At 66.8% G+C, this 57,671-nt stretch carries 47 protein-coding genes (2 of these 47 running past the window's edge); 22 read left to right on the top strand and 25 right to left on the bottom strand.

Going from position 1 to position 57,671, the window contains the following annotated elements; genetic code table 11:
- Positions 1-695: the 5' portion of an esterase/lipase family protein gene (locus EIP75_RS01895; protein ID WP_125241502.1), read on the bottom strand. The gene continues 223 nt to the left of window position 1, outside the view; the window shows 695 of its 918 coding nt (coding positions 1-695); it begins with the start codon at positions 693-695; the stop codon falls past the left edge of the window.
- 179 nt (positions 696-874) lie between these two features.
- Complete coding sequence (gene rsmI / locus EIP75_RS01890) at positions 875-1,783, bottom strand: 16S rRNA (cytidine(1402)-2'-O)-methyltransferase (protein WP_338014887.1); 909 nt, start codon at positions 1,781-1,783, stop codon at positions 875-877.
- On the opposite strand from rsmI, the gene EIP75_RS01885 reads away from it, so the two are divergent.
- From EIP75_RS01885 to EIP75_RS01875, 3 genes are read left to right on the top strand one after another with little or no spacing between them, the layout of a single operon-like run.
- Positions 1,761-2,165 (top strand): YraN family protein, encoded by a 405-nt coding sequence (locus tag EIP75_RS01885; RefSeq protein WP_125241501.1) that lies wholly within the window; start codon positions 1,761-1,763, stop codon positions 2,163-2,165. The genes rsmI and EIP75_RS01885 overlap by 23 nt on opposite strands.
- A 25-nt stretch (positions 2,166-2,190) precedes the next feature.
- The gene (locus EIP75_RS01880) at positions 2,191-2,781 is read left to right on the top strand and encodes a phosphoheptose isomerase family protein (RefSeq protein ID WP_125241500.1); all 591 of its coding nucleotides are present in this window, start codon (positions 2,191-2,193) and stop codon (positions 2,779-2,781) included.
- Entirely contained in the window at positions 2,781-3,449 is a 669-nt protein-coding gene (locus EIP75_RS01875; protein ID WP_233584629.1) for a BON domain-containing protein, read from the top strand. The genes EIP75_RS01880 and EIP75_RS01875 overlap by 1 nt, the downstream gene beginning before the upstream one ends.
- Here EIP75_RS01875 and EIP75_RS01870 read toward each other — a convergent pair whose 3' ends face one another.
- The 4 genes from EIP75_RS01870 to EIP75_RS01855 form a co-directional block, all read right to left on the bottom strand.
- Positions 3,450-4,358 carry an NAD(P)-dependent oxidoreductase gene (locus EIP75_RS01870; protein WP_125241499.1) on the bottom strand — a complete coding sequence of 303 codons (909 nt, stop codon included), beginning with the start codon at positions 4,356-4,358 and terminating at the stop codon, positions 3,450-3,452.
- A gap of 75 nt (positions 4,359-4,433) precedes the next feature.
- On the bottom strand, positions 4,434-5,570 hold the full coding sequence (locus EIP75_RS01865) for a PilT/PilU family type 4a pilus ATPase (RefSeq protein WP_125241498.1): 1,137 nt from the start codon (positions 5,568-5,570) through the stop codon (positions 4,434-4,436).
- A gap of 91 nt (positions 5,571-5,661) precedes the next feature.
- The gene (locus EIP75_RS01860; RefSeq protein ID WP_233584628.1) at positions 5,662-6,312 is read right to left on the bottom strand and encodes a Crp/Fnr family transcriptional regulator; all 651 of its coding nucleotides are present in this window, start codon (positions 6,310-6,312) and stop codon (positions 5,662-5,664) included.
- A gap of 72 nt (positions 6,313-6,384) precedes the next feature.
- On the bottom strand, positions 6,385-7,428 hold the full coding sequence (locus EIP75_RS01855) for a type IV pilus twitching motility protein PilT (RefSeq protein WP_125241497.1): 1,044 nt from the start codon (positions 7,426-7,428) through the stop codon (positions 6,385-6,387).
- A 41-nt stretch (positions 7,429-7,469) separates the two neighbouring features.
- Between EIP75_RS01855 and EIP75_RS01850 the strand changes: the two genes are divergently transcribed.
- Positions 7,470-8,168: a YggS family pyridoxal phosphate-dependent enzyme gene (locus EIP75_RS01850; RefSeq protein ID WP_420797136.1), complete on the top strand. Its 699-nt coding sequence runs from the start codon at positions 7,470-7,472 to the stop codon at positions 8,166-8,168.
- 34 nt (positions 8,169-8,202) lie between these two features.
- A complete protein-coding gene (proC, locus tag EIP75_RS01845; RefSeq protein ID WP_125241495.1) occupies positions 8,203-9,036 on the top strand; it encodes a pyrroline-5-carboxylate reductase in 834 nt (277 codons plus the stop codon).
- A gap of 24 nt (positions 9,037-9,060) precedes the next feature.
- On the opposite strand, the gene ubiA is transcribed toward proC, so the two are convergent.
- Positions 9,061-9,960, bottom strand: coding sequence for a 4-hydroxybenzoate octaprenyltransferase (gene ubiA, locus EIP75_RS01840; RefSeq protein ID WP_125241598.1), 900 nt, complete (start codon positions 9,958-9,960; stop codon positions 9,061-9,063).
- 95 nt (positions 9,961-10,055) lie between these two features.
- On the opposite strand from ubiA, the gene EIP75_RS01835 reads away from it, so the two are divergent.
- Positions 10,056-10,784 carry a SapC family protein gene (locus tag EIP75_RS01835; RefSeq protein WP_125241494.1) on the top strand — a complete coding sequence of 243 codons (729 nt, stop codon included), beginning with the start codon at positions 10,056-10,058 and terminating at the stop codon, positions 10,782-10,784.
- Positions 10,785-10,855: 71 nt separating this feature from the next.
- Here EIP75_RS01835 and EIP75_RS01830 read toward each other — a convergent pair whose 3' ends face one another.
- Genes EIP75_RS01830 through EIP75_RS01820 form a run of 3 tightly spaced genes read right to left on the bottom strand, consistent with a single transcriptional unit; the run spans position 10,856 to position 16,744 of the window.
- Positions 10,856-12,370 (bottom strand): efflux transporter outer membrane subunit, encoded by a 1,515-nt coding sequence (locus EIP75_RS01830; protein WP_125241493.1) that lies wholly within the window; start codon positions 12,368-12,370, stop codon positions 10,856-10,858.
- Positions 12,354-15,503, bottom strand: a complete 3,150-nt coding sequence (locus EIP75_RS01825; RefSeq protein WP_125241492.1) for an efflux RND transporter permease subunit — start codon at positions 15,501-15,503, stop codon at positions 12,354-12,356. The genes EIP75_RS01830 and EIP75_RS01825 overlap by 17 nt, the downstream gene beginning before the upstream one ends.
- A 56-nt stretch (positions 15,504-15,559) precedes the next feature.
- Complete coding sequence (locus tag EIP75_RS01820; RefSeq protein ID WP_420797135.1) at positions 15,560-16,744, bottom strand: efflux RND transporter periplasmic adaptor subunit; 1,185 nt, start codon at positions 16,742-16,744, stop codon at positions 15,560-15,562.
- A gap of 197 nt (positions 16,745-16,941) precedes the next feature.
- On the opposite strand from EIP75_RS01820, the gene EIP75_RS01815 reads away from it, so the two are divergent.
- On the top strand, positions 16,942-17,559 hold the full coding sequence (locus EIP75_RS01815) for a TetR family transcriptional regulator (RefSeq protein ID WP_125241491.1): 618 nt from the start codon (positions 16,942-16,944) through the stop codon (positions 17,557-17,559).
- Here the strand turns inward: EIP75_RS01815 and EIP75_RS01810 are convergent.
- The 3 genes from EIP75_RS01810 to EIP75_RS01800 form a co-directional block, all read right to left on the bottom strand.
- Entirely contained in the window at positions 17,529-18,245 is a 717-nt protein-coding gene (locus EIP75_RS01810; protein ID WP_125241490.1) for a histidine phosphatase family protein, read from the bottom strand. The two genes, EIP75_RS01815 and EIP75_RS01810, sit on opposite strands and share 31 nt — an antisense overlap.
- Positions 18,246-18,305: 60 nt before the next feature.
- The gene (locus EIP75_RS01805; RefSeq protein ID WP_125241489.1) at positions 18,306-18,620 is read right to left on the bottom strand and encodes a DUF1840 domain-containing protein; all 315 of its coding nucleotides are present in this window, start codon (positions 18,618-18,620) and stop codon (positions 18,306-18,308) included.
- Between the two features lie 69 nt (positions 18,621-18,689).
- Positions 18,690-19,763 carry a hypothetical protein gene (locus EIP75_RS01800; protein ID WP_125241488.1) on the bottom strand — a complete coding sequence of 358 codons (1,074 nt, stop codon included), beginning with the start codon at positions 19,761-19,763 and terminating at the stop codon, positions 18,690-18,692.
- 224 nt (positions 19,764-19,987) lie between these two features.
- On the opposite strand from EIP75_RS01800, the gene EIP75_RS01795 reads away from it, so the two are divergent.
- From EIP75_RS01795 to EIP75_RS01745, 11 genes are all read left to right on the top strand, one after another.
- The gene (locus EIP75_RS01795) at positions 19,988-20,878 is read left to right on the top strand and encodes an ankyrin repeat domain-containing protein (RefSeq protein WP_125241487.1); all 891 of its coding nucleotides are present in this window, start codon (positions 19,988-19,990) and stop codon (positions 20,876-20,878) included.
- Positions 20,879-21,185: 307 nt separating this feature from the next.
- Complete coding sequence (locus tag EIP75_RS01790) at positions 21,186-22,067, top strand: PEP-CTERM sorting domain-containing protein (protein WP_125241486.1); 882 nt, start codon at positions 21,186-21,188, stop codon at positions 22,065-22,067.
- A gap of 113 nt (positions 22,068-22,180) precedes the next feature.
- On the top strand, positions 22,181-23,461 hold the full coding sequence (locus tag EIP75_RS01785; protein ID WP_125241485.1) for a hypothetical protein: 1,281 nt from the start codon (positions 22,181-22,183) through the stop codon (positions 23,459-23,461).
- 108 nt (positions 23,462-23,569) lie between these two features.
- Positions 23,570-25,258 carry a ShlB/FhaC/HecB family hemolysin secretion/activation protein gene (locus tag EIP75_RS01780; protein ID WP_158622714.1) on the top strand — a complete coding sequence of 563 codons (1,689 nt, stop codon included), beginning with the start codon at positions 23,570-23,572 and terminating at the stop codon, positions 25,256-25,258.
- Positions 25,259-25,293: 35 nt separating this feature from the next.
- Positions 25,294-36,852 (top strand): two-partner secretion domain-containing protein, encoded by an 11,559-nt coding sequence (locus tag EIP75_RS01775; RefSeq protein WP_125241483.1) that lies wholly within the window; start codon positions 25,294-25,296, stop codon positions 36,850-36,852.
- A 132-nt stretch (positions 36,853-36,984) separates the two neighbouring features.
- Complete coding sequence (locus tag EIP75_RS01770; RefSeq protein ID WP_125241482.1) at positions 36,985-38,691, top strand: DUF2341 domain-containing protein; 1,707 nt, start codon at positions 36,985-36,987, stop codon at positions 38,689-38,691.
- Between the two features lie 37 nt (positions 38,692-38,728).
- Positions 38,729-39,136: an ExbD/TolR family protein gene (locus tag EIP75_RS01765; protein WP_125241481.1), complete on the top strand. Its 408-nt coding sequence runs from the start codon at positions 38,729-38,731 to the stop codon at positions 39,134-39,136.
- 21 nt (positions 39,137-39,157) lie between these two features.
- Positions 39,158-39,559 (top strand): ExbD/TolR family protein, encoded by a 402-nt coding sequence (locus EIP75_RS01760; RefSeq protein ID WP_125241480.1) that lies wholly within the window; start codon positions 39,158-39,160, stop codon positions 39,557-39,559.
- A 1-nt stretch (position 39,560) separates the two neighbouring features.
- The gene (locus tag EIP75_RS01755; RefSeq protein WP_125241479.1) at positions 39,561-40,244 is read left to right on the top strand and encodes an energy transducer TonB family protein; all 684 of its coding nucleotides are present in this window, start codon (positions 39,561-39,563) and stop codon (positions 40,242-40,244) included.
- Positions 40,245-40,294: 50 nt separating this feature from the next.
- On the top strand, positions 40,295-42,007 hold the full coding sequence (locus EIP75_RS01750; RefSeq protein ID WP_125241478.1) for a putative porin: 1,713 nt from the start codon (positions 40,295-40,297) through the stop codon (positions 42,005-42,007).
- Between the two features lie 16 nt (positions 42,008-42,023).
- Positions 42,024-42,698 carry a hypothetical protein gene (locus EIP75_RS01745; protein WP_125241477.1) on the top strand — a complete coding sequence of 225 codons (675 nt, stop codon included), beginning with the start codon at positions 42,024-42,026 and terminating at the stop codon, positions 42,696-42,698.
- 28 nt (positions 42,699-42,726) lie between these two features.
- On the opposite strand, the gene EIP75_RS01740 is transcribed toward EIP75_RS01745, so the two are convergent.
- From EIP75_RS01740 to gspG, 12 genes are all read right to left on the bottom strand, one after another.
- Complete coding sequence (locus EIP75_RS01740; RefSeq protein ID WP_125241476.1) at positions 42,727-43,578, bottom strand: LuxR C-terminal-related transcriptional regulator; 852 nt, start codon at positions 43,576-43,578, stop codon at positions 42,727-42,729.
- 88 nt (positions 43,579-43,666) lie between these two features.
- Positions 43,667-44,170: a type II secretion system protein gene (locus EIP75_RS01735; RefSeq protein ID WP_125241475.1), complete on the bottom strand. Its 504-nt coding sequence runs from the start codon at positions 44,168-44,170 to the stop codon at positions 43,667-43,669.
- The gene (locus tag EIP75_RS01730; RefSeq protein WP_125241474.1) at positions 44,145-44,534 is read right to left on the bottom strand and encodes a type II secretion system protein; all 390 of its coding nucleotides are present in this window, start codon (positions 44,532-44,534) and stop codon (positions 44,145-44,147) included. Before EIP75_RS01730 ends, EIP75_RS01735 begins: the two co-directional genes overlap by 26 nt.
- Before the next feature lie 5 nt (positions 44,535-44,539).
- Positions 44,540-45,001 carry a type II secretion system protein gene (locus tag EIP75_RS01725; RefSeq protein ID WP_233584626.1) on the bottom strand — a complete coding sequence of 154 codons (462 nt, stop codon included), beginning with the start codon at positions 44,999-45,001 and terminating at the stop codon, positions 44,540-44,542.
- A 19-nt stretch (positions 45,002-45,020) separates the two neighbouring features.
- A complete protein-coding gene (locus EIP75_RS01720) occupies positions 45,021-47,201 on the bottom strand; it encodes a secretin GspD/PilQ domain-containing protein (protein ID WP_158622713.1) in 2,181 nt (726 codons plus the stop codon).
- A gap of 14 nt (positions 47,202-47,215) precedes the next feature.
- Positions 47,216-47,815: a hypothetical protein gene (locus EIP75_RS01715; RefSeq protein ID WP_125241471.1), complete on the bottom strand. Its 600-nt coding sequence runs from the start codon at positions 47,813-47,815 to the stop codon at positions 47,216-47,218.
- On the bottom strand, positions 47,812-48,429 hold the full coding sequence (locus tag EIP75_RS01710) for a hypothetical protein (protein WP_125241470.1): 618 nt from the start codon (positions 48,427-48,429) through the stop codon (positions 47,812-47,814). Before EIP75_RS01710 ends, EIP75_RS01715 begins: the two co-directional genes overlap by 4 nt.
- The gene (locus EIP75_RS01705) at positions 48,426-48,956 is read right to left on the bottom strand and encodes a hypothetical protein (protein WP_125241469.1); all 531 of its coding nucleotides are present in this window, start codon (positions 48,954-48,956) and stop codon (positions 48,426-48,428) included. Before EIP75_RS01705 ends, EIP75_RS01710 begins: the two co-directional genes overlap by 4 nt.
- A gap of 182 nt (positions 48,957-49,138) precedes the next feature.
- Positions 49,139-49,735, bottom strand: coding sequence for a hypothetical protein (locus EIP75_RS01700; RefSeq protein ID WP_125241468.1), 597 nt, complete (start codon positions 49,733-49,735; stop codon positions 49,139-49,141).
- Positions 49,736-49,820: 85 nt separating this feature from the next.
- Entirely contained in the window at positions 49,821-51,401 is a 1,581-nt protein-coding gene (locus EIP75_RS01695; protein WP_125241467.1) for a GspE/PulE family protein, read from the bottom strand.
- Complete coding sequence (locus tag EIP75_RS01690; protein ID WP_158622712.1) at positions 51,398-52,636, bottom strand: type II secretion system F family protein; 1,239 nt, start codon at positions 52,634-52,636, stop codon at positions 51,398-51,400. The genes EIP75_RS01695 and EIP75_RS01690 overlap by 4 nt, the downstream gene beginning before the upstream one ends.
- A gap of 31 nt (positions 52,637-52,667) precedes the next feature.
- Complete coding sequence (gene gspG, locus EIP75_RS01685) at positions 52,668-53,075, bottom strand: type II secretion system major pseudopilin GspG (protein ID WP_125241465.1); 408 nt, start codon at positions 53,073-53,075, stop codon at positions 52,668-52,670.
- 292 nt (positions 53,076-53,367) lie between these two features.
- Between gspG and EIP75_RS01680 the strand changes: the two genes are divergently transcribed.
- From EIP75_RS01680 to EIP75_RS01665, 4 genes are all read left to right on the top strand, one after another.
- Positions 53,368-54,549: a glycerophosphodiester phosphodiesterase gene (locus EIP75_RS01680; RefSeq protein WP_125241464.1), complete on the top strand. Its 1,182-nt coding sequence runs from the start codon at positions 53,368-53,370 to the stop codon at positions 54,547-54,549.
- Between the two features lie 128 nt (positions 54,550-54,677).
- A complete protein-coding gene (locus tag EIP75_RS01675) occupies positions 54,678-55,400 on the top strand; it encodes a hypothetical protein (protein WP_125241463.1) in 723 nt (240 codons plus the stop codon).
- 6 nt (positions 55,401-55,406) lie between these two features.
- Positions 55,407-56,027, top strand: a complete 621-nt coding sequence (locus tag EIP75_RS01670; protein WP_125241462.1) for a YqiA/YcfP family alpha/beta fold hydrolase — start codon at positions 55,407-55,409, stop codon at positions 56,025-56,027.
- A gap of 69 nt (positions 56,028-56,096) precedes the next feature.
- Positions 56,097-57,671, top strand: partial view of a ribonuclease catalytic domain-containing protein gene (locus EIP75_RS01665; protein WP_125241461.1) — the 5' portion only. The gene runs 495 nt beyond the window's last position; 1,575 of the gene's 2,070 nt are visible here — the first part of the coding sequence; it begins with the start codon at positions 56,097-56,099; its stop codon lies beyond the right edge, outside the window.

The raw sequence follows: 57,671 nt of genomic DNA, 5'->3' as shown, positions 1-57,671 counted from the left end.
GAGATGTCCCAACCGTTGGTCTTGACCAGGTTGCCGGCGTACGAGTAGAAGTACTGGCCGTTCTGGTACTCGGCGTTGCGACCGGCAGGGAAGTCTTGATTGAAGCGCTCGGCGTCCACGCTGGACAGGGCCTTCAGGGCCGTCTTCAGGTCGGCGCTCTTGTAGTTGGTGTTGCCGGTCAGCCAGCCGATCAGCTTCAGGCCGGCGGTGGCGGCCTGGTCGAAGCCACCGTCAGGCGTGGTGCCCTTCAGGATTTCGTCGGCGACCTTGGAGCCGTAGTGGGTGCCCGACATGGTCGAGACGCTGGCGATGTCGCTGCGCGTGGCGGCCGAGTAACGGACGGTGGGACCGCCGTGGCTGTGACCGATCAGGTTGAATTTCTGGATCTTGTTGTACCAGGGGCTGGCGGCCTTCCAGGCGTCGAGCTGCTTGTTCAGCTCTTCACCGCGGAACTCGGTGGTCTGCGACGGGTTGACCGACGCGATGTAGACGGTGGCGCCCTCATCGCGCAGCGCGCCGGGGATCTGGTAGAAGTAGTTCACCACACCCAGGATGCTGTCAAAACCAATGAAGCCATGGACCAGCACCACGGGATGCTTGGTCTTGGCAGCGGTGCCAGCATGGGCGGGAACGGCGGCCACGGCGACAGCGGCAACCGCTGCGGCGGCGATATGACGGATCTTCAAAGCTTTCATGCGTTTTCTCCTCTCGTGCACAGCGGTGTGCTGCTGGGGTTGATTATTCGGATGTCGTTAATCGCCCCCTCACGGGTGAACCCTCATTTCCCGGGTTTGCACCGCCCCGCATTCACGTGGAGAAAAATGCCTTCAAACGGGTTTTGTCCCGCAGCGCAGAAATCGCCGTCAACGCAGCGTCAATCGGCCTCGCGCTGGCGTGCCTGTCGACGCGCCAAAGCCAGGTCATACAGGCGATTTCGCGGCTGGCCCGTGGCCTCGGACAGCAGGCGCGATGCCTCCTTGAGCGGCAGGTGTTCGGCCAGCACGTCCAGCAAGTCGCTGACCGGGGTGGGCAGTTCATCCGCAGTGGCGTCACCCGCATCTGCCTGGGCGTGCCAGACCAGCGCGAACTCACCGCGTTGCCGGTTGGGCTGGGCCAGCCAGGTCAGCAGACGTTCTGCCGGCAAAGTGTCGATTTCTTCGAACTGCTTGGTGAGTTCGCGCCCGATGGTCACCAGGCGCGCCGGGTCGATGGCGACCAGATCGCGTGCCAGTTCTTCCACACGGTGCGGCGACTCGAACAGCACGACCGCGCCTGGCAGCTGCCTCAGGCCCGCCAGGGCCTCCCGTCGGGCCCCGCCCTTGGACGGCAGAAAACCCACGAAGGTGAAGCCCTGGGCATGCACATCGCCAGCGGCGGAGATGAGCGTGACCGGGGCGCTGGCGCCCGGCAGCGGCACCACGCGCAGCCCGGCGGCACGCACGGCACGCACCAGACGGGCACCGGGGTCGGACACGCCGGGCGTGCCCGCATCGCTGACATAGGCCACGCGCTGGCCGGCCTGCAGGGCCTGCACCACCGTCTGCGCGGCCTCGTTCTCGTTGTGCTCGTGCACGGCCACCAGGCGCTTGTCCAGCCCCAGGTGCTGCATCAGGCGCTGCGTCATGCGGGTGTCTTCGCAGGCCACGGCATCTGCCAACGCCAGCGCGTGGATGGCGCGCAGCGTCATGTCCGCCAGGTTGCCGATGGGCGTGGCGACGACATACAGCACGCTTGCGGGATACTGCTGGCTGCCGGCGGCCATGGCCGCGGTCTGGAGGAGCAAGGTGGCATCGACCGTCACGACAAAATCCCGGGGAGATGAGGCGGAGGACCAGGCGCTGGTCTATCTGCAGGCACAAGGCCTGACACTGGTGGAGCGCAATTATCGGATAGCGCGCGGCCCCCGTGCGCGCGGCGCCGAGGTGGACCTGATCATGCACGACCGCGACGGCACGCTGGTGTTCGTGGAAGTGCGGGCGCGCCGCGATACAGGCCATGGCGGCGCGGCGGCCTCCGTGTCACACGGCAAGCAGCGGCGCTGCATCCTCGGTGCCCGGCACTACCTGATGAGCCTGAGCACCCTGCCACCCTGTCGCTTCGACGTGGTCGCCATCGACGGCGAGCGGCTGAACTGGATCCCCGCAGCCTTCATGGCCGATGATTGAGCGCGCTGACTTATGATCGGCAGGCATGTCTGATCCATTGTTGACTCCCCCTTTCCTGTCCCAGTCTCTAGCGCAGGCCGCCGATGGCCTGTACCAGTCGTCTGAACGGCTGGCGCAACACCTGCACGCCGCGGCGCTGGCCATCGTGCATGGCCTGACCAGCGGCAGCCGCGTGCTGTGCGCTGGCGAACGCGAAGGGGTGTGGCTGGCCCAGCAGGCAGCCCATCTTCTGGTTCAGGGCACAGGCCGCGCCCGTCCCCCGTTGGCGGCCGTGTCCGTGTGCAGTGCCTGGGGCCCCGGCCAGACCGCACAGAGCGGCCACCTGGATGCCCAGGTGCGTGCGCTGGGGCAGCCCGGCGATGTGTGGCTGGCCTTCTCGCTGGAGCAATCCGAAGGCGAGCTGGCCTTGGCCACAGCCACCGCGCGCGACATGGATCTGACCCTCGTGGTGATGACCGGCGAAGCCGCCTCGGTGCTGGGCCCCATGGTGCGCGACACCGATGTGTGGGTTCCGCTACCGGGCATGCACGCCACACACCTGTTCGGCACGGCCTGGCTGGCCGTGCATTTGTTGAGCGAAGCAGTGGACGCCCACCTGCTCGGAGAGGAGCTTTGATGACCTTGAACAAGCACCGCGCCCACGCGGCCCGATGGATGAACCGACTGGCCCTGGCCGTCGCCGCCAGCAGCCTGCTGAGCGCCTGCGCGCCCCTGGTGCTGGGTGGCGCGGTGGGTGGCGCCTTCATGGCCACCGATCGCCGCACATCCGGCACGCAGGTCGAGGACAAGGGCATCGAGATCAAGGCCGCCAGCCGCATCCGCTCGGCCCTGGGCGAGCGTGGTCACGTCAGCGTGAACTCTTACAACCGCGTGGTGCTGCTGACCGGCGAAGTGGCCTCCGATTCAGACAAGCAGGCCGCCGAGCTGGCCACCAGCCAGACCGAGAACGTGAAGTCGGTGGTCAACGAGTTGGCCGTGATGGGCAACAGCTCGCTGACCTCGCGCTCCAACGACGTGCTGCTGCAGACCAAGGTCAAGGCCACGCTGGTGGATGCGCGCGACGTGATGTCCAACGCCTTCAAGGTGGTGGTCGAACGTGGCGACGTGTTCCTGATGGGCATGGTGACCGAGCGCGAAGCCAACCGCGTGGCCGAGCTGGTGTCCACGGTGAGCGGTGTGCAGAAGGTCGTCAAGGTACTGCACATCATCAGCGAGGATGAGCTTGCGCAGAAGACGCCCAAGGGGCCGGCACCGGCCGCCTCGGAGCCTTCCGAACAGCGCTGATCAGCGCAGGCGGCGGATCAGGCTGGACGTGTCCCAGCGGCCGCCGCCCATGGCCTGCACCTCGGCATAGTATTCGTCGATCAGTTCGGTGACGGGCAGGACCGCGCCCTGGCGACGCGCCTCGTCCAGGCACAGGCCCAGGTCCTTGCGCATCCAGTCCACCGCGAAGCCGAAGTCGAAGCGGTCGTCCACCATGGTGGGACCGCGGTTGGCCATCTGCCAGCTGCTGGCGGCGCCCTGCGAGATCACCTCGATCACCTTGTGCATGTCAAGGCCCGCCTTCTGGCCGAAGGCCAGGGCCTCGGCCAGGCTCTGCACCACACCGGCCACGCAGATCTGGTTGACCATTTTGGCCAGCTGTCCCGCGCCGGGATCTCCCAGGCGGGTGACTGCGCGCGCATAGGCGCGCAGCACCGGCGCCACGCGGTCGAATGCTGCCTGCTCACCGCCGCACATGATGGTCAGCACGCCGTTGATGGCCCCCAGGTTGCCGCCCGAGACCGGCGCATCGATGAAGGTGATGCCCTTGGCCCGGCCGAGTGCGGCCAGATCGCGTGCGATCTGGGCCGAGGTGGTGGTGTGGTCCACCCACAGCGTGCCCCGGCCCATCGAATGGAACCCGCCCTGCGGGCCCGTGGTGACCTCGGTCAGGTCCTGGTCATTGCCTACACAAGAGAGCACCACATCGGCAGAGGCCGCCGCTTCCAGCGGGGTGGCCGCCATGCTGGCTTGTGGGTGCTTTCCGACCTCCGCCAGCCATGCCTCGGCCTTGGCGGCCGTGCGGTTGTAGACGGTGACGTGGTGCCCGGCGCGCAGCAGGTGGGCCGCCATGGGGCCGCCCATGGTGCCCAGGCCCAGGAAGGCCAGGCGCAGCGGTTCAACGGGTTCGTAGGTCTTGTCGGCGATCATGAAAAAGGCCCCTGTGTCGGACAGGGGCCCATTGTCGCAGTCGCCAAGCGGCGCGCCTGAACAGCGCCGTTGCGATCAGACGATCTTGAGGTGCTCGGTGCCCGCGCCCAGGTCGGTGTTGCGCGCGCGCTGGCTGTTGAGCTTGATCTGCAGGCGCAGGTCGTTGACCGAGTCGGCATTGCGCAGCGCGTCCTCGAAGGTGATGTAGTTGCCCTCGTACAGGTCGAACAGCGCCTGGTCGAAAGTCTGCATGCCCAGTTCGCGCGACTTCTTCATGATCTCCTTGATCTCGCCCACCTCGCCCTTGAAGATCAGGTCGCTGATCAAGGGGGTGTTGAGCAGGATCTCGACCGCGGCGGCGCGGCCCTTGCCTTCCTGGCGCGGCACCAGGCGCTGCGAAATCAGGCCACGGAGGTTGAGCGACAGGTCCATCAGCAACTGAGCGCGGCGCTCCTCGGGGAAGAAGTTGATGATGCGGTCCAGCGCCTGGTTGGCGCTGTTGGCATGCAGGGTGGCCAGGCACAGGTGGCCGGTTTCGGCGAAGGCCACGGCGTGTTCCATGGTCTCGCGGTCGCGGATTTCGCCCATCAGGATCACATCTGGCGCCTGGCGCAACGTGTTCTTGAGCGCGATCTCCCAGCCGTCGGTGTCGATGCCAACCTCGCGCTGGGTGACGATGCAGTTCTTGTGCGGGTGCACGAACTCCACCGGGTCCTCGATGGTGATGATATGGCCGTAGGTGTGCTCGTTGCGGTGGTCGACCATGGCGGCCAGCGTGGTCGACTTGCCGGAGCCGGTGGCGCCCACCAAGATCACCAGGCCGCGCTTGGTCAGCACCACGTCCTTCAGGATCTGCGGCAGACCCATGCCATCAACCGTGGGCAGTTGCGCCGGGATCACCCGCAGCACCAGACCCACATTGCCCTGCTGGATGAAGGCATTGACACGGAAGCGCCCCACCCCGCCTGGCGCGATGGCGAAGTTGCACTCCTTGGTGCGCTCGAACTCGGCGGCCTGCTTGTCGTTCATGATCGACCGGGCCAGCGCCAGCGTGTGCTGCGAGGTCATGGGCTGTGGAGACACCTTGGTCACCTTGCCATCGACCTTGATGGCCGGCGGGAAATCGGCCGTGAGGAACAGGTCGGAGCCGCCTCGGGCGATCAACAGCTTGAGCAGATCGTTGATGAATTTGGAGGCCTGATCGCGTTCCATGGCGGGAATCCTGAACTGATTGAATCGATGTGTATTGGAAATCGGGCCGCTGGCCTGCCAGGCTGAGGTTTACCCCAAGCCTGTCCTGCCGTCAGCCACCGGTGACCAGCAAGGCCCCCAGTCTGCCGCTGAGCTGCCGAGTGCGCAAGGACAGCCGCCTGGCCACCGAGGCCATCACGGCCATGCCGACGCGGGGCTCTTCAATGGACAGATCGTCCAGCGCTTCGGTGGTGAGCACCGCCAGCTTGCAGGGGCTGAGCGTGAGACAGGAAGCAAAGCGCGAGCCCGCGTCCAGCAGAGACATCTCTCCCAGCAGATCGCCTTCACGCGCTTCGGCCAGACGCGCCCGTCCACCCGCCGGCTGCGCACGGTCCACCGCGACGACCCCCTGCAGCACCACCAGGGCATAGTCACCCTTTTCCTCTTGCACGATCACTTCGCGCCCGGCGGGCACCGTGACGAAATCCATCGCGGCGGCCAGTTTCTTGCGCTCGCCCCGGTCCAGGGCTGCGAAGAAGTGATCCCCGCCCCAGGCCTCTTCAAGCGCCTTGAAGCCTTCATCGCTGGAGAACGCGTGGGCGCCCACCGCCAGGGCCCGTGCCGTCCAGCCCGACTTGGCCCGCGTGGTCTCGGGCCGGTCCATGAACTGGGTGGCGAAAAAGCCGGGATCGTCCGCCGCGGGCGACCGGCCTTCCGTGCCGGTGGCCACGCCGATGATGCGGTCGAACAAGCTCTTTTTCATTCTTTCTCCCGGTGGCGGGCAATCGCCCTGGCGCGGTCGCTGCCGCCGCGCTTTGTTCTTCGATGCCTGAGATCAGCCCGGGAAATTCTCTGGGAACTTGGCCTTGGCCCGGGCTTCCGACGCCGAAATCACGTTGCGGCGGACCAGATCGGTCAGGTTCTGGTCCAGCGTCTGCATGCCGATGTTGTTGCCGGTCTGAATGGACGAGTACATCTGGGCGATCTTGTTCTCGCGGATCAGGTTGCGGATGGCCGAGGTGCCGATCATGATCTCGTGGGCGGCCACGCGGCCGGCCCCGTCCTTGGTCTTGCACAGCGTCTGCGAGATCACAGCTTGCAGCGATTCGGAAAGCATGGCGCGAACCATGTCTTTCTCGGCAGCCGGGAACACGTCGACCACGCGGTCGATGGTCTTGGCGGCGCTGGAGGTGTGCAGGGTGCCGAACACCAGATGGCCTGTTTCGGCGGCGGTCAGGGCCAGTCGGATGGTCTCCAGATCCCGCAATTCACCCACCAGGATGCAGTCAGGATCCTCGCGAAGGGCCGAGCGCAGGGCATTGGAGAAGCTGAGCGTGTGCGGTCCCACCTCGCGCTGGTTGATCAGGCACTTCTTGGATTCGTGCACGAACTCGATCGGGTCTTCCACCGTGAGGATGTGGCCGTACTCGGATTCGTTCAGGTGATTCACCATGCCGGCCAGTGTGGTGGATTTGCCGGAGCCGGTGGGACCGGTAACCAGCACCAGGCCGCGCGGCTTGAGCGCCAGCTCGGCGAACACCTTGGGCGCGTTGAGCTGCTCCAGTGTCAGGATCTTGCTGGGAATGGTCCGAAAGACCGCGCCCGAACCCCGGTTGTGGTTGAAGGCGTTGACCCGAAAGCGCGCCAGGCCCTGGATCTCGAAGGAGAAATCGCATTCCAGCGTTTCTTCGTAGGCCTTGCGCTGGGCATCGTTCATGATGTCGTACACCATGTCGTGCACCGCCTTGTGGTCCAGTGGATCCACATTGATGCGGCGCACGTCGCCATGGACGCGGATCATGGGAGGCAGACCGGCCGACAGATGCAGGTCGGATGCCTTGTTCTTGACCGAAAACGCGAGCAGTTGGGTGATATCCATGGATGATTGGCCTGACTGACGTCCACATTGATCAGCCCATTATCGCGATGATCTCCCACAACCTACAACTCGTGTCGAACCGGATCAAGCTGGCCTGTGCCGCTGCCGACAGGCCGTCGGACGCGGTTTTGCTGCTGGCCGTTGCCAAAACCTTCGGCGCGGACGCCGTCCGCGAGGCCGCCGCCTGGGGCCAGTTCCGCTTCGGTGAGAACTACGTGCAAGAGGCCCTGGACAAGATGGACGCCCTGGCCGACGCCCGTGCCAGCGGGGGACAAGCTCTGGAATGGCACCTGATCGGCCCCCTGCAGAGCAACAAGACACGGCCCGTGGCCGAGCGTTTCGACTGGGTGCACAGCGTGGACCGATTGAAGATCGCCCAGCGCCTGAGCGAGCAGCGGCCGGCCCACCTGCCGCCGCTCAATGTGTTGGTTCAGGTCAACACCAGCGGAGAAGAGAGCAAGAGCGGCGCAGCCCCGACCGAGGTGCCTGACCTGGTCCGGGCGATCGACGCCCTGCCCCGCCTGCGCCTGCGCGGCCTGATGGCCCTGCCCGCGCCCTCGCCAGATGAAAGAGCCCAGCACGCCGCCCATCACGGGCTCAAGACCCTGTTCGACAGCCTGCGCGCCGAGGGGCTGCCCCTGGACACCCTCTCGATGGGCATGAGCGCCGACCTGGAGGCCGCCATCGCCGAGGGCGCCACGATGGTGCGGGTGGGCACGGCGATCTTCGGGGGGCGCTGAGCCTGCCCTGCAGCGGGGCCTATCATTTCGCCCCATGAGCACCTCTTCGACCCCGACATCCTTCGAACTGATCGCCTTCATCGGCGGCGGCAACATGGCTTCCGCCATCATCGGCGGGCTGCTGCGCCAGGGCCGCTCGCCCGGCTCCATCCTGGTCGTGGACCCGGGCGAGGCCGCCCGCGAGCGCCTGGCCACCCAGGGTCTGCGCACCCAGGCCGCGCCAGACGAAGCCCTGCGCGCCGCCAGCCTGGTGGTGTGGGCGGTCAAGCCGCAGCAGTTCAAGGACGCGGCCGCCAGCACCGCCGCGCTGGCCACCCAGGCCCTGCACTACAGCGTGATGGCCGGCCTGCGCACCGAGGACATGGCCCGCCTGCTGGGCACCCAGCGCATTGCCCGAGCCATGCCGAACACCCCGGCCCTGGTCGGGCAGGGCATCACCGGCCTGTTTGCGCGGGCCCAGGTCACGGATGCCGAACGAGCGGCCATCGAGGCGCTGGTAAGACCCACCGGCCAGGCGCTGTGGGTGGGTCAGGAATCCGATCTGGATGCCGTGACGGCGCTGTCGGGCTCGGGCCCCGCTTACGTCTTCTATTTCATCGAAGCCATGGTGCAGGCCGCCGCCGACATGGGCCTGAGCCCCGAGCAAGGCCGCGTGCTGGCCCTGGCCACCTTCGCCGGCGCCACCTCTCTGGCCAGCCAGTCGGAGGACAGCCCGGCCACCCTGCGCGAGAAGGTCACATCCAAGGGCGGCACCACCTACGCCGCGCTGACCACGCTGGAAAACGCCGGCGTGAAGGCCAGCTTCATCGAAGCGATGCGGGCCGCGCAGAAGCGCGCGGGTGAGTTAGGCGACGAGTTCGGACGCTGATGCAGAGGGGCAGCCCGCGCTTGGTCAGCCGCCGAGCCGCCCCAACACCCGCCCCAGCACCTCATTGCCCAGCACGCCAGCGAACACCGTGAACCCCAACCAATGGTTCATGCGAAAGGCAGCGAAGCAATCGTCTCGCTGGCGCGTGCGGATCATCCACACGTGCCAGCCCGCCTGTCCAGCCGCCACGGCCATCGCCACCCAGTACACGGGGCCGAGCCCGGCCAGCCGTCCGACCTGCGCCCAGCACGCGATGCAGGTGCCGTAGAACAAGGCCACGCCAATCACATCGAAGCGACCCAAGGTGATCGCGGATGTGCGCATGCCGAGCCTGAGATCGTCGTCTCGGTCGACCATGGCGTACTCGGTGTCATAGGCCAGCACCCAGCCCAGGTTGCCCACGACCAGCCACCAGGCCTCGGCCGGCACATGCCCCCGGGTGGCGGTGTACGCCATGGGAATGCCGAAGCTGAAGGCCACGCCCAGCACCGCCTGCGGCATGGCGAAGAAGCGCTTGGTGAAGGGATAAAGCACCGTCACGCCCAAAGCGCCGAACGACCAGGCGATGGTGGGCACATTGGTGGTGAGCACCAACGCAAATGACACCATCGTGAGCACCAGGCCCACCATCAGCGCCTCTTTCACGGAAATGCGCCCGCTGGTGATGGGCCGCTGGGCCGTGCGTTTGACGTGCTTGTCGAAATCCCGATCGGCCACGTCGTTGACCGTGCAGCCGGCGCTGCGCATCAGCACCGTGCCCAGCGCGAACACCGCCAGCAAGTGCCAACCTGGGAAGCCCCGCGCGGCCAGCCACAGCGCGGCCAGCGTGGGCCACAGCAGCAGCAACCAGCCTTGCGGCCGGTTCCAGCGGATCAGGTCCAGGTAGAGCGCCAGGCGCGCTTTGACGGGCAGGGGCTGGGTCATGCTGTTCACGCTGGCATTATCGCAAGCGCGACATCGTCACGCGCTATGCTGCGCAGCATTGCACCCATTCAGAACCAATCGCACAGGATCACGCCATGAAAACCATGCTGATGTACCAGAAGCTGACACCGGTCAACCGGGACCAGCACCGCTCGCTGCGCGTGAAGGCCAGCGGTCAACACCTGGCCTTCGCACGCGAGACCAACTCGCTGCTGATGGCCGTGACCGAGCTGCCGCTGGCCGCGCTCGACCTGCCCTGCGTGTTCGTTGCCTCGGGTGACCAGCACACGATGGTGTCGGTGGTGGGCCTGCGCGACAAGGAAAACCTCTACATCGACGCCGAGGGCCGCTGGGATCCGCACAGCTACCTGCCGGCCTTCATCCGCCGCTACCCCTTCGTGCTGGCGGAACAGCCGGGCAGCGACCAGCTCACGGTGTGCGTGGACGAAAGCTTCGATGGCCTGAATGGCAGCGATGGCGAAGCCTTGTTCACCGCCGAAGGCAAGGACACCCCCTATCTGCAGCAGTTGCAGAAGTTCCTGCTGGATTTTCACAACGACATGCAGCGCACCACGCTGTTTGCCAAGCGCCTGCACGAGCTGGGCCTGCTGGTCGAGCGCAACATCGATTTCAAGCTGGGTGAGCAACACCTGAACCTCAATGGCTTCAAGGTGGTCGACGAGGACAAGCTGCGTCAGCTGGCGCCCGAGGTGGTGCAGGAGCTGTTCACCAGCGGTGCGCTGGGCTGGATCCATGCGCATCTGCTGTCGTTGAACAATGTGAGCAAACTGGGCGTGCGGCTGACGCGCAAGCTGGCGAACTGATTCTCTGCCTGCGGGGCGTTGAGCGTCTTGGCGTGAGAGCGCTCAACCCATCGCAAGCATCAACAACCCGCTCAGGATGCAGAGCCAGCCGCAGAAGCGCCGCCCGCAGCACTCGCAGGCACCGTTGTCGCCGTGTTCTGGTCCCAACCACCACCCAGCGTCTTGAACAAGGTGATGTTGGCCTGCTGGCGTGCCAGTTGAGCCTGGATCAACGACTGCTGCGCCGCGAACAGGCTGCGCTGTGCATCCAGCAGATCAAGCTGGCTGGCCACCCCACTGCGGTAACGCAGGGCCGACAGACGCAGACGATCGGTCTCGGCATCAGCCTGTGCCTGCTGGGCCTGGGCCTGCTCGCCATAGGTGTCACGCGACACCAGGGCATCGGACACCTCGCGGAAGGCGCTCTGCAGGGCCTTCTCGTACTGGGCCACGGCGATGTCACGGCTGGCCTGGGCCACCTCGACACCCGCGCGCGTGCGGCCCATGTCGAAGATGGGCGCCAGCAGCGAACCGGTCACGCCCCAGCTTCTTCGGCCATCGTCGAACAGGCCCGAGAGCGAGTTGCTGACGCGGCCAGCATTGCCTGTCAGCGAAATGCTGGGGAACATGGCCGCGCGGGCCGCACCGATGTTGGCGTTGGCCGCGATCAGCTGCTGCTCGGCCTGGGTGATGTCCGGCCGGGCCAGCAGCACCTGCGAGGGCAGACCCACGGGCAGCTCGGCCAGGGCCGGCCACAACGAGTCGCCACCCAGGCGCGGAATGGCATCGACATCATCCAAGGGGCGATCACCCAACGAGGGTGCCGGAGGCAGCGTTGCCGGATCCACCTGCTGACCAACCAGCAGCGCCAGCGCGTTCAGATCCTGCCGGTATTGGCGATCGGCCTGGGCACGGCTGACGCGCGCGGCCTCGACCAGCGACTGGCCCGAGCGCAGTTCCAGCTCGTTGAGCACACCGTTGTCGTACTTGAGCTGCAGCAGCTTGAGCGAGCTGGCGCGTGCCTGCAAGGTCTGCTCGGCCAGCGCCAGCTGCCAGCGGTCAGCCCAGAGGGCATACCAAGTGCTCGCCACCGAGGCGATCAGGCTGATCTGCGTGGTCTTGCGGGCTTCTTCGGTGGCCAGCAAGGTGGCCGCCGCCGCATCCGTCAAGGCACGCACGCGGCCGAACAGGTCGATCTCGAAGGCCGACAGCGACAGGCCGCCGCTCACGGACGAATAGACGGGGTAAGGCGCACTGGTGGCCGTGCCACGCGTGCCGCTGAGCGACACGCCCACCTGCGGGAACAGGCTGGCACGCTGGATCTGGTACTGGGCTCGCGTTTGCTCGATGTTGAGCACGGCCACGCGCAGATCACGGTTGTTGGCCAGCGAGGCGCGGATCAGCGATTGAAGGCGCTGATCAGGGAAGTAGGCCTCCCAGTTGATCAGCGTGGGCGCGGCCTCGGCCGGCACGGCGCTGGCATCCCCGGTGGACCACTGCTGCGGCACCGGAGAGGCCGGGCGCTGGTAGGTCGGCACCAGCGAGCATGCGCTCAGCAGCGTGACCAGCGTGGTGGCCAGGGCAACGGGTTTAAGCATGCGGATCATGGGCGACCTCAGGAGCGGTGTGGGTGGGAGCGGCCGGCTTGCGCTTGAGCGGGATCAGCTTGCGCACCACCACGAAGAACACGGGAACGAAGAACACCGCCAGCGCCGTGGCCGCGATCATGCCACTGAGCACGCCGGTGCCGATGGCGCGCTGCGCGCCCGAGCTGGCGCCCGAGGCAATGAACAGCGGCACCACGCCCAGGATGAAGGCCAGCGAGGTCATCACGATGGGGCGGAAGCGCAGGTGGCAGGCCTCCAGCGTGGCCTCCAGCAGGCCCTTGCCCTGTTCGTGCAGTTCCTTGGCGAACTCGATGATCAGGATGGCGTTCTTGGCCGACAGGCCCATGATGGTGATCAGCGCCACCTTGAAGAAGATGTCGTCGTTCATGCCACGCAAGGTCACGCCGGTGAGCGAGCCCAGGATGCCCAGGGGCACCACCAGCAGCACCGCCAACGGGATGGCCCAGCTCTCGTACAGCGCGGCCAGGCACAGGAACACGGCCAGCAGCGAGAAGGCCATCAGCATCGCGGCCTGCGAGCCCGACAGCTTTTCTTCACGCGACAGGCCCGTCCATTCCAGGCCGATGCCCTGCGGCAACTGTGCGGCGAGCTTCTCCATCTCGTCCATGGCCTGGCCCGTGCTGAATCCGGCTGCGGCGTCACCGGCGATCCGCATGGCGGGGTAGCCGTTGTAGCGCACGGCCTGCATCTGGCCGGTGATCCAGCGGGTGGTGGCAAAGGCCGACAGCGGCACGCTCTGCCCCTGGTTGTTGGTCACCTGCAGTGCGAGGATGTCCTCTGGCGTGGAACGCGCGGCCGCATCGGCCTGCACCACGACGCGTTGCAGACGCCCCTGGTTGGGGAAATCGTTCACGTAGGACGAGCCCAGGTTCGTCGACAGCGCCGACGAGATCGCGTTCACCGCCACGCCCAGGGCCTGCGCCTTGTCGCGGTCGATGTCCACCTGCAGCTGTGGCGCATCCTCCAGGCCATCGGGCCGCAGGCCGGTGACGATCTTGCTTTGCGACGCCATGCCCAGCAGCTGGTTGCGGGCGGCGAGCAATGCCTCATGGCCCAGGCCGGCGCGGTCCTGCAGGCGCATGGCGAAGCCGGTGGCATTGCCCAGTTCGCGGATGGCCGGCGGGTTCAGCGGGTAGATGAACGCATCGCGGATGCCCGACAGCGCACCGAAGGCACGGCCGGCCACGGCCTGCGCCGCATGCTCCTTGCCCGAGCGCTCGTTCCAGTCCTTGAGCGTGACGAAGCCCAGCGCCGCGTTCTGGCCGCTGCCGGAGAAGCTGAAGCCGACCACACCCACGATGGACTTCACCTCGGGTTGCTTGAGGAAGAACTGCTCGACCTGCGAGATCACGGACTCGGTGCGGTTGGTGGTGGCGCCCGGCGGCAGCTGCACGCTGACGATCAGGTTGCCCTGGTCTTCATCGGGCAGGAAGGACGAGGGCAGGCGCGCGTACAGCCAGCCCACCACGCCGATCAGCACCAGGTAGATCACCAGCACACGCCCTGTGCGCTTGAGCAGGCGTGCCGTGAGGCCCTCATAGCCGTGCGTGACGCTGACGAAGCGGCGGTTGAACCAGCCGAAGAAGCCCTTGCGCTCATGGTGATCCGGGTCGGCCGGCTTGAGCAGCGTGGCGCACAGCGCCGGCGTCAGGCTCAGCGCCAGGAAGGCCGAGAACACGATGGACACGGCCATCGACATCGAGAACTGGCGGTAGATGTTGCCCACCGAGCCGCTGAAGAATGCCATGGGCAGGAACACAGACACCAGCACCACGGTGATGCCGATCACGGCGCCACTGATCTGCTTCATCGCCTTGCGCGTGGCGTCCAGCGGCGACAGGCCCTCCTGCACCATCAGGCGCTCGACGTTCTCCACCACCACGATGGCATCGTCCACCAGGATGCCGATGGCCAGCACCAGGCCGAACATGGTCAGCACGTTGATGGAGTAACCCGCCGCCAGCATCACACCAAAGGTGCCCATCAGCGCCACCGGCACCACCAGCGTGGGGATCAGCGTGTAACGGATGTTCTGCAGGAACAGGTACATCACCAGGAACACCAGCACCATGGCCTCGAGCAGCGTGTGCACCACCTGCTCAATGGACAGCTTCACGAAGTCCGAGGTGTCGTAAGGCACGGAGTAATCCACACCTTCGGGGAAGTAACGCTTGAGCTCGTCCATGCGGGCACGGGCGGCCGTGGCCGTGGCCATGGCGTTGCCCGAGGGCGAGAGCTGCAGGCCGATGCCCACGGCGGGCTCGCCATTGAGGCGAGCGTAGGTGCCATAGGTCTGGGCACCCAGCTCGATGCGGGCGACGTCCTTCAGGCGCACGGTGGAGCCGTCGGCCTTGGCGCGCAGCACGATGTTGCCGAACTCTTCCACGCTGGCCATCTGGCCCTGCACGACCACCGTGGCAGCCATGGTCTGTTCGGGGCCGTTGGGGCGGTCGCCCAGGCCACCGGCCGGGATCAGTGCGTTCTGCGCGGTGATGGCGCTGTTCACATCGGAGGCCGCCAGGTTGTAGGCCACCAGCTTGGCCGGGTCCAGCCACACGCGCATGGCGCGCTCGGTACCGAACAACTGGGCCTGGCCGATGCCGTTCAGGCGCTGCAGCTCGGGCAGGATGTTGCGCGAAGCGTAATCCCCCAGTGCGATCGGGTCGTACTGCGGGTTGGTGGACGACAGCATCACGAACATCAGGAAGTTGCTGCGTGACTTGTCCACCCGCACGCCCTGCTGCGTCACCGCGGCGGGCAGCCGTGGCGTGGCCCGCGACAGGCGGTTCTGCACTTCCACCTGGGCCAGGTCGATGTTGGTGCCGGGCTCGAAGGTCACGGTGATCGAACCAGAGCCGTTGGCCTGGCTGACCGACTCCATGTAGGCCAGGCCGGGCGCGCCGTTGAGCTCGAGCTCGATCACGCTGATGACGGATTCGTCCAGCGTCTTGGCGGAGGCACCGGGGTAGGTGGCGCTGATGACCACCGCAGGCGGTGCCACGTTGGGGTACTGCGCGATCGGCAACTGCGTGATCGCGGCGCCCCCCAACACCAGGATGAAGAGGGCGATCACCCACGCAAAGATGGGGCGATCAATGAAAAACTGGGCCATGGAAGGTCTCCGGCAGGCGGGATGTCTGGATCAGTGAGAACGGGCGTGGCGCGTGATCACTTGGCGACCGCGGCCGGCGCGGAGGCAGGCGCCGAGGCCTGCGAAGCGGCGCCTGCCGCTGGCGGCGTCCAGGGCACGGCCTTGACGGGCTGCTTGGGGCGAACTTTCTGGAAGCCGTCCACCATCACCTGCTCGCCCGCCTTGAGGCCGTCGGTCACCACCCACTGGTTGCCCAGCGCGCCGCCCAGCTTGACCGGGCGCGTGGCGACCTGGCCTTGCGCATCGACCACCATCACGGTGTCGCCTTGCGCAGCGCGGGTGACCGCCTGCTGCGGGATCAGGATGCCACCCTGCACCTGGGCCTGCTCCAGCCGCACGCGCACATACAGGCCGGGCAGCAAGGCACCTTGGGGGTTGGGCAGCTCGGCGCGCAGGCTGACCTGGCCCGAGGTGCTGTCCACCGACAGATCGGCGAACAGCAGCTTGCCGTCCAGCGGGTACTCCGTGCCGTCGTCCAGCACCACCTTGACCACGGTGCCCTGCGCACCGGCCTTGTCCAGCTTGCCGGACTCCATGGCCCGCTTCAGGCGCAGCGCCTCCGTGGCCGACTGGGTGAAGTTCACGTACAGCGGGTTGATCTGCTGCACGGTGGCCAGCTGGGTGGTTTCGCCCTGCCCCACCAAGGCACCTTCGGTGACCAGCGCACGCCCGATGCGGCCACTGATGGGCGAGGTGACCGAGGCGTAGCCCAGGTTGATCTGCGCGGTCTGCACGGCGGCCTTGGCGGTGGCCACGTCGGCCTGCGCCTGGCGTTGCGCCACCTGCGCGTTCAGGTATTCCTGTGGGCTGACAGCCTTGGCTTCCTGCAGGGGCTTGTAGCGCTCGGCCAGGGCGGTGGCCTGGTTCAGGTTGGCCTCGGCCTTGGCCAGGGTCGCTCGGGCGCTGTCATAAGAGGCCTGGTAGGTGCTCGGGTCGATCTGGAACAGCAACTGCCCGGCCTTCACGTCCGAGCCTTCGACGAAGGTGCGCTTTTGCACCACGCCGGCCGCGCGTGCACGCACCTGCGCGATGCGGGAAGCCTCCAGCCGGCCAGGCAACTCGGTCACCAGGGGCACGGTCTGAGGCTGCACGGCGATCACGCCCACCTGCGGCGGCGGCATCTGCCCGGCACCGGCCTTGTCATCCTTCTTGCCGCAGGCGCCGAGCGCAGCCAAGGTGACGGCGCACACCGCGACGCCCATCACGCGCCATGCGGGGTGGGCCCTGAGGCCTGCCTGTTGTTGTTGCTGTTGTCGCATGGCCATGGAACACACCTCGTCAAAAAGGAAAATTGCTTAGTCAACCAATGAGCAGGGAATATACATACATTCTTGTATGTATGCATGAATGTGCCTGACAATACCTGGAAATCTGAGGACATTGCCCCAAATTCCAAATCATGAGACGGACCAAGGAAGACGCCCAACTCACCCGCGAAAAGTTGCTGGACACCGCCGAAGTGGTGTTCAGCAACAAGGGTGTGGCGCGCACCTCCCTGCAAGACATCGCGCAGGCTGCGGGCATGACGCGGGGGGCCATCTACTGGCACTTCGAGGACAAGGCCGCATTGTTCAGCGCGATGATGGACCGCATCGTGACACCCATGGAGGAGGCCCTCAAAGACCTCACGGAGCACCCGGGCAAGGACCCGATGTTCCAGCTGCGCGAAGCCATGCTGATGTCGCTGAGGCTGATCACGGACGACGAGCGCACGCGCCGCGTGATGGGCATTGCCGTGCGGCAGGCCCCGTTCGTGGGCGAGATGGCCGGCGCACTGGAGCGCCGGCTGGAGGTTCACCTGCGTTGCCGGGGCCATATCGAGAGCGCCGTGCGCGAGGCGCAGGCCCTGGGCGTTGCCCAGCAGAGCGTGTCGCCCCGGTCGGTGGCCACCTCCATCATGGCCATCATCACGGGCCTGATCGATCTGTGGATGCTCGAGCCCAGCCTGTTTCCGCTGGTGGAGGCTGGTCAGCAGGCACTGGATGTCTACCTGGCCGGGCTCAGGTCGGCGGGGTGAGTGAACGGCCCGGGCGCGCTGCCGGTGGTGGCGCCATCGGTGCTTTCGTCCAGGCCCTCGCCGCCAGGCTCGTCCAGGTGGCGGGTATCGGCCCAGCCCACCAGGACAAAACCTTCGGGTGAGTGCAGCAGCCGGTTGATGCTGGCATTGGCGATCTGCCATGAGCGCGGCGCCGACATGCCCACCCGCGTGGCCGCCCGGTAGAAACAATCGAGCACGCCGCCGTGTGCCACCAGCGCGATGGTCTGTCCTGGGTGCGCCCGCGCCAGGCGCTCGGCGGTGCCCACGGCACGCTCGTAGAAATCCGTCAGCACCTCGCCGCCTTCGGGGCCGTAGCCAGGATCGCGCTGCCGCCAGCGGCGGGCCTCTTCAGGCCATTGCGCTGCAATCTGGTCATGCGTGAGGCCTTCGAAGCGGCCGAAATGGCGCTCACGCAGGCCGACATCGCGCAGGGGTTCGAGTCCGCAGGCCTGGGCGATGGCTTCGGCGGTTTGTGCAGCGCGCAGCAGGTCGCTCGTGTAGATGGCGTCGATGCCCTCGTCACGCAAGGCCAGACCGGTTTGACGTGCCTGCCAGCGGCCCCGCTCGTTCAGCGGGATGTCGGTGTGGCCCTGGATGCGGGTGTCGAGGTTCCAGGCGGTCTCGCCATGGCGGACGATGACCAGGCGGGTGGCGTCATGCTGCATCGCAACATGATGCCTGAAATCAACAGCCCCGATGAGCGCAGCGGTTTTGCGCCAGAGGGGCTAGACACCCCAGACCACGGGCTCGTTGGCGTTCAGCGCGCGCTGGATCATCTGCACCAGGGGCCAGGCGCGTGTGCGGGGCGGCACTTGATCATCGGGCGCGTCGTCATTCGTCCGTTCGCCATCCGCAGCGTCGTCCGGCTTGGGCAGCTCGTCCGGCAGGCCTTGCAGCGTGGCCAGGGCGCGGGGCATGTCCTGCGGTTCCAGGATGCCTGGCTGGGTCGCGGTCTTGCCCAGGGTCCTGAGCAGGGCTTCGGCGTGGGCGCTGACCATGAGCAGGTCGGCGGCGGCTTTGCTTTTGAATTTGATGGGCATGGGATCCTCCGATGAGGATCATTGTGCGCCCCCCTAGAAGGGTTCCCATCGGACCGCCTGGTCAAGACCTCACAAGGCGTGGGCTTCCGCCAGCAGGCGGGCCTGCCGTACGCCGTCGCGCAACCTGGCCAGGTGCAGGTCGCGCTGCCGCAGCCGCTCCGGATGTTCATAGGCCACGACACAGCGCTCACCATCGCGGCTCAGGCGCACCACGGTGCCATCCGGCATGGGCCAGGCCGCGTGCTGCCCGCGCTGGTTGGAGTGCGCCGCGCCATACCGCTGTGTCAAGCCATCGAACAGTTCGATCCAACGCACCTGACCCTGCAATCCCGCATCGAACACATACCGCATGCGTGCCAGACGAGGCAGGTGGTCTGCCGGGTCGACATCGAACAGCAGATCAACGGACTGCGCCCCGATCGCATCCCCGGGCGACAGTTCGTCACGCCAGTCATCCTCACCGTAGGCGCGGTGCTTCATGCCTCGCGCCTGCAACTGCTGCAGCACCTCCGCGCGGTACAGGCAGAACAAGGGCACACCCAAGGGCTTGAGCGAGGCCTGGCCTGGGCACTGGTCTTGCGCGGCCAGACGCTGCAGGTATTGGGAGGCCACGGCCGCGCCTTTGCCTTGGGCCCGCGTCAGCAGATCGCGGGCCTGGTCGAGGCTCCAGGGTTGCGCATGGCCAGACAGCATCAGCAGGGCCAGGATGAAATCACCACGCTCATTGCCCAGGCGCACGGCCTGCCGCGCATGCTCGACCGCACGCTCCAGATCCTGCAGCGGTGGTTCGGTCAACAAGGCCGCAAGGACGGCATGCGCCTGGCCGGCGAGGGTCGGGTGATTGACGAAGCGCTCGCAGTTGTTGCGGGCCTGCTGGACCAACCGGCGCGTGGCCGGTCCCTGGCATGCGGTCTGGAACAAGGCCTGCTCATCGGCCGTGACCGCCAATGACGCAGGCACAGGCTGCGCCCCCAAACTGCTGCCAGGCAAGGCCATGGCCTCCGAGGCCCGCACGGGCTTGGCGGACCAGGCCGACCAGCCAGCCACCGCCACGCCACTGAGCACAGCCAGCCCCAACCACAGCAAACGTTTGCGGTGGCGGTACAAGCCCCTTGACAACCACTCTCCCAACTGCGCGCTCATGACATCACACCTCCCTGTGCCTGACCAGTATCGCCATCCCCTCTGACAGCGCTGTGTCGCGCCAGGCTCGCCATGGGTCCGTTCGGACCAGTGGCCAGGCGACGGGCACGCGCCAGGGCAAGACGCAAGCCTTCCGCCCGGCTCACGGCGTAGTCCTTAAGAGCCATGCGCTGCTGTCATGTGGGCGGCCGTGCTGTCACGTGCGCTGCCTACAGTGCCGTTGCATGAATGACAGACTCCCCATCTCCCTCTCACTGCTTGGGCTGGCCTTTTGCGTGGCCTCGGCCGCAACAGCCCAGATCGCACCGCCGGCCCAGATGTCGACGCAAGTGCACAGCGATGTCCATGAGTTCAGCGATTTCACGCAGCCGCTGGCGGAACCGCCCCGCACCGGCCCACGGGACGAGGCGCAGTTCAGCGTGCTGCGCCAGGGCGGCCCATGGTCCGAGGCCGATGCACCCACTGTGCCGATCCGTGCACGCACTGCATTGGCGCTGGCCCATCAGGGCCGCTGGCCAGCCCTGGCGGAAGAGCTCAAGGCGCACCAGCCCAACCCCGACGTCCGCGACCAGGACGGGGCCACCTTGCTCACCCTGGCGGCGCGCGCTGGCGAGTTGCCCACCGTACAGGACCTGCTGCGCCGCGGCGCTGACCCTGATCGGCGCGGCGTGAATGGGCTCACGCCACTGGCCGCCGCCGCCATGCGTGGCCACGAACTGGTGGTGCGTGAACTGCTGCGCGCCCATGCCGATGCGAATCGCGTGTCTGCGAATGGCCAGGCACCGCTGCACCTGGCGGCACGCACCGGTCACACCCGGGTCGTCCAGCAACTGCTCAAGGCCAAGGCCGACCCGATGGTGTGGAACCGCGACGGGCGCCACGCCCTGTCAGAGGCCGCATTGGGCGGACATATCCCGGCGATGGAAGCCCTGGCGGCTTGGGGCCTGCCGGCAGACACCCCTGATCAGCACGGGCTCAACGCCTTGCATGCGGCAGCATTGGGGCGGCGGTTCGAAGCCGCCGACTGGCTGCAGGCGCGCGGCGTGCAAGTGGCACACCCACTCACGCAGGTGCTGATGGACAAGCCACCCGATCTCATCATCACAACACCATGAGTCGCGGACGCCCCCCTGTTTGAAGGGGCTGAACTTCACCGACCTGCCGGACTGATCCGAACGGCTTTGAGTCGAGTGATCCGAACAGATCAGGTCTTGCGTGAATTTCACAGCCGACTGTCACGCCCCATGAGCCCATTGGCTTGTGCCGTGCAGATTCCCCGCCGAACCATCCGAAAGGACTAAGGCAAAGCCCTGTTTGCACCCCTCGGCTTGTCACACGGGCTGCAGACACTTCGCCGTGTTCCTGGCCTGCGCTGTCACCAGGGGCTCCAACAAATTTCCTTCCTTTCTCGGAGATCTCGCAATGAAACTTCAACACATCGCCGCCGCCCTGGCCCTGATCGCCGCTGGCGCCGCCAACGCTGCTGTCCAAAACGGTACCAACGGTGACGGCTCCCTGTTCCTGATCGCGTTCGACAACCAGAACGGCACCACCACCTCGGGCTTCTTCGACCTGGGCTACACCCTGAGCAGCTTCGCTGGTGCCACCGGCAACGGCAGCACCTCCAGCACGCTGGGCGCACTGTCCGCAGCCAACACCACCGTGGTGTGGAACTTCGCGAACAACACCGTCTCATTGAACGGCAGCCAAGTCACCACCCTGGGTTCCACCAACTGGTCCGCCGCCTACAGCACGCTGCTGGCCAACGCCGACCTGGGTGAACTGCAATGGGTCGTCGGTGCCAACGACACCACGGGATTCGGCGCCAACAAGCGCTCGCTGATCTCTGGCTCCACCACCCCCACGGACCAGGCCCTGACCTCGCAGAACGCCACCAACACCAGCACGCTGGCCCTGATCTCCACCACCAACGACATCTTCACCCCGATCGCCAACAAGGGCACCATCGGCTCGGCCGACAACGGCGCCTACACGTTCACCGCCGCTGACGGCGCCACCACGCGTTCCAACGGCTACGTGATGGCCGGCGACGGTTTCGGCAACAACTGGCGCAATGCCAACAAGCTGGGCGGCACCGTCTACGCCACCGAGGAAAACGGCCTGTGGCTGGCTGACGGCAACGGCAACGAACAACTGCTGGGTCGCCTCAACCTCGACACCGTCAACGGCACCCTGACCTTCACCAACGTGGTGCCTTCCGTGCCCGAACCTTCCACCTACGCCATGGCCCTTCTGGGCATGGGCGTGGTCGGTCTGATGGCTCGCCGCCGTCGCGCCGCCTGAACTCCCACCTGACCTGACTTGACTCCTCTGCTGAGGAAGGCGGTGCCCTGAAAAGGGGCACCGCCGGGTTGAATGCTGTCCTCCTCTTGCTCATCCATCGTCCGGAGATTCTCATGACCTTCACCAAGATCGCGCTGGCCGCCGTCGCCACCCTGGCCGTCGCCGCCCAAGCCCAAGCCGCCACCGTCAACCTCACAGGCGCTTCGGCCACCTCCATCGCCTACGTCAAGGCTCTCAAGGGTCTGTGCACTGGCACCTTCACCGTGTACAAGACCGACACGAGCACAACCGCCCTGGGCAACTTCTTCACGGCCAAGTGCAGCACCAACTTCACAGGCCTGAGCAACGCCGGTGGCGTGGCCGTTGACGGCGTGGCCTTCAACGTGAGCGGTGGCTCGTTCACCGCCGTGTCCGGCTCGGCTGGCACCGCCACCTTCGCCTTCGTTCCCACCACTGGTGGCACCGCCGCAGCCGGCACCGCCAACCTGGCTGGCATCGCCCTGCAAACCGGTGTGGCCGCATCCTTGACCGGCCAGAAATCGCGTGGCGGTTTCCTGGACATCGAGCCCGCAGCCTTCCCTGAGTCTGAACTGATCGCCGCTGGCGTGTCGGCTTCCACCCTGGCCGCCAAGACCACGCCCGCCAGCTTCAGCCAGCTGTTCGGTGTGGCCGTGAGCAACGACCTGTACCGCGCACTGCAAACCGCCCAAGGCATCACCGTGCCTGGTGGCGCCGACAACCGCCTGCCCGCCTACCAGCCCAGCATCAGCCGCGCCCAGTACACCGCCATCGTGGTGGACGCCTTCAACTCGGCCAAGCAAGACATCAACGCTCTGCTGGGCGTTGGTACCGCCGGTGACAAGCTGACCCTGTGCCGTCGCATCTCCACCTCGGGCACCCAGGCCTCGTCCAACCAGTACTTCTTGAACAGCTTCATCGGTTCCGACGGTGCCAACGCTGGCGCCTACGGCGTCGCCGACCTGGCCACCTACGGCGCTGGTTCGGGTCTGGACAGCTTTGAAGTGCAGGAAGGCGGCGGCACCTCCAACGCCCGCGACTGCCTCAACGCCAACGGCTACAGCGTCGGCGTGCTGTCTCTGGAAAACAGCCCGGCTGCCACCATCGCCACCGGCGAACTGGGCGGCTACCGCTTCGTCAAGCTGAACGGCGTCGCTGCCTACGACGGCGCTGGCAGCGTGGCCTCCGCCAAGAATGGCTCCTACGAGTTCTGGTACCAGGCACAGAAGTTCGCCAACGACAACACCGCCACCGCCGTGCTGAATGCCATCGACGCGAAGCTGGACGACCTGACCGGCCTGACTGGCCTGTTCCCCAACGCCAGCAATGAATTCACGCGCAACGGCAGCAATGCCAACGCCATCACCAAGCAGTAATCGGTTGGTTGCACCTCCCCTCTTCACGGGGGGAGCGAAGGGGCCGCCACAGCCCTGACATGACAGTCCCCAACCATGGGGACTGTTCCTTTTTGTACCGCTGTGAATATGAAAAAAGCGCTCGCCATCGCCCTGGGGCTGTCCATTGCCCAGAGCCTGCCTGTGCAGGCTCAGTCAGCCGCTGCTGCTGCGGCCGATGCCCCCGCACCGCAGGCCTCCGCGGCAGGACAGACCGATCCCAGCTTCGATGTGTACGAGTACGTGATCGAAGGCAACACCGTGCTGCCCTCGTCCGTGGTCGAGCGCGCCGTGACGCCCTTCATGGGCCCGGGCCGGCGCTTCGCGGACCTGGAGCAGGCACGCGCCGCACTCGAGAAGGCCTATCAGAGCGCTGGCTACCTGTCGGTGCTGGTCAGCCTGCCCAATCAGCGTGTGGATGGAGGCGAAGTGCGCCTGGAGGTGGTCGAGGCCCCTGTGGAGAAGCTGAGAGTCACTGGCTCGCAGTACCACCTGCCCAGCCGCATCCGTGAGGCCGTGCCCAGCCTGAAGGCTGGCGAGGTGCCGCACTTCCCCCAGGTTCAACAGGAACTGGCCGCATTGCAATCGGCCGACCTGCAGATCACGCCCCTGGTCAACGCGAGCGAATCTGGCCAAGGCATCGATGTGGACCTCAAGGTCGAGGACAGGCCTCCCGTGAGTGGCAGCATCGAACTCAACAACGGGCAGAGCTTCAACACCACCCGAGGCCGCGTGGTGGCCTCGATCAGCACCACCAACCTTTTCCAGCGCGGGCACAGCCTGGGCCTGAGCTGGCAGTACGCGCCGCAGCGCCCCAAGGACAGCAACTCGCTGTCGCTCATCTACGGCCTGCCATTGAGCGGCCGGGACGACCTGCTCGCCTCCCTCACCGACAGCCAGAGCGACACCCTCACCAAGGTCAGCGGCACGGGCCCCTCATCCACCCTGACCAAGGGCACCTTCATGGGGCTGCGCTGGTCACGCCGGCTGGACGGGTTGAACTGGCCGATCAACCACAGCTTCTACGCGGCCGTGGACTACAAGCACAACCGCGACTTCAATACCTTCGTCGACGGCGCCATCGTTCAGCGCCCCCCTACCCGCTATCCGCTGCTGTCGGCCGGCTACAGCATCACGCACAACGGTGCCGGAGACACACTGACCAGCTTCAGCACCTCGATCAAGGGCAGCACGCATTCGCTGGCCGGCCGCAAGGTCGATTGCAACGGGCAGCAGCTGGAACAGTTCGACTGCAAACGCGCCGGCTCCAGCGCTGATTTCCTCGCGTGGCAGATCGGTGTGGGCCATGGCCGGCCGGTGTTCGGCAACTGGCGGATGAACTTCAGCGCCGACCTTCAGCTGGCATCCGGAGCCTTGCCTAGCGGCGAGCAATACAGCCTGGGCGGGCCCGCCACGGTGCGCGGCTACTTCGACTACGAGCAGTCGGGCGACCAGGGCTGGAGCACCCGCGCAGAACTGGTCACACCCGCCTGGTTCGAGTTCGCCGGCATCGAGACCACGGCCCTGGTGTTCGCTGACAGGGGCTTCGTCCACCTGATCAACCCACAACTCACCCAGCAAGGGCGCACCCACTTGGGCAGCCAGGGCGTGGGCCTGCGCCTCGGCAACGGCCCGCGCGGCCTGCAGGTGAGCATCGACGTGGCGCGCGTGGCCTTCGACACGCTGCGTCCCTCCGACGACGGCACACGCCAATACGCCAGCGGCGCCAAGGCTGACCGCCGTTACCGGCTGGACATCAGCGTCCGCCAATCGTTCTGACCCTCGCTTGAATCACTGCCCCCAGGAAGTCCATCATGAACAAGCACGTCCACCGCCTTGTGTTCGACCGCCGCCGCGGCATGCGGGTGCCCGCGCATGAACATGCCAGGACGGCCAGCAAGGCCGCCGGCGGCCAGACACGTGCCGTGGCCCTGGTAGGTGCACTGACGCTGGTGGGCTTGTCGACGATTGCCCAAGCACAAATGCGCTCAGACGGGGCCGTGGCAGGCACGGCGGTATCGCGCGCGCAAGGCGCCATGACCGTGACGCCAGCGGCGCGCCCGGTATCGGCGCTGGTGCGTGATGCACTGGCCAATCCACGGGCCAACCTGCCCACCTACTCGGCCGGAAACTGGTCGCTCAACACCGGCAACTACCAAGACCCCAGCTTGTCCAATGACGGCAAGATCATGACGCTGGTGCAGAACGGCACCACCATCGTGCTGAACTGGGACAGCTTCGACATCGGCCAGGGCTACCAGGTGCGGTTCGTGCAGCCCACCGGGGGCCGCGCGCTCAACCGCGTCGCCAGCCTCACCCCGTCGGTCATCGACGGCGTGCTGTCGGCCAATGGCGAAGTGATGCTCGAGAACACCGCGGGCGTGATCTTCGGCAACAACGCACGCGTGGACACCCGCAGCTTCGTGGCCACGGCACTGAAGATCAGCAGCGAGGCGTTCGAAACGGGTATCCGGGCCTTCCGCAAGGGCGAAGCCTCGTTCGGTGGCGACAACAGTGCCATCCATGGCTTCATCTCGGTCGAGAAAGGCGCCGAGATCCGCTCGCTGCCGGGCGGCGACGTGATCCTGGTGGCGCCCCGCGTGGTGAACCAGGGCCTGATCGAGACGCCTCAAGGCCAGGCCATCCTGGCCGCGGGCAAGACGGTCTACCTGTACGCCCCATTGGATCTGGCGCAACGAGGCCTGCTGGTGGCCATCGACAACTTCGACGAAGCGGCGCTGGCCGAGGCGCCGGATCTGGGCTCGGTGGAGAACGTGCGCCTGGACGGCGATGCCCGCAGCGGCACGGTCCGGGCCGACAAGGGCACGATCAACCTGGTCGGGGCGGCCATCCGCCAGAAGGGCACGCTGACGGCCACCACCGCGGTGAAGGGGCACAACGGCGCCATCTTCCTGACGGCGATGAAGGACACGACCACCGTGACGCCAGCGAACGACGGCATCAGCTCGGTTCGTGTGGCCAACAACACCGGCACGGTCGAGCTGGCCGCGGGTAGCGTCACCGAGGTGCTGCCCTCGGTCGATGGCCTGGTGCTGACGCCGGCCCAGATCGCCGAAGGCAAGATCGGTGTCAGCCCGGATGAGGTCATGCGCGTGCGTGACAAGCCTGTCGCCCCGGCGGCCATCTCGTCCACCGCCACGGATGATCAGAAGGCCGCGTACAACCTGGCCAAGGCCGCCTACGAGGCTGACCTGAAGGTCTATGAAGCCTTGCTGCAGCAATCCAGCGACACCTTCTACCGCTCGCGCATCGACATCATCGGCAAGGAGATCACCCTGCGCTCGGGCTCGGTGGTGCAGGCCCCCGCGGGCGAGGTCAACATCCTGGCCACCAGCAACTGGGCCACATCACCGCTTCGAACCGGCCAATCGGCGCCTGTGCAGGACGACAGCCGGATCGTGATGGAGTCAAGCGCCAAGGTCGACGTCTCCGGCCTGAACAACCTGCTGCTGCCAGCGTCCCGCAACCAATTGCAGGGCAGGCTGTTCTCGATCGAATTGGCCGATGCCGCCTTGCAGCGAGACGGTGTGATCTACCGGGCCGAACTGCTGGCCGACGCACGCCGCCGCATCACCATTGGCGACGTGGCCGGCCTGTACAACAACATCCGCTACAGCGCCGCAGAATACTCGACGGCCGGCGGCATGCTGCGCATGCAGGCCCAGGGCGCCATGCTGCTGGACAAGGATGCGCTCATCGATTTCAGCGGCGGCCAGGTCACCTATGACGCGGGCACGCTGGTCTCGTCCCTGCTGCTGCGCAATGGCCTGATCACCCGCCTGGAAGACGCCAGCAAGGACCTGCGCTACGACGGACTGATCTCTGATCCGACCAAGTCCAGCGCGGAAGACCTCAGCCGCCTGGGCCTGGTAGATCCCGGCGCGACCGCCCCCACGGTGCTGGAATCCCAGAGCGTGGGCATGAGCGCAGGCGTGGCTTGGCTCTCGGCTCCGGTGATGTCTCTGGGCGCCACGCTCGATGGCCACGTCACGATGAGCGAGACGCAACGCCTGTCCACCGATGTGGCGGAGCGTGACCGTGCCTTCAACACGAACCTGTCAATCGCCCAGATGACGGATGAAAACCGCGTGGTCAACCGCGCGCAGGCCTTGACGACGCAGCCCCACCTCTATGCGTCGCTCAGGCCCACAGCCGGCCTGCTGGTGCTGGGCCAGCATGGCGTCGAGAACAGCGATACCAAGGTTCCCGAGGGCACCGCCATCTCATCCATCACCGTGACCAGCCAGGCGCCCGTGCTGCCGACGCTGGCCAACAGCTGGACCACCGAGTCTTGGCAAGAAGTTCTGAGCCAGGTCGGCACCGACCTGAAACTGGCCGCCAGCCTGATCAACAACGCTGGCCTGGCGGGCCTGAGCCTTCAGGCCAACACCGTGACGGTGGGCGCTGCCGACGCGGGCGATCGCCCCACCATCAAGCTGGCATCCGGCGGCAGCTTCGAGGTCAACGCCCTCGCAGGCATCCAGATCGATGGCCGCATCACCTCCGCTGGCGGCACGCTGACACTCAAGGCGCGACAGGTCGATGCCGACGTGGTGCTGGGCCGCCATGCCGTGCTGGACGCCGCGGGCACGGTGCGCGATGAGCGCGTGACGGCAGCCCCTGCCAACGACGGTATCGCGCGCAAGGGTGGCACCGTCACCGTGGAGGCGGCCCGCAGCCTGATCATGGCGCAGGATAGCCAGATCAACGTCTCGGGGGCCGCCTGGCGCTCCAGCGCCGGCACCCTGGTGCAAGGCACCGCCGGCACGGTCAGCCTGGCCATCAACCAGCAGTATGCCGACAGGACGCAGCCCCCTGAGGGCACCCTCACACTCGGCGGTCTGCTCAGCGGATATGACTTCAGCGCTGGAGGCACGCTCAAGCTGTCGGGCTTGCCGGCGGTGCTCATCGGCGGCAGCCGTGAAAGTGCCTTCTCGATCGGCACCAACCTGTTCGCCGAGCGCGGCTTCGGCACCTTGGATGTGGCATCGATCGGCCACATCGATGTGCAGGCGGGGGCACAGGTGCGCCCACAACTGGTCAACATGGTGGCCACTGCGGCACGCCTGGGCGGTTTGTCGGCGTTGCCGTATGAGCTGACCGTGCTGGACACCGGTCGGCGCCAAGGACTCAACCTCACTCTGAGCGCCAAGACCGAGCCTGGCACGGCTACGGCGTCCACCTTTGGGCTGGCGAAGGGGGCCAACCTGTCCATTGGGCAGGGTGCGCTGCTGGACATGGGCATCGGCGGCAGCATCAACCTGAGCGCGGGGGGCAGCATCGAGATGGCTGGCGCCCTTCAAGCACTGGCCGGCAAGGTCAACCTGCGGCTGCTGGGCGCACGGGGCGCATCAGCAGGTGGCACCGATGTCGAATCGGTGGGCTACCTGGCCGGCCAGCGCATCCACCTGGCGGCAGGTTCATTGATTGAAGTGTCGGGCACCGTCAAGAGCTACAGCGCCGACGGCGGCCTGCCAGGCCAGCCTTCACGCGAGGTAGGCGAGGTGCTGGCAGGCGGCACCGTCACGCTGGGTGGCAGCGATGGCACGGCCACGCGTGGCCAGCTCATCATGGACGAAGCGGCCACGATCCGCCTCAATGGCGCCACCGGTCTGCTGGACCGCAGCGCCCTGCCCGGCAAGAGCCTGATCAGCGCAGGCGCGGGCACGCTCAACATCATGTCCACCGATGGCTTCCAGCTGTCGGGCACCGTGGAAGCCAAGGCACCGAATGCTTCGGTGGCTGGGGGCATCATCAACATCGCACTGAGCCAGGAAGGGCTGGTGGATCGCACAGACCCGGCCGCGGCCTCTGCCCAGTACCCCGATGGCGAGGCGGCCGGCAAGCGCGCCATCCGCATCACAGGTACGCAAGAGGAAGCGCGACGGCTGGCAGCGTCAGGCCTGAAGTTCGGCGAAGGCGTGGTCTCGGCCGAATTGCTCAATGGCTCTGGCTTCGACCGCATCCAGTTGCGTGCAGACGAGAGCGTGCAGCTCAATGCCGGGGCCCATCTGGTGGCCGCCAACGACCGCACCCGGCTGCAATCGATCGTGCTCAACACCTCGGTGGTCGACGTGGCCGATGGTGCATCGCATCTCATCCAGGCCCACCAGGTCAGCATCGGCCCCAAGACCAAGGTCGGCGACAGCCTGCCCTTGGCCCCGCAGGTGGAAACGGCCAGCAAGCGCGCCGAGCAGGGCCAGCTGGGCGGCACCGGCACCCTGGAGGTGCAGGCAGGCCTGATCGAGCTGGTGGGCAACACCGCAGTGATGGGCGTCGACAAGCTCGATCTGCACGCCACCCTGTCGCCCACCGCCTCGACCGCCCTCGGGCGCACCAACGGCGAGATCCGCCTCGTGGGCCAGAGTTCTTCAAGCAGCGCGGCCCTGAAGGGGCAACTCAGCTTCACGGGCGATCTGAACCTGGTGGCGGGGCAGGTCTACGCCACCACGCTGAGCGACTTCAGCGTGAAGGGCTTCGACGCGCAAGGCACGGCCCCAGGCGGCAAGTTGACCGTGAGCGCCCCCAGGGCGGGCAGCACCAGCCAGACACCGCTGTCGGCACTGGCCACACTGAACATCAAGGCCGGCGAGGTCATCCTGGATGGCACCGTGCGCCAGCCCTTCGGCACCATCGATGTGCAGGCCAACACCCTGACATTGACAGAGCGCGCGGCCCTGTCCATCTCGGGCGACGGCACCCAGGTGCCGGTGGGCAGCACGCTCAACCAGACCAGCTGGGTCTATGGCACCCAGGGCACCACCGCCGCAAGCGGCGAAGCGGCCAATCTGGCCCCATCCGACAACAACACCGTCATCGACTTGACGAAGTTGCCGGTGAACAAGCAGATCACCCTCAACGGCAAGACCCTGAGCCTGAGCAACCAGGCTTCGGTGGACGTGAGCGCGGGGGGCGACATCCTGGCGTGGGAGTTCAAGCAGGGCGTGGGCGGCACCACCGACACCTTCCTGCGCAAGAACGTCTTCGCCATCGTGCCCAACTACGGGTACGACTTTGCGCCGACGGATGCCGAGATCAACGCCACGACACACAAGCTCGGATCGACACTGAAACCCGGTGACCAGGTCACCATTGCCACCAGCAACAGCGTACTGAAAGCCGGCACGTACACCTTGATGGATGCCCGCTACGGCATCCTGCCCGGCGCCGTGCTGGTCAGCGCCACGTCGCTGAACGTGACGACGCCCATGCCCATGGCCATCAGGAACGACGATGGATCGGTCATCGTGTCCGGCCACCGCACCACCACGGGCACCCTGCAGAACGGGGGTGGTGACCAGCGCCTGGCGCTCACGCTCGAGCCCGAATCCACCTTCCGCAAGAAGTCCGAGATCATCGTGACCTCGGGCAATGCCTACCAGGCGCAGTTGTCCAACCGCAGTGGCGACACCCTGTTCAAACCGGGTGATGCCGGCCGAGTGAGCCTGGTGTCGGACCACGCCTTCGACTGGGCCGCGCGCTTCAACTTCGCGGGCAAGGCCAGCGAGGCACTCAAGGGCGGCCAGTTCGACCTGTCCATGGCGAACATGGTGGTGCAGGCCGACACCACACAGGCCGTGCCCACGGGGGCCAAGAGCGTCGGCCTGGCACAACTCAATGCCCTGGGGGCCGACAGCATCCTGCTGGGCGGCACGCGCAAGACCAACAACGACGGCAGCATCACCGTCACGCGCGCAGCAGACAGCATCACCTTCCAGGCCGACGTGGACGCCAATGGCCAGCCCGTGGCATCACGCAATGTGCTGAGCACCACAGGCGAACTGCTGGCCGTGGCCAAGAGCACCGTGACGGTCGAGAGCGGCCTGACGCTGCAGTCCACCGGCGCGGACACGGGCGCCACGCGCCGCTACGTGATCGAAGGCGACGGCGCCGCCCTGCAGGTGGGCCACCTGGCCAACACCGACATCAGCGTGACTGGTGCCACCGGCGTGGATCAGGGCAATCTGGTGATCGGACAAAGCAGCGCCAGCAGCCAAGTCGTGCTCAAGGGCAATTCGGTGCAACTCGATGCCACCAACGTGCTGGCCATGGCCGAATCCACCGACCTGGCCACACGCTCGCTGAGCCTGGGTGGCAAGCGGGTGGCCGTGGGCGCGGATCCGGCGGCATCAACGGACGCGTCCACCCTGTCGATCAGTGGCGACCTGCTGGCCGCCGCCAACCAGGCAGACCGCCTCAAGCTGCGCTCCTACAGCAGCATCGATTTCCACGGCTCGGCGCAACTGGGCTCCGCCGGGATGAGCAGCCTGACGCTGGATGCGCCACAGTTGCTGGGCCTTGGCACCTCCGCCGACACCGTCGTGGTGCGTGCCCGCGATGTGGTCCTGGCCAACAGCTCCGGCCGCACAGCCCCCACCGATGCCCAGTCCCAGGTCGAGCAAGGCGCATCGTCTCTGCAGATCCTGGCACAACCCGTTCTGCGGGACGGGCACACAGGCGGCCTGACGATCGACGCATCTCTCGCCAAGGACCAGGCCGCCGGTGCGCTGGCCGGCCAGCGCCTGGGCTTTGCCAAGAGCCTCCTGGAAAGCACCGGCGACATCGTGTTCACGGGACGCGGCCAGACCCTCGCTCAGGGCGACCTGACCCTGCGCGCGGCGCGCGTCACAGCCTCCAGCACCTCGGATCAGCAGGCCGACGCCACCGGCACCCTGACGGTCGAGCGCCACGCGGCAGGCAAGTCACTCAACGAATCCCTGGGCGCTGGCGGCAAGCTGGGCCTGTCGGGGGGCATCGTCACGCAGAACGGCCTCATCGACATCGAGGCAGGTCGACTGAACCTGCTGGGACGTGGCTTGGCTGGCCAGAGCGACACCGTGGTCTTCGCCACTGGCTCACAAACCCGTGTAGACGGGCGACTGCGCCAGGTATCCGACAGCTACGCCGTGGCCTCTGGCGGTGGCCAGATCACTGCCGAGGCCCAGACCGGCCGCCTGGTGGTCGATGGCCACCTGTCGGCCACTGCCCCGGTGATGCCCACAGGCTACGCTGGCGACAACCCCTACGCTGGCAGCATCTCGCTGAAAGCGGCCAGCGCGGCGGATGGTGCCCTGGTGATTGGCGCCAACGCGGACATCAACCTCGAAGCCGCCAGCGGCAAAGGTGGCTCCTTGACAGTCGATGCACGCCAGTTGACGCTGGATGCCGCGGCCCAGGCCGCGGCCAGCGCCAATGCACAGGCGGCGCAAACCGGCCTGGACAAGCTGCTGGACATCAGTCGCAACGCCAGCGGCACGGGCCACCGCGCGGTGGACGTGCGCGTGCGTGGCACCGACCTGGCCCTGAACACCACGGTGAAGGCGGCCATGGTGGCCTTGACCTCGGACAGCGGCAAGCTCGACCTGGGCAGCCAAGCCCTGATCGACGCCACCGTGCCGCAGGGCGGCGTGGTGCAATTGCAGGCCAAGGGCGACCTAACCGTGCAGACCGGCGCGCAGGTGCTGGCCCAGTCCACCCGTGACGGGGCCAATGGTGGCGACATCCTGCTGTCCTCCACGGACGGGCAGGTGCTGCTGGGCAAGGCCACCATCAAGGCCGACAGCGCCAACGATGCTGCCGACGGCCGCATCGTCATCCGGGCGGGCCAGACCCGCCATGCCAATGGCGCCTACACAGGCGACGTGAACGTGGGCCTGTTGCCTGCCTCGGTCACCGATCCCGCAGATGCCAAGTTGACACTGCAGGCCGGGCAGATCGAGATCGAAGCCGTGCGCGTCTACAAGGATGCTTCGACGGCATCCCCAACCACATGGCACACCAGCCTGGTGGCTGGAAACAGCACCAGCACGGCATGGGGGCTGACCAGCCTGGCCGCCGATGCCGCCACCTTCGCCACAGCCACCAACAAGGCCAAGGCCCTGGCCAAGCTGGGCCTGACGGGCCGCAGCGAAGCGCATGTCAAGGCGGGCGTCGAGATTCAGACCCTGGGCAACCTGACCATCGGCAACGGGACCGACATCAACCTGAGCACGGTGCGCGCCGGCACAGAGCCTTTGGCCCTGACCGTCCGCGCCGCCGGCGACCTCAACGTCAACAGCACCATCAGCGATGGCTTCACGCTGTCGGGCACCACGCTGAGCACGGCCGCGGGCGATGCCACCTCCATGCGTTTCGTTGCCGGGGCCGACACCTCATCGGCCAAGCTCTCGGCCACAAAGGCCGATGCCTCGAAAGGACACTTCACGCTTGCCGGCGGCAAGATCATCCGCACCACCGCAGGCTCCATCGACGTGCACGCATCGGGTGATGTCCGCCTGATGGCACCGACGCTGGCCACGACATCGGCCATCTATGTGGCGGGGCGCACCTCGGCCCTGGCGACCAATGAGCGCTTCACCACGACGGGCGCGGCCACCACCGCCTACGCCAATGCGCGCTTCACCGAGCGCGGTGGCCGCTTGACGGTGGCCGCAGGCGGCAACGTGGGCAGCTATGCCGCCGTGAGCACCGTCGACGGCGTGACGACGCTTACACCGCAGCAGGTCAGTCAGATGACGGGCAACTACTTCTATCACGGCGGCAACCCCAACGCTGCACTGGCCACGCAGCGTGTGCCGGTGGCCTGGTGGACGGGGCTCAACGCTTTCCGCCAAGGCTTCGGTTCGTTCGGTGGCGGCAACATCAGCGTGACGGCAGGCCAGGACATCAGCAACGTGGCCGTCGTGGCGCCCACCAACGCTCGCTCGGTGCAGATGATCGATGACAACGGCCAGGTGGTGCAGACCTCCCTCAAGGAACTCAATGGCGGCAACATCGAGGTGATCGCTGGCCGCAACATCGATGGCGGTGTGTACTTCCTGGGACGGGGTGCGGGCCGCATCACGGCTGGCGGTTCACTCAATCGCGGCGCGGACAGCGTGGCCGACGGCACGGCTCCGGACACCACCATGGTGTATGAACCCGGCACGATGCTGGGTCTGATGAATGGCCATTGGGATGTGTCCGCACTGGACGACCTGACGGTGTCCTACGTGTTCAATCCGACCATCATGCCTTTCCGCGCCAACGGCAGCAGCCCGGTCAACACCGGCTCTGTCAGTGGCGCCGCCTCGGGCCTGAGTGCGACGACGGCTTCGCTCTACTTCACCTACGCACAGGACGCAGGGGTATCGCTGAGCTCGCTGAAGGGGGATGTCAACTGGGAGGCCAATGCCCAGGCACTCAACCTGATGCACAAGACCTCCGCCACGGAAACGATGTCCATGACGGGCTCCGTCACGTCCAACGCCTCCTACCTGGCGAGCATCGCGCCCCCGGTGGTCCACGTCACCAGCCTGCAAGGTGATGTGACGTTCAACCGAGTCGGCCTGGCCTTGTCCGACGGCGGCAGCACCTCCAGTCCCGCATCGCCGCTCTACGTCATGCCGTCCGCCATGTCCGACTTCAACGTGTATGCGGACCAGGATGTGGTTCTGCAAGGCCATGTGCAGTTGATCGATGCCGCACAGGCCCAACTGGGGCTTCCCAGCGCCGCGCAGCCAGCGCTGGTGTCGGGTAATGCCTCGACAGCCGCCACGAGCTTCAACCTCTCTGGCCTCAACACCAGCCTGGCACCCGCTGGCAGTGCCGCCGCGGCCAACGCCAACGGGCTCCGTGTCTTCAGCGACATGAGTGTCCTGCAAGCGAACGCCATCTACGACCTGGGGCAGCAGGCCAATGAGAACGTCGTCCGTGTCCATGCCGGGCGAGACATCATTTTCGACCGGCAGACCGAGGACGGCACGTCGGCCAACCCTTTCCTGCGCAGCAACCGTCCCACGGAGATCGTCGCTGGGCGTGACCTGATCAACCCGGCCTTCATCGGGCAGAACTTCACCGACGACGATGTGACGATCGTGAAGGCAGGACGCGACATCATCGGTGGCATCGACACCAGCAGCCAGATCGTCATCGGTGGCCCGGGCGCGCTGCACGTCGAAGCCGGCAGGGACATCCTGCTCAACCAGTCCCTGGGCGTGGTGGCCGTGGCCAACCAGATCAACACGGCTCTGCCTGAGCAGTCCGCCAAGATCACACTGTCGGCCGGCAATGACCGCTCCCTCAACAGCGACAAGCTGATCGAACTTCATGGCAGCGATCCAGCGCTGCGTGATGCCATGAACCGCGCACTGGCAGACAGCCAGTTGCCCGTTCCGGGTGGTGCCAGCAGTTGGGCTGAGGTCAGCTTCGACACGGCGTTGGGCACCTTCCGAAGCCTGACGGATGAGCACCAGGTCGAAGCCGTCAACCGCTACCTCAACGCCGCCTTCGTGGCGCGCTACCTGCCCGATCAGGCTGGCCGAACCGATGCCTACTACCGGTCCGAGCCCTTCCTGCGTCTGAAGCAGGAGGCCATGTGGCAGCAGATCAGGGCCCTGGCCGGCCAGGCCATCGCGATCGCCGCCTCGGACAATGCCGGTGAGGAAGCCCGACGCGCCACCCAACGCAAGGGCTTGTTTGACCAAGCGGCAGGTGTGGCAGACCTGGCGGGCCTGGGTGCCAGCTTCCACCGCAACGGTGACATCGATCTGACCAACGCCAAGGTGCACAACTTGGGCGTCGGTGGCGGATCGACATCGGGACAGGTGGACAACAGCAAAGGCGGCATCGACGTGATCGCCGCAGGCCAGGTGGCGGCCGGCTTGCCCAGCGCCGCCGACCAGCCCGCAGGCTTCATCAACTTCCAAGGTGGCAGTTTCCGATCCCTGACAGGTGGCGACTTCCTCGTTGGCGATCAGAAGGTCATTGTCGTGGGGCGCGGCAACCTGTACATCTACACCATGGATGGTGACATCGACTCGGGCAAGGGCTCGAACACCATCGTGACCAAGCCAACTCCGGTTCGAATGTTCGATCCGGCTACCGGCACGGTTGTCACACAGGGCCAGCCCCCCACCTCGGGCAGTGGCCTCCAGGTCGTAGAGCCGCCGGCCGACGTGACAACCAGGATGGGCCTCTATGCCCCGAATGGTGAGATCCGCGCGTTGGATGCATTCGTCATCAGCGCCGAACCCCCTGAAATTGGCTCTCCCATTGTGATCGGCGCCGACAACATTACCGGTGCGGCAACCTCGCCTCCCCCCACCCCCAACGTGAGCTTGACGCCCAAGGTTGCCGACACGGCGGCTGGTGTGGCCCAGGCAGCTGAGGCAATAGGTGTAGGCGCGAAGGAAACGTCCTCTTTGCTGACCGTCGATCTTCTGGGCTTTGGTGAAGCCTCCACGGCCGCCAGCGCAGCCTCTTCGAATGCACTGCCTGCCAGCGATGCCACGGGCAGCAAGACAGACACACCCACAAGCGATCAGAAGGCCAAGGACCGCAAGGACAAGGAAAGGGAGCAGGACGCGCCCTGAGCCCATCACACAAGCATGACGCTTTCATGTCCCGCAACTTGCCCAAGCGTAGCCCCATCGGCTCAAGCACCTGCCCTTCTCAGGACACACGCGATTGAAATAATGAAATTCTTTGAAAGACGGTTGTTTCCCATGAATGTCCCGCGCATCCTCTCATCTGCCCTGCTGATGTCGGCACTGGTCTTGCCATCCCTGGCCCATGCGTGGTGGAGCGGTGATTTCAAGCACCGCACCAAGGTCGTTCTGAACACCTCGGCCCAGGGCATGGAAACCAAGGAAGCGCTGTCGGGCGTGGTCGTGCCTGTGCGCCTGCATTCGGGCAACTTCGATTTCATCGGCGCCAAGCCGGATGGGGCCGACCTTCGCGTCATCGCCGCCGACGACAAGACACCGCTGAAGTACTGGGTCGAGCGTTTCGATGGCACCAATGAGCTGGCCGTGGTCTGGGTGCAGTTGCCCAACACCTTGCCAGGCACGGACAAGAACACCGTCTACGTCTACGCCGGCAACGAGGCCGCCGTGGCCGAGCCCATCAATGCGGCCTTGTTCGACGGCGCCATGGCCGCGGCCATTCCCTTCTCGGGCCAGAACGGCGAACCCGTGGCCGATGCCACCAGCGCTCTGCAGTCCTCCGGCCCCCTCGCGCGCGAAGCCACGGGCCTGATCGGCCCATCCGGCAAGCTCGATGGCCAGGCCGTTTCCTGGTCCAGCGACAAGCTCAAGGCCGCCGCCAATGCGCCCTACAGCATCAGCCTGTGGTTCAAGCCCGAGGCGGTGACGGGCACGCTGATCGCACAAGGCCCGCTGAGCCTGAAGCTCGATGCCGGCAAGCCCAGCGTCACCGTGGGAAGCACCACGGCCACCGGCGGTGAGTTGCCCACTGGCGCCTGGGCGCACCTGGCCTTGACCGTCGGCAACGGCAAGCTCACCCTCTACGTGAACGGTGCCCAGGCGGCCCAAACGGACCTGCCCGCCGCCGGCGCTCCCATTGAGGGCGCACTTCAACTGGGCCAGGGCATCACCGGCCTTGTGGACCAGCTCGAGGTCGCCACCACCGTGCGCAGCGCGGACTGGCTCAAGCTGGCCCACGCCGCCCAGAGCGCCGATGCCAAGCTGGTGGCCACCAGCACCGAAACGCCTGACTCCGTCGCACACGCCGAAGGCGGCGGTGAGGTTGGTCACTTCGCCATCCTGGTCAACAACCTCACGGTGGACGCCTGGGTCGTCATTGCCATCCTGGGTGTCATGTTCGTGATCGCCGCGTGGGTGATGTATGACAAGGCCGTGCTGGTGGGCCGCGCCGACAAGGACAATCGCAAGTTCCTGTCGGGCTTTCGCGACGCCAGGGATGTGATGACCGTGTCGTCGCAAGGCATGAAGCACTCGCAACTGGCTCGCCTGTACGAAGCCGGCCTGCGCGAGCTGACCAAGCGTGACGTGGGCAAGACAGGCTCAACGCCCCTGAGCGGCGCCTCCATCGACGCCGTCAAGGCCGCCATCGATGCCGACCTGATCCGCGAAAGCCAGACGCTCAACAGCAAGATCGTGCTGCTGACCATCGCCATCTCCGGCGGCCCCTTCCTGGGCCTGCTGGGCACGGTCGTGGGCGTGATGATCACTTTTGCGGCCATTGCCGCCGCAGGCGATGTGAACGTCAACGCCATCGCCCCGGGCATCGCGGCCGCGTTGCTGGCCACCGTGGCCGGCCTGGCGGTCGCCATCCCCGCCCTGTTTGGCTACAACTACCTGGCCGCCCGCATCAAGAACATCTCGTCGGACATGGGCATCTTCGTCGATGAGTTCGTGACCCGCGTGGCCGAGACCTACGGCGCGCGCTGAGCCGGCATGAACGCGAACCTCCAACCAGGGGCACACCATGGCCGCTGATGTCAAAGGCGAGTTGCAGGCGTATGACGACATCAACGTCACGCCCATGCTGGACCTGGCCTATGTGCTGCTGGTGGTCTTCATCATCATGACCACGGCCTCCGTACAGGGTGTGAAGGTGAATGAGCCCAAGACCCTGGCGGTGAACAACCTGGCCAAGCCCCAGACACGCGGCATCACGATCACGGCCGATGGCCAGGTCTATCTGGACGCCTACCCCGTGAGCATGGACCAGCTGCGCGACAGCCTGGCCCAGTACAAGGCCGCCAACCCGGCATTGCCTGTGGTGCTCAAGGCCGATGCGGCCACGCAGTACGACAAGGTCATGGAAGTGCTGGAGATCGCCAAGCGCCTGGACATCACCGAGATCGGCCTGGCCACCAAGCGCCTGCAGTAGAGCACCCGCGCCATTGACACCATGCAAATCCAGAACGAGACCAAACCCTACGACAGCATCAACGTCACGCCGATGCTGGACCTGGCCTATGTGCTGCTGGTCGTGTTCATCCTGATGACCACGGCCTCGGTACAGGGCTTGAGCGTCTCCATGCCCAAGCCCAGCAACAAGCCCAGCACCGAGAAGCACGAGCTCAAGGTGGTGCAGGTGATGCCCGGCGGCACGATGCTGCTCAACGGTGTACCAGTGAGCGCGCAGCAACTCGAAAGCGAGCTGGCCCAGGCCAAGGCCCGCGACCCGAAGATGAGCGTCGCCATCAAGGGCGACGCCAGGGCGCAGTACGCCCAGGTCGTGACCGTCATCGACCTGTGCAACAAGCTGGAAGTGCCCATGGGCCTGGTCACATCAAGGATAGGCACCTGACATGGCGGCTTCCGAATCCACTGACGAAGGCCTGTCCCGGTTCATCGTTCCAGGCGTGATCGTGCTGGCACTGATGGCCGGCGGATGGCTGGCCTACAAGAACCTGGGCGGCGCCGCGAAGGGACCTCGCACACAGACGGTGAAAATCGCCGTGCTGCCGGACACCCCGCCGCCACCGCCGCCCAAGGAAGAGAAGAAGCCCGAGCCCAAGCCGCCAGAGAACAAGCCCCAGCCTCAGGAGCAGCCCAAGCCCGTGGAGGCACCGCCCGAGCCGCAGCAGCTGAAGATGGAGGGCGCCGCAGGCGACGGTCCCAGTGCGTTTGCCGCAGGCTCAGTGAACAGCGACTACAGGGGCGGTGCCGTGATGACAGGTGGCAGCGGCAGCACGCTGAGCGACAAACTGGCCGCCAACAGCTTCGGCAACGCGGCACGCCGTGAGCTCAACGACTACCTCAACCGTGACCAAAACCTCCGGCGCGGCGGCGACTACAAGCTGCCCGTGAGCCTGTGGGTGCGCGCCGACGGCAGCATCGAGCGTTTCCAGCTTGACGAAGCCTCCGGCAACACCGACATCGATGCCCGCCTGCGCCAGGCCCTGGCGCAGTTCCGCGGCTTTCGCAACCCGCCTCCGGCTGGAGTGCCCCAGCCCATCCGCCTGCAAGTGACCAACCGCATGACGGGCTGAGTCCCACCTGCGTTGGCAACACCTTGACCGACTTCACACGCCGTATCACCATGACATCCACGTCCTTCCGCTACTGGCCTGCCCTCTCGGCCATGGTCCTGGCCCTCACCGCACCAGCCGCCCATGCCGATGAGCGCGCCGCGCTCGAGACCCTGCGCCAAACCACACGCAACCTGATCGACGCCCTCGTGGAGGGCGGCGTATTGAGCCGCGAGAAGGCCGACGCCCTGATGGCCGCGGCAGAGCAGAAGGCCGCCGCCGAACAAACCCGCAAACCAGTGCCTGCCGCAACGACCACGGCCGACGGCAAGCCAGTACTGCGGGTGCCCTATGTGCCAGACAGCGTGCGCAACCAGATCCGCGACGAGGTCAAGGAAGAGGTATTGGCCCAGGCCAAGGCCGAACGCTGGGGGGTGCCCAATGCCACGCCCTCCTGGGTCGACCGCATCCGCATCGAAGGCGATATGCGCGTGCGCTACCAACGCGATGACGCGAGCGAGAACAACACCTCGGCGATCACCTACCTGGCTGCCGAGCTCAACAACGCCAACGGCATCAGCCGCATCCCTGATTTCGCGGCCTATCGGCTGACGAGCACCAACCTGCCCCAGCCCGTGAATGACCCCGCCTCGGATCGCTCGCGCGAGCGCGTCCGACTGCGCCTGGGCGTGTCGGCCAAGGTCACCGACGAGGTCGGCGTGGGGGTGCGCCTCGCCACGGGCAACGCCACGGACCGCGTCTCCACCAACCAGACGATGGGGCAGAACTTCAACAAGTACCAACTGTTCGTGGACCGCGCCTTCGTGCGACTCGATCCGGCGGAATGGGTCACCATCCAGGGCGGGCGCATCCCCAACCCCTGGTTCAGCAGCGAAATGACGTGGAACGAGAACCTCAACTTCGAGGGTTTCGCAGCCACCTTCCGCAGCCCCGATCCCACCGCATCGGTCAGACCCTTCGTGACGCTGGGCTACTTTCCGCTGCGCGAATCGACCCCACCTTCGCGCAACTCACGTTCGCTTTGGGGCGCCCAGGTTGGCGCCAACTGGGACCTGAGTGCCCGCACGCGTGTCAAGCTGGGACTGGCCTACTACCAGTACAACAACCTCGAGGGCCGCTCCGACAACGACTACACCATCAGCGGCACCAGCGTCCCCACGGGCTCGACCTACGGACAGTACGAGTACCCCGTGGGCCTGCGCCAGAAGGGCAACACCGTCTTCGAGACCAACCCCCTGCTCTCGGGCTCACTCGACACCGCGCCGGTATGGGGCCTGGCCTACCAGTTCAAGCCCATCGTGCTCACGGCTTCTGCCGAGTTCACGCACTTCAATCCCTTCAACATCATGGTATCGGCTGAGTACGCCAACAACACGGCCTTCAGCGCATCCGATTTCCGTGAACGTGCCACCTTCCCGACCTATGCCAACGTCGACCCGGGCGGCAAGCGTGATGGCTATCAGTTGAAGGTGGCTCTGGGCGCCAGCGAGGTTCGCGAATCCCATGACTGGCAGGTGCAGGCCACCTACCGCAACGTCGGCTCAGACGCCGTCCTCGATGCCTTCACCGACAGCGATCTGGGCCTGGGCGGCACCAACCTGCGCGGCTACATCCTCGGCTTCACCTATGGGCTGTACCGCAACAGCACGATCGGCGTTCGCTACTTGGCGGCCGAGAACATCAACAGCACGATCAACAGCAACTTTCCCAACGCGACCTACAAGGTCAACAGCCTGCAGGTGGATTTCAATGTGCGCTTCTGACCAACATCCAGTCGCCATGCAATCAACCCCACCCTCCACACGTTGGTCCACGCGCCTGTTGGCCGTCACGGCCTTGAGCCTGGTCGTCTCATCGGCCTTCGCCCAGGCGGACAAGGCGCAGGAACAGGTCAAGCGCCTTCGGCTGCAGCTGCGTCAGGTTCAACAGCAGCAGACAGCAGCGCAGGAAGAGCAGGCCAAGGCCGACCAGGCCCGCCAGCAATCCGAGAAGTCTCTGGGCGAAGCCCAGTCCGAACTCAAGCGCCTGCGCTCAAGCTCTGGTGCCACGGCCGCACGCGCCAGCACCCTGGCCAAAGAGGCCGATGCGCTCAAACAGGAGCGCGACCAGCTCCACGCACAGGTGCAAACGCTGAGCACGCAGTTGGCCGAACTCAAGACCCAGGTGCAAGCCGAGCAAACACGAGCCCAATCCACGGAGGCATCGCTCAAGGGGCAGAACCAGCTGCTGAGCGAGGGCAGCGCCAAGTGTGCCCGCCACAATGCCGACCTCGCCCAGATCGGCGAAGACCTTTTGACCCGCTATGAGCACAAGGGCATGGCCCAGGTTCTGGGTGAAAGCGACCCGTTCATCCAGACCAGCCGCGTGCGGCTTGAGAACTTCAAGGCCGAATACCAGGACAAAATCGATGCGGCACGCCTGCGTGTGAAGGCTACAGCCGGCAGCCCACCCTGAGCAGCCTCAAGGGCTCTTCAGCACGGGCTCAGGTCAGGGCACCGCCACGCTCGTCCTGCGACAAGGCTCCAGGCGGCAAGGCCAGGGCCTGCATGCTCATGGCCTTGGCCACGGCCTGTGCCCGGTTGGCGGCCCCCAGCTTGCGCAGGATCTTCTGGATGTGGTTCTTCACCGTCAGCGCGCTGATGCCCAGCTTCTCGCTGATCTGCTGGTTGTTCAGGCCATCGCGCACCCACAGCAGGATCTCCCGCTCGCGCTCCGTGATGCCCCCATGGCGCGGTGCTCCAGCTGAGGCTGCACCTGAGCGTGCGCCCTGCCCCACCCCACCCTGCCCGACCAGTTGACACTCGGTGGTATGCACGCGCAGGTAGGTGGTGTGAAGGCAGGGCAGCAGCATGTCGGCGTGCACCAGCGCCTGCTCATCCTGGATGTGGTTGGGCGCCCCGAACAGGAAGATGCTCTCGATGTCGTCAGGGCGACCGGGCCGGCTCATGCCATGCACCAGCAACTGCTGGTAGCCCGCCTCGTGCATCATCTGGGCCACCGGATCGCCCTGGGGCAACTCGTCACGGTGCAGCCAGCACGGTTGCTGGCGGCGCAGGTGCCAGCGCTTGATCGCGGCCGCGATGGCCGGCTCGCGCACCGTCTGCAGGCCGCGCAAGGCAGGCTCCGGGATCGGCACGCTGTTGAACACGTCGAACACCAGGTCACGGAACTCGCGGTGATAGGCACCGCACACCAGCAGCTTGTGCGGCAGCCAGCGCTGCAGATCGCCCTGGCTCCACAGGAAGAACTGGTGGCGGCGACTGACCTGAGGGGCCGCTTCCACGATGCGCAGCAGACACTCGGACGGCTCGGACGTGGTGGCGTGTGATTTCATGTGTGTGTTTGCCCTGGACGCGCCATTGTCGGGACCACTCGTGACGGTTTGTTGACGAATGTAAAGCGGCTTCGTCCAAACCTGTCCTTCAGCCGCCGCTCGACGCCGCCGACGCCGCTTCCGGCGGTGGTGGCGGTGTTTCAGGGATGTCGAACAGCCATTCACGGTAGCTGGCGATGCCCTCGGGCGCGGTCAGGGGCTTGCGGTCGGAGGCACTGAACACCCCGCGGATGCGGCCCTCCTCCGTGCGCAGGGTGCCCCACGCCTGGCCTGTGATCGGGTCACTCCACAAGCGGCGAAGGTGCCGTCTGGGAGGCCCCTGGCGCGTGTCGTCCAGCAACTCCGCCAGTTCGGTCGGCAAGGCCGGCTGGCCGGCCGGTGTGTTGGCCTGGTACGCGGCCAGCGCGGCCTGGATCTGCTCGCCACGGAACACCATCTCCACCTCGCGCTGCCGCGTGGCGTCCAGCCGCCACTGGCTGCCCAGCGCGGCCAGCATCACGCCGCTGATGGCCACCCACCACAGCAACGCCAGGTAGGTGAACCCGCGCGCTGGCCCCGGCCCCTGCTCACCACGACGCATATGGCGTGCCATCCAGGCCCCGGCCTGCGGCCCCGCTGCGCACGTCGCCCACACCGCCTTCCATGCTGCTCTCGGGCAGCGGTGGCAGCATCACCCAGCTGTCGCGCCGGCCCGTCAGCGGGTCTTCCGGCAGGCTGCGCAGGTAGCCCATCTGCACCATCTCGTCCAGCGAGGCCGGGTACCGCCTGCGGTCACCCGCGAACTTGTCGATGGCGTCGCGCATCACGGCCAGCGAGGTCTTGACCGAGGCCTCGCGTGCACGCTCGACGCTGCGTGTGTAGCGCGGCGCCACGATGCTGGCCAGCAGGCCGATGATGGCCATCACCACGATCAGCTCGATCAGGGTGAAGCCCTTGATGCGGCGGTGGGGAGGCATGGGCTTCACCATTGGCGATAGGGCACACCGTCCAGCCCAGCTCCGTCGGTGCGTGAATACACATCGAACACATCGGCACCGGGCTGAGGCTGGCCTGGCGGGCTGGCATAGCTGCGCAGGCCCCAGGTAGCCGCCGCAGGCTCTGTGATCGGCGCGAAAGGATCGCGTGGCAGGCGCCGCAGAAAGTAGATGCGCCTGGGCGTGGTCTGGCGGATGTCGACCACCCCGCTCACCAGCACATCCAGCGTCGGGGGATAGCCTGTCTCTCCCTCCTTCTTCTCGATCTGCCCCTGGTCCCAGGCGCGTTTGTAGGCGTCCAGCGCCAGGCGGATGGTGCGCAGGCCCGAGCGCAGTTCTGCCTCGTCCTGGCGACGCTGGTGAAGCGCCGTGAGCGGCACCGCGGCGCTGGCCAGGATGCCGACGATCATCACCACGATGACCATCTCCAGCAGGGTGAAGCCGCGCATGCGCATCGCCTGAGCCCTTTCAGCGCGGGTCCGGTGGCGTATCGCCGGGCGCAGGCATGCCTGGCTCCTGAGCCCCCAGGATGCGCACCGTCCAGGCCGCCGCCGCGCCGTTGTCCAGGCTCAGGTTGGTCTCGTTGGCCACCACGATCGGCCTGGCCTGGAACATGAAGGATTTGCTGCCGAGCGGGGGCACATCCACCTGCACACGGCCACTGTCGGGCGGTCCGCCTGGCGCGGTGACGGCACTCAGCACGCCCAAGTCGTACAGCAGGCCCGCGCTCAGCGGCTCCTTGCCTGGGTTGGTCACGGTGACCTGGAAGCTGCCACCGGCAGGCACTTCATCAGGCCCGCCCAGTTGGGGGCCTTCAGTGGCGACACCGGCCAGGGGTCGCGATGCCGGGGCGGGCGATCGGCCCGCCGGACCGGCACCACCACGGCCGGCCGTGGCGCCCACCTCACCCGAGGTGATCACCCAGGCCGGCGCCCCGGGCTGGGCCTCCGTCCCCGAGGCCATGGGCAGCGTCGACATGAGGCCTTGACTGATGTTGCGCACCACGCGCGGAGTGATCAGCATCACCACCTCGGTCTTGTTGCGGTCGTCCTTGGTGGTGCCGAACAGCCGTCCGACGCCGGGCAGGTCGTGGAGCCAGGGCAGGCCGCTGGAACTGCGGATTTCTTCATCGTTGATCAGGCCGGCCAGGACCTGCGTCTCGCCATCCTTCAGGCGCAGGGATGTGGTGGCCTGACGCGTGCCCACCTGGTAGGCGAGCGAGCCTTCCGGGCCCGTCACGCGGCCCGTCACGCTGCTGACCTCCAGCGCCACCTTGATGGTGACTTCGTTGTCCAGCTGCACCTGGGGTTCGAGCTCGACCTTCAGGCCCACGTCCAGGTAGCTGACGGAGGCCGACACCCCCACATTGGCCGTGGACGTGGTGGTGAACACCGGCAGCTTCTCACCCAGCAGGATTTTCGATTTCTCGCGGTTGCGCGCCCGGATCTTGGGGTTGGCCAGCAGGTTGGTGCCGTCCGTGCTGCCCTTGAGCGTGGCGATCGCCAACGGGTTCGCGGCACTCCAGCGCAGGCCGGACACACTGCTGATCGGAGCGGTGGAACCGGGCACGCCATAGTTGGCGGTGCCTGGCAGGGTCAGCCCCATGTCGATCATCTTCTTGCTGGAGACCTCCATCACCTCCACCTCCAGCATGACCTCGGGATCGGGCAGGTCGATGCCCGCGATCAGGCGCTCGACCAGGCGCATCACCTCGGGCGTGTCGCGCACCACGATCATGTTCAGGCGCTCGTCAAGGAACACATCGCGTGTCTTGGCCACGGTGCGCACCAGCGCCTGGGCCTGCTTCGGATCGGCGTTGACCAGGTAGAAGCTGCGGGCCACGGTGTCCAGCAGCTCGCGCTGCTTCTGCGCCGTGTTGGGAAACACCAGCACGGTGTTGCCATTGAGGAGCTTGTGGCCCAGCTGCTGCGTGTTGAGGATCACGCGCAAGGCCTCGTCCACCGTGGTGTTGCGCAGGAACAAGGTGACCTTGGCGTCGCCGCGCACATCCTTGTCGAACACGAAGTTGACATTGGCCGCACGCGCCAGGGTTTCGAACACGCTGCGCAAGGCGGCTTCGCGGAACTCCAGGGTGATGGTCTTGTCGGCCGTGCTCAGCTGCAAAGTCGATTGCCGGCGCGTTTGCTCGGCGCGCTGCTCGTCGAGCTGGCTCATCAGCCAGCGGGCTTCTGACTGGCCAGGCGCTTCCGACAGCACTGCACGCAGGGCGGCATCTGCCACGGCCCAGCGCTTCTTGTCGAGCCCCTCCTTCGCCTCGGTCAGCAGGCGCTGCTGGCGGTCGTCGCGCGCCAGCTCTTCACGCAGCCAGGCCGCGCGGGGGTGGCCGGGCGCGGCCACCTCCATCCGCTCGATGAGGGATTGCACCTCGCCTCGGCGGCCGGCGGCCCTGGCAGATTCAGCCTGGTACAGCAGGTAGGCCACCGTGGTGTCGCGCTGCTTGAGGTACGCCGTGCGCAAGGCGGTGTCGTCAGGCTTTGCCTGTGACGCCTGCTGCAGCGTGAGCAAGGCTTTTTCATGCTGGCCGGACTGGGTCAGGCTCTGCGCCTCCTTCAGCTCCGGCGCTGCGCAGCCCGCCAACAGGCAGGCCGTGGCCAGCAGGCCGGCGGCCAGGATCGAAGAAGGGGACATTCTGGAGATCATGCTCATTTCAAGGCCACGCTCTGGTCCTGGTTCAGCGGCAGGTAGGTCACGGTGAGCTGGCGCTCGGCGATGGCGCCCACGCGCCACTGCCCTTCGATCACCTCGCCCTGCGCCAGCACCCAGGTGCGGTTCGGTCCGGCGATGACGGCCCGGGGCGCCTCATCCACGAAGCGCCCCACCCAGGCGTACGGAAACGCCGGCGCCATCGGCGGGGGGGCCTCTTGCGCGGCGACGGGGGGTGGCGGTGGAGGCTGCTGAGGGGCCCAGCTCCAGCGGGCATCCGAAGAGGCGGGCGCCCAGGCATCGGGCGCGCGGCGCTCCCAGGCGACGGCCCAGCCAGCCAGATCGCGGGCTTGCGCGGCACTGGGTGTGCTGGCGGCACGGGCAACAGCCTCTGCCGCGCTCCGTGAACCGGCCGTGGCACCGCGTGCCTCAGGCAAGGACGGTTGAGCGGCGCGCCCATGGGCCGCTGGCGCCGCCGAGCGCTCACGGCCCGGCGCTGCCAGATCGTCATCGGGCGAAGGCTGGGCAGCCAGGAAGGCGCACAGCCCCAGCACCGCAAGAAGCACCCAGCCCAGGCGAGGGTTCAGGCGTGCGCTCATGGGGCCTCCAACCGCCACCACACCGACAGCGACACGCGGGCCTTGACCTGCTCGCCCATCGGATCGGGTCGGACCACGTCAAGCGCATCCAGGCTCACGGCGCGGTCCTGCAGAACTGCCCCCAGCCAGGCCCGCAGCGCGGGGTAGCTGGCCTCGACCGGCAGCACCATCTGCTGGCGCCACACGGATGGCAAGGTGGTCAGCGCACCACCTCGGTATTGCACGGACGGCACCGACACACCGCGCTGCGCGGCCTGCGCCAGCACCGCACCCTGCCGCGCGACCGCATCCGCAGGCATGGGCAGGGCCGCCCAGCTGCGTGCCCAGGTGTCGCGCACCATCGCCGGCGTGACGTCATCAGGCACAGGTTGCGCAGCAGCGGAGGACCGGGCCCGCGTGGCGGCGTCCGACCGCGCGAGCCCCTCGGCCTGCTGCTGCAACTGGTGGCGCAGGTGAAGCACCTGGGCTTCATCTTCTTCGACAGCGGCTCGCCACGCAGGCACCACCTGCCAAGCCCCCCAGGTGCCGACCATACCCATCAGCAAGCCGACCAGCCCAGGCCAACCCAGGCGGCCCAACAAGGCGTGGATGTGCTGCCCATTGAAGGCGTTCATGGCACGGCCTCCATCAATGACACCCAGGAGGGCTGGGCCTGCACCTCGGCCTTCAGCCCATAAGGCCCATGCGCCGTCGAGAACGGCGTGGCGAGCGAAGCCCGTGTGATCAGGCGGCCGGCCGGCAGGCTGGCCGCCCATCCCAAGGCGGCAGCATCGTCGGGCACGGCCGCCTGCAGGCGCCAGGTGGGCCCCGCCGTGCGCCCGGCCTCATCGAGCGAGGTGCTCATCGACAGCATCACCGCGCCCGCCTTCGACGCCGACATCTCCATGCGCCGCAGCGTATCGGGCCACGGAAAGGCCAGTGCGCGCAGCATGGCCACGGCCTCGTCCGCGGCAGCAGGGCTCAGCACCGGCGCGCTGGCTGCGGGCTGAGGCGCCGACGCACCAACGGCGCGTTCGCGCACTGCACGCTCCAGGCGCACTTGCCGGTCAGCCCGCGCCAGGCGTTGAAGCTGGGCCTGGGCCTCAGCCTGCCGCTGCTGCAGTTGATCGGCCTGATCGGCCAGCCACAGCACGGACAACATGCCCGCAGCCAACAACGCCCAAGCCCAGACCGCTGGCTTGGGCTGCACAGGCCGAAAATCCAGGGACGCCATCCAGCGGTCGCCACGGCGGCCGCCCGCACACGCCCATCGAGCCGTTCCCCTGGACACCCGAGCTGTCAAGCCTCGCCACCAGGTCGCCGTGGGAGATGTCATGCCGGTGCTCATGCCTCGGCCTTCCATGCAGTGGCATCGCCAACCAGCATCTGGGCTTTCCACGGGGACTCATCAACCGCACCGGCCTCGTCACCATCAGGCTCGCCCCACAACTGCGTCACGTGAGCGCCCTGGGCCTGCACATGCACCGCCCAGGCCGGCTCGCGCATCCGCACGGTCCGGCGGCTTGCCGTGGCCCCGCCGGCTGTCAGCCACTGGTTCAGATCCTGCGCCCACCAAGGCCCCAGCCATTGCACCGTCACATGGTGGTGCGCAGCCACGGCCAGCACATCGTCCACCAGCGCTCGCGGCACGGCGCACACCAGCACGCCCTGCGGCAGGTGGACGGCACGCGTCACCCAGCGGGCCTGCCAGGCAGCCTCGTCCAGGCCCAGGAAGTGAGACCAGCGCGACACGGCGTCGGCCTGCGCCTGCTCACGCCCCGCCCCGCCTTGGCCCGCAGGGGACAGCGCGGTGCTCAGCAGCCAGCGGGCAGACAGGCCCAGGCGCACATGCCGCCCCTCGTGGGCTTCGCACCAGCGGCGCCATTGCAACAGCGCCTCGTCGTGCAAGGGCACGCCCAGCGGCGAGAGGGCGGTGTCCACGGACGGGGCCAGGCACAGGCCTGAAGGGTTGCGCCAAGTGCGCAAGCGCGCACGCCAACGTGCATGCCATGCCCTTGTGGTGAGCTCACTCGGCCAGCGTGACACGGTTCAACTCCTCCAGGGTCGATTCGCCGCGCAGCACGCAGGCCAGGGCCGACTCGCGCAGCAGGCGGGTGCCGCTGGCGCGCGCATGCGCCTTGATCTTGATCAGCGAGGCGCGCGAGACGATCAGGTCGCGCAGGGTGTCGTCCATCAGCAGCACCTCGGAGATGGCCTTGCGGCCCCGGTAGCCGGTGTGGCGGCAATGCGCACACCCCACGGCCTGCTGGAAAGTGCCCCGCGTGTCCAGCGGCAGCATGGCAGCACGCAGGTCAGACGCATCGGGCTGCCAAGGCTGGCGGCAGTGCACGCACAGCTTGCGCATCAGGCGCTGCGCCACCACGCCATTGAGCGCCGACACCATGTTGTACAGATCGACACCCATGTGCATGAAGCGGCCCACCACATCGAACACGTTGTTGGCGTGGATGGTGGACAGCACCAGGTGGCCGGTGAGCGCGGCCTGTGAGGCGATCTGCGCCGTCTCGGCATCACGGATCTCGCCCACCATCACACGGTCCGGGTCATGGCGCAGGATGCTGCGCAGGCCGCGTGCGAAGGTCAGGCCCTTCTTGTCGTTGACGGGGATCTGCACCACGCCGGGCAGCTGGTACTCCACCGGGTCTTCGATGGTGATGATCTTGTCGCGCCCGTCGTTGATTTCCTGCACGACGGCGTACAGCGTGGTGGTCTTGCCGCTGCCGGTGGGGCCAGTGACCAGCAGCATGCCGTAAGGCTTGGCGGCCAGGCGGCGCACCACGTTCGCGTCGTCCGCATCGAATCCCAGGCCTTCGAGCGTCATGGCCGAGGCATCGGCCGACAGGCGCGAACGGTCCAGGATGCGCAGCACCGCGTCTTCACCGAAGCTCGACGGCATGATGGAGACGCGGAAATCCACATCGCGGCTGGACAGGCCGTCGGCACCGGCTGCCTGGCCCATGCGGGCGCGCAGCTTGAAGCGCCCGTCCTGCGGCAACCGACGCTCGCCGATGTCCAGCTCGGCCATCACCTTCAGGCGCGACACCAGTTGCTCGGCCACTTCGCGGGAGCCGACACTGCCCACCTCCACCATCACGCCGTCGAGCCGGTGCCGGATGGTCATGCCGGTGGCGGTGGACTCCAGGTGCAGGTCGCTGGCCTGGGCCTTGAGCGCATCGAACAAGGTGGCGTCAAGCAAGCGCACCACGGGGCTGGTCTGGCGGTTGATCGCGTCCACCGACAACTCGTGGACGGCCACCGCATCCGAGGCGGCGCCACCAAGGGCATGATCCTCCAGTGCATCGCGTGCTTCGTAGCCTGCCTCGCCCTGGCCCAGCAAGGCATCGAGTGCCTCGTCGCTCAAGGTCTGCCATTGCAAGATATGCGGCACACGGCGGGCCACCATCTCGCGCATCACGTGGTCGGCCGCATCGGTCGTCCATGCCGTCCAGCGGCCATCGGCATCCAGCCCCACCACCACGCGCAGCCTCAGGGCCTGCACCAGCGGCCAGAGCGACCAGTCAGGCACCACAGAAGGCACCTGCCCGCCCGATGAAGGCGCCGCCGGCATCGACAACACGGCGCTCATTGGATCTGCTCCGCCACCTGAAAGATGGGCAGGTACATCAGCACCACGATGCCGCCGATCAGCACGCCCATCACCAGCATCAGCACGGGGCTGACCACGCGGCCGATCCAGTCGGTGAAGCGGGCCAGCTCTTCGTCATAGAAGGTGGCGGCCCGCTCGAGCATCGAGCCCAGCTCGCCCGTGTGCTCGCCCACCCGCATCATGCGCAGCGACACGGGTGTTGTCAGCGCATGCTCCTGGAAGCTGTCCGACAGGCGGGCGCCTTCGCGCACACGCCTCGCGGCCTCTGCCAATGCTGGACGCAGCGCCGGCTTGACCAGTTCGCTCGATGCCTCCAGCGCGGCCACCACGGCCACGCCGGCCTGCAGCAGCAAGCCCAGCGTGCGGTACAGCGTGGCCAGTTCGACCAGGCGCAGTCGGTCGCCGACCACCGGCAGGCGCCACAAGCGCTCGGCCAGCGCACCGCGCACAGCCGGTGAGCGCCAGGCCATCACACCCATGCCCGCCAACGCCACAAGGCCTGCCATCACCACCCAGGGATGCGCGCCCACAGCCTGCCCTGCCTTGAGCAACACCCCTGACAGCCAGGGCAACTCACCTCCCATGCCCTCGTAGATGTCGGCAAAGCGCGGCACCACGAACACGGTCAGGAAGGTGATCACCAACAGGCTGGCGCTCACCAGGATCGCCGGGTAGATGGCCGCGCCCACCAGCTTGTCGCGCAGGCCATCGACCCAAGCCAGGTAGGCCGCGTGCTGGCGCAGGGCCTGCGGCGTGTGCCCCGTGCGCTGGCTGGCTTCGATGCTGGCAATCAGCAGTGTGCTGAAGGCCTGGGGTTGAGAACGCATGGACTGGGCCAGGGTCTGTCCTTGCGACAGTGCCTCGACCAGACCTGACAGCACGGCCGACACCGATGCCGAGGATTCCTTCTCGCGCAAGGTGATCAAGGATTCATACAGGGGGATGCCGGCATCGAGCAACACAGCCAGCTCCTGGCAGAACAGGCGGCGCGGGAAATCGCCCGAGGCAGGCACGGGCGCGGGCGCGCTTGACGACACCGACTGCCCGGACGCCTTCGCGGAACCCAGGGGATGCACCTGCAGCAGATCGCCGGGCGCCACCGGTTGGCCCAGCACCTGCGACAAGGCCTGAGGGACATCGCGCAGGCCACCGGCTTGCACCTCATGCTCGGCGATGGCCCCCAGGGCCATGTGACGGACGCGGTAACGCACCATGGTGATCACGCTTGCGGGTGGGCCATGGACATCACCAGCTGGTGATGTCCTGGTCTTCGCCATCGCCGCCCTCGCGGCCATCCTTGCCCAGCGAGAACAGGTCGAAATCACCGTGCTCTCCGGGGGCCCGGTACTGGTACTCACGGCCCCAGGGATCCTTGGGCGGCGCCTTACGCAGGTAAGGTCCCCACCAGCGGGTTTCATCGCCGGGTTTGGTCCACAGCGCACCCAGCCCTTGCTCCGAGCTGGGGTAGTGGCCCGTGTCCAGGCGGAACTGGTCCAGCGCCTTGGTCAATGCGTCGATCTGCGCCGTGGCCGTCTTGACCTCGGACTTGCCGATCTGCGCGAAGAAGCGCGGCCCGACATAGCCGGCCAGCAGGCCGATGATGACCAGGACAACCAGCAGTTCGAGCAGGGTGAAGCCGCGTGAGCGTTTCATAGGGACGAGTTCAGCCACGCGGCCTTTGCAGGCCGCATCGACGGGCACATGACGGGATGGAACAACAGACCGATCACCTCGCCCGAAAGGCAGGCAGTGATCACGCCACAAGACAGGCCGTGATCCTATTGGCCTATTGCTGACAGCTTGATGACAGCGCGCCCCCGCATCTCCATGTGATCCCCTCGGCCGGACCGCAGCATCACGGTACCGACACACAGGCGGCCTATCGTCGAACGTGGCGGGAACCAGCACCCCGCTCCCCTTGTCATACCCTCATCCAGGAGAGACCATGCACCGCCTGATCAATGCATTGACCAGTGCGCTGGCCCTGTCTGCCGCGCTCGCCTTCACCCCCACTGCAGTCCACGCCAGCCTGCCAGGCCACGTGGACAATGCCGAGCCACTGCTCATCGCGCACCGCGGCGCCAGCGGCTATGTGCCCGAGCACACCCTGGCCGCCTACTGGCTGGCCATCGAGCAGGGCGCCGACTACGTCGAGCCCGATCTGGTCATCACGAAGGATGGCGTGCTGGTGGCCCGCCACGAGAATGCCATCGCCCTGCTCAACGCCGATGGCAGCCTCCGCGAAGCCACCACCGACGTCGCCGACCGCCCGGAGTTCGCCAGCCGCAAGACGACCAAGACCATCGACGGCGTCGCCCTCACCGGCTGGTTCACCGAGGACTTCACCCTGGCCGAGCTCAAGACCCTGCGCGCCCGCGAGCGCCTGCCCGCCCTGCGCACGGCCAACACCCGCTTCGACAACATGTTCGAAGTGCCCACGTTGAACGAGGTGCTCGACCTGGTCAAGCAGGCCAACGAACGCCGCCGCCAACAGGCACTGAGCCGTGGCGGCCTGAAGGCCCTGCTGAAGGTCAAGCCCATCGGCGTGTACCCCGAGACCAAGCACCCCAGCTACTTCGCCAGCATCAAGCTGCCGCTGGAAGAACCCCTGCTGCGCACCCTGGCCCGCCATGGCTACCACCACAAGGGTGATCCAGTCATCATCCAGTCTTTCGAGGTGGCCAACCTCAAGGCCCTGTCGCGCAAGACCTCGCTGCGCCTGGCCCAGCTGCTCAGCAACGGCGGCCAGCCCTATGACTTCACCGTGGCCGGAGACCGCCGCACCTATGCCGACCTGGCCACGCCCGCCGGCCTGAAGGAGATCGCCGGCTACGCCGACGGCATCGGTGCGCACACGGCACTGATGATCCCCCTGGCCGGCGGACGGCTGGGCACCCCCACCACGCTGGTGCGCGACGCCCATGCGGCAGGTCTCACCGTGCACGGCTGGACCTTCCGCGCCGAGAACCAGTTCCTGCCCAACGAGTTTGACAGCAGCGCCAACGCGGGCGACTGGGGTGACCTGGCCGGACAGATCCTGGCCTTCCTGCGCTTGGGGCTCGATGGCATCTTCACCGATCACCCCTTCCTGGGCCGCCAGGCGATCGATCAATTCACGCGGGATTGAACTGCCCCCTCATGACGGGGATGTGATCGCGGCCAGGATGCACAGCCTCCAGGCCACAATGGCGCCATGCTGCCATCCGGCCTCGCGCCGCGATCACGATGAAAAACACCAGGAATAGAAGGCTGGCCATGGCGGTATTCGCCACGATGCTGGCTGGCTGCGCGGCCCCTCGGCCCGTGGCCATCAGCCACTTGGCCAGCGGGCTGCAGATCGACTTGCCCCCGGGCTTCATCGACCAGACGGCCGAGGCCCTGAGGCGTCACCGCGAGCGTGGAGATCCGCGCCGCCGCGATGTCAGTGCCGAACCCCTGATGGCATTTTCAGACGACGCGGGCGCGCGGGGATGCCTGCTCAGCCGCCTGCTGACCCAAGGCAGCGCGCTGCAGTTGACCCCCACCTCAACCCACGTCGCCGAGTTGCTCAGTCAACTGCCAGTGCAGCTTCAGCCCTCACGGCACCGCATCTGGCCGGTGCTCGCACGCGGCTACCGGGTCGGTCTCAATGGCGATGGCAGCCTGCCGACGCCCCCTCAGACCCACACGGTCGTGTCCTCCCGCCAGGCCAACATAGGGACGCGTCCTGCCTGGCTGGTCATCACGCAGCAACAGTGGCCCCAACAGGCCGGCGCCTACCAGGGCGCCACGCAAGCGGCCACGATGGCCGCCGATCTGGGCCCTTCCTTCCCTGACGGCCGCCAATGGCTGGTGGTGCAGTGCGGTGCGAACCACCTGCCCGACTATGTCGGCGGCTACCTGGACGAGGTGCTCGAAGCCGTGGCGGATGCCCGCTGGCAGCCTCCCGGACCCGCCGAAACGCCACTGGCCAGGTCCAGCACCGTGGTGCCACAATGAATCGCCATGACGCACTCGCCCACCCACCTGCTCTACCTGCACGGTTTCCGGTCTTCGCCCAGATCAGCCAAGGCCGTGCGCCTGGGGCAGGCAGTGAAGCCGCTGTGCCCCCCTGGAGGCGATCTGTTCTGGGCCTGCCCCCAGTTGCCGCCTTCGCCCCGCCAGGCCATTGCCGAACTCGAAGCGCTCGTGGCCCTGTGGCCGCGCGACGATATGGTGGTGATCGGTTCCTCCCTTGGGGGCTTCTACGCCACAGTGCTGGCTGAACGCCTGGGCTGCCGCGCCGCCGTCATCAACCCGGCGGTGGCCCCGGCGCGCGACCTGGCCCGCCACATCGGCGAGCAGACCTCCTTCCACAACCCGGCCGACCGCTTCTTCTTCCGCCCCGAGTTCATTGCCGAGTTCGAGGCGCTCGATCCCTATCCCCTTCAGCATGCCGAGCGTTACTGGGCGTTGATCGCCAAGGGCGACGAGGTGCTGGACTGGCACGAAATGCTCTCGCACTACGATGGCGCACGCGTCAAGCTGCTCGATGGCAGCGACCACGCCGTCAGCGATTTCGACCTGCACCTGCCAGACCTGCTGGCCTTCCTGGGCCTGCCGGATCCCGCCCCCGGCATCGCCTGACACCCCCTCGGCCGGTGGTCTCGCCAAAATGGGACAATCACGCCCTGACCGAACGAACCCTCCTGTTTGATGTTTGCCCTTTTTGATGACGCTGGCAAGTTCCTCGCCGGCCGCGTGATGTCCGAAGCCGACAGTTCGATGCAGATCGAGCTGGATTCGGGCAAGCGCGTCAAGGTGAAAGCCGCCAACGTGCTGATCAAGTTTGCCAAGCCCTCGCCCGCCGAGGTGATGGGGCAGGCACCCGCCATGGCGGCCGAGATCGACGTCGACCTGGTCTGGGAGGTCGCCCCCGAAGAAGATTTCGGGTTCGACGAACTGGCCAACGAGTACTTTGGCGACACCGCCACGCCCGTGCAGCAGGCCGCCATGCTGATGCGCCTGTTCGAGACGCCGCACTACTTCCACCGCCGCGGCAAGGGCCGTTTCCGCAAGGCCCCCGAGGACATCCTCAAGCAGGCCCTGGTGGCCATCGAGCGCAAGAAGCAGCAGGCCCTGCAGATCGAGCAGTGGGCGCGTGAGCTCGGTGAAGGCACCTGCCCGCCCGCCATCAAGGAACAGCTCTACAAGATCCTGTTCAAGCCCGACAAGAACGGCCCCGAGTACAAGGCCGTGGTCGAAGCGGCCAAGGCCACCCAGCGCGCCCCGCTGGACCTGCTGAAGGACGCCGGCGCCATCGACAGCCCCTACCAGTTCCACTGGAAGCGCTTCCTGTTCGAGCATTTCCCCAAGGGCACGGGCTTCCCGGCGCTGGAAGCGCCCCCGATCAAGGACGAGCTGCCCCTGGCGCCCGTGAAGGCCTTCTCCATCGACGACTCGGCCACCACCGAGATCGACGACGCGCTGTCTGTGCAGGGCCTGGGCACCGGCACGGTCACCTACGGCATCCACATCGCAGCGCCCAGCCTGGCCATCGCGCCGGGCACGCCGATCGATGGCGTGGCGCGTGGGCGCCTGTCCACCGTGTACATGCCGGGCCACAAGATCACCATGCTGCCCGACGAGGTGGTGCAGAGCTACACCCTGCAGGCCGGCCGCGACTGCCCTGCCGTGTCGCTGTATGTCACCTTCGACGAGGCCACGCTCGAACGCAAGGCCAGCGAAACCAGGCTGGAACGCGTGCCCATCGCCGCCAACCTGCGCCATGACCAGCTCGACGACACCATCACCGAGGCCAGCCTGACCGGCCAGGCTCCGGCCGGCTACGACTTTGCTCCTGAACTGGCTTTTGCCTTCCGTTTGGCCAGGCACCTGAAAGCCCAGCGCGAAGTGGTGCGCGGCAAGCCCGAGACCTTCAACCGACCCGACTACACCTTCAAGCTGGTCGAGCCCGACGGCAGCGAGAACACCACCGAGGACCGCCTGGAGCCCACCGGCCACGAGCAGGTGGTGATCGGCACGCGCAAGCGCGGCGCCCCACTGGACCTGATCGTGGCCGAGGCCATGATCCTGGCCAACAGCACCTGGGGCGGCTGGCTGCACGAGCACGGCGTGCCCGGCATCTACCGCAGCCAGGCCAGCCTGCAGCCCGGCATCAAGGTGCGCATGGGCACCAAGGCCATGCCGCACGCCGGCATGGGCGTGGCGCAGTACACCTGGGCCACCTCGCCGCTGCGCCGCTATGTCGATCTGGTCAACCAGTGGCAG

This window comes from Aquabacterium soli (genome assembly GCF_003933735.1).
Taxonomy (GTDB): Bacteria; Pseudomonadota; Gammaproteobacteria; order Burkholderiales; family Burkholderiaceae_C; genus Aquabacterium; species Aquabacterium soli.
The sequence above is the reverse complement of the archived record's forward strand: the minus strand, read 5'-3'. Positions and strand labels throughout refer to the sequence as shown.

What these genes read in the sequence shown, in the direction of transcription:
- EIP75_RS01885 (WP_125241501.1), top strand. Translation starts at nt 1,761, where the DNA reads ATGGCCGCGGTCTGGAGGAGCAAGGTGGCATCGACCGTCACGACAAAA.
- EIP75_RS01880 (WP_125241500.1), top strand. Translation starts at nt 2,191, where the DNA reads ATGTCTGATCCATTGTTGACTCCCCCTTTCCTGTCCCAGTCTCTAGCG.
- EIP75_RS01875 (WP_233584629.1), top strand. Translation starts at nt 2,781, where the DNA reads ATGACCTTGAACAAGCACCGCGCCCACGCGGCCCGATGGATGAACCGA.
- EIP75_RS01870 (WP_125241499.1), bottom strand. Translation starts at nt 4,358, where the DNA reads ATGATCGCCGACAAGACCTACGAACCCGTTGAACCGCTGCGCCTGGCC.
- EIP75_RS01865 (WP_125241498.1), bottom strand. Translation starts at nt 5,570, where the DNA reads ATGGAACGCGATCAGGCCTCCAAATTCATCAACGATCTGCTCAAGCTG.
- EIP75_RS01860 (WP_233584628.1), bottom strand. Translation starts at nt 6,312, where the DNA reads ATGAAAAAGAGCTTGTTCGACCGCATCATCGGCGTGGCCACCGGCACG.
- EIP75_RS01855 (WP_125241497.1), bottom strand. Translation starts at nt 7,428, where the DNA reads ATGGATATCACCCAACTGCTCGCGTTTTCGGTCAAGAACAAGGCATCC.
- proC (WP_125241495.1), top strand. Translation starts at nt 8,203, where the DNA reads ATGAGCACCTCTTCGACCCCGACATCCTTCGAACTGATCGCCTTCATC.
- ubiA (WP_125241598.1), bottom strand. Translation starts at nt 9,960, where the DNA reads ATGACCCAGCCCCTGCCCGTCAAAGCGCGCCTGGCGCTCTACCTGGAC.
- EIP75_RS01835 (WP_125241494.1), top strand. Translation starts at nt 10,056, where the DNA reads ATGAAAACCATGCTGATGTACCAGAAGCTGACACCGGTCAACCGGGAC.
- EIP75_RS01830 (WP_125241493.1), bottom strand. Translation starts at nt 12,370, where the DNA reads ATGATCCGCATGCTTAAACCCGTTGCCCTGGCCACCACGCTGGTCACG.
- EIP75_RS01825 (WP_125241492.1), bottom strand. Translation starts at nt 15,503, where the DNA reads ATGGCCCAGTTTTTCATTGATCGCCCCATCTTTGCGTGGGTGATCGCC.
- EIP75_RS01820 (WP_420797135.1), bottom strand. Translation starts at nt 16,744, where the DNA reads ATGGGCGTCGCGGTGTGCGCCGTCACCTTGGCTGCGCTCGGCGCCTGC.
- EIP75_RS01815 (WP_125241491.1), top strand. Translation starts at nt 16,942, where the DNA reads ATGAGACGGACCAAGGAAGACGCCCAACTCACCCGCGAAAAGTTGCTG.
- EIP75_RS01810 (WP_125241490.1), bottom strand. Translation starts at nt 18,245, where the DNA reads ATGCAGCATGACGCCACCCGCCTGGTCATCGTCCGCCATGGCGAGACC.
- EIP75_RS01805 (WP_125241489.1), bottom strand. Translation starts at nt 18,620, where the DNA reads ATGCCCATCAAATTCAAAAGCAAAGCCGCCGCCGACCTGCTCATGGTC.
- EIP75_RS01800 (WP_125241488.1), bottom strand. Translation starts at nt 19,763, where the DNA reads ATGAGCGCGCAGTTGGGAGAGTGGTTGTCAAGGGGCTTGTACCGCCAC.
- EIP75_RS01795 (WP_125241487.1), top strand. Translation starts at nt 19,988, where the DNA reads ATGAATGACAGACTCCCCATCTCCCTCTCACTGCTTGGGCTGGCCTTT.
- EIP75_RS01790 (WP_125241486.1), top strand. Translation starts at nt 21,186, where the DNA reads ATGAAACTTCAACACATCGCCGCCGCCCTGGCCCTGATCGCCGCTGGC.
- EIP75_RS01785 (WP_125241485.1), top strand. Translation starts at nt 22,181, where the DNA reads ATGACCTTCACCAAGATCGCGCTGGCCGCCGTCGCCACCCTGGCCGTC.
- EIP75_RS01780 (WP_158622714.1), top strand. Translation starts at nt 23,570, where the DNA reads ATGAAAAAAGCGCTCGCCATCGCCCTGGGGCTGTCCATTGCCCAGAGC.
- EIP75_RS01775 (WP_125241483.1), top strand. Translation starts at nt 25,294, where the DNA reads ATGAACAAGCACGTCCACCGCCTTGTGTTCGACCGCCGCCGCGGCATG.
- EIP75_RS01770 (WP_125241482.1), top strand. Translation starts at nt 36,985, where the DNA reads ATGAATGTCCCGCGCATCCTCTCATCTGCCCTGCTGATGTCGGCACTG.
- EIP75_RS01765 (WP_125241481.1), top strand. Translation starts at nt 38,729, where the DNA reads ATGGCCGCTGATGTCAAAGGCGAGTTGCAGGCGTATGACGACATCAAC.
- EIP75_RS01760 (WP_125241480.1), top strand. Translation starts at nt 39,158, where the DNA reads ATGCAAATCCAGAACGAGACCAAACCCTACGACAGCATCAACGTCACG.
- EIP75_RS01755 (WP_125241479.1), top strand. Translation starts at nt 39,561, where the DNA reads ATGGCGGCTTCCGAATCCACTGACGAAGGCCTGTCCCGGTTCATCGTT.
- EIP75_RS01750 (WP_125241478.1), top strand. Translation starts at nt 40,295, where the DNA reads ATGACATCCACGTCCTTCCGCTACTGGCCTGCCCTCTCGGCCATGGTC.
- EIP75_RS01745 (WP_125241477.1), top strand. Translation starts at nt 42,024, where the DNA reads ATGCAATCAACCCCACCCTCCACACGTTGGTCCACGCGCCTGTTGGCC.
- EIP75_RS01740 (WP_125241476.1), bottom strand. Translation starts at nt 43,578, where the DNA reads ATGAAATCACACGCCACCACGTCCGAGCCGTCCGAGTGTCTGCTGCGC.
- EIP75_RS01735 (WP_125241475.1), bottom strand. Translation starts at nt 44,170, where the DNA reads ATGGCACGCCATATGCGTCGTGGTGAGCAGGGGCCGGGGCCAGCGCGC.
- EIP75_RS01730 (WP_125241474.1), bottom strand. Translation starts at nt 44,534, where the DNA reads ATGCCTCCCCACCGCCGCATCAAGGGCTTCACCCTGATCGAGCTGATC.
- EIP75_RS01725 (WP_233584626.1), bottom strand. Translation starts at nt 45,001, where the DNA reads ATGCGCGGCTTCACCCTGCTGGAGATGGTCATCGTGGTGATGATCGTC.
- EIP75_RS01720 (WP_158622713.1), bottom strand. Translation starts at nt 47,201, where the DNA reads ATGTCCCCTTCTTCGATCCTGGCCGCCGGCCTGCTGGCCACGGCCTGC.
- EIP75_RS01715 (WP_125241471.1), bottom strand. Translation starts at nt 47,815, where the DNA reads ATGAGCGCACGCCTGAACCCTCGCCTGGGCTGGGTGCTTCTTGCGGTG.
- EIP75_RS01710 (WP_125241470.1), bottom strand. Translation starts at nt 48,429, where the DNA reads ATGAACGCCTTCAATGGGCAGCACATCCACGCCTTGTTGGGCCGCCTG.
- EIP75_RS01705 (WP_125241469.1), bottom strand. Translation starts at nt 48,956, where the DNA reads ATGTTGTCCGTGCTGTGGCTGGCCGATCAGGCCGATCAACTGCAGCAG.
- EIP75_RS01695 (WP_125241467.1), bottom strand. Translation starts at nt 51,401, where the DNA reads ATGAGCGCCGTGTTGTCGATGCCGGCGGCGCCTTCATCGGGCGGGCAG.
- EIP75_RS01690 (WP_158622712.1), bottom strand. Translation starts at nt 52,636, where the DNA reads ATGGTGCGTTACCGCGTCCGTCACATGGCCCTGGGGGCCATCGCCGAG.
- gspG (WP_125241465.1), bottom strand. Translation starts at nt 53,075, where the DNA reads ATGAAACGCTCACGCGGCTTCACCCTGCTCGAACTGCTGGTTGTCCTG.
- EIP75_RS01680 (WP_125241464.1), top strand. Translation starts at nt 53,368, where the DNA reads ATGCACCGCCTGATCAATGCATTGACCAGTGCGCTGGCCCTGTCTGCC.
- EIP75_RS01675 (WP_125241463.1), top strand. Translation starts at nt 54,678, where the DNA reads ATGGCGGTATTCGCCACGATGCTGGCTGGCTGCGCGGCCCCTCGGCCC.
- EIP75_RS01670 (WP_125241462.1), top strand. Translation starts at nt 55,407, where the DNA reads ATGACGCACTCGCCCACCCACCTGCTCTACCTGCACGGTTTCCGGTCT.